The sequence below is a fragment of the Nocardioides agariphilus genome (assembly GCF_015352445.1).
Classification (GTDB): Bacteria; Actinomycetota; Actinomycetes; order Propionibacteriales; family Nocardioidaceae; genus Nocardioides; species Nocardioides agariphilus.
Genome location: NZ_JADKPO010000007.1, coordinates 1 through 57334, shown reverse-complemented (window position 1 = coordinate 57334; position 57334 = coordinate 1). Strand labels below are relative to the sequence as shown.

Sequence of the window (57334 nt, the reverse complement as noted above, 5' to 3'; positions counted from 1 at the left end):
GTGAACTTCCGGCTGCGCGACTGGCTGCTGTCGCGGCAGCGCTACTGGGGCGCGCCGATCCCGATCATCCACTGCCCGGTCGACGGCGAGGTACCCGTCGCCGACGACCAGCTGCCGGTCGTGCTGCCCGAGCTGCGCGGCGCGGACCTGACCCCGCGCGGTGTGTCGCCGCTGGCCGCGGCGGAGGACTGGGTCAACGTCGAGTGCCCGAAGTGTGGCGGACCGGCGAAGCGGGACAGCGACACGATGGACACGTTCGTGGACTCGTCCTGGTACTTCCTGCGCTACTGCTCGCCGCAGGACGACACCCAGGCCTTCGACACCGACCTGGTCAACGCTTGGGGTCCGTGCGACGTCTACATCGGCGGTGTGGAGCACGCTGTGCTGCACCTGTTGTACGCCCGCTTCTTCACCATGGTCCTCAACGACATGGGCCTGGTCGGCTTCCGCGAGCCGTTCTCGGCTCAGCTGAACCAGGGCACGGTCATCAACCAGGGCGCCAAGATGTCGAAGTCCAAGGGCAACGGCGTCCGATTGGGGGAGCAACTATCGGCCTTCGGAGTCGATGCGGTGCGCTTGACCCTCGTCTTCGCCGGCCCGCCCGAGGACGACATCGACTGGGCGGAGATGTCCCCGTCCGGGTCGCTGCGGTTCCTGCAGCGCGCGTGGCGGCTGAGCGGTGACGTGACGTCCTCTCCCGGCACCTCGCCCGAGGGTGGTGACGTCGCACTGCGCCGGATCACTGCGCGCACGGTCCGCGACGCCGAGGGCCTGGTCGACGGCTTCAAGTTCAACGTGCTGGTCGCGCGGGTGATGGAGCTGGTCAACGCGACCCGCAAGGTCATCGACACAGGAGGCGACTCCGGAGCCGGCGGGGCCGACCCGGCGGTGCGCGAGGCTGCGGAGGCCGTGACGATCCTGCTGTCCCTGGTCGCTCCCTATGTCGCCGAGGAGATGTGGGAGCGACTGGGACACCAGCCCACGGTTGCCCGCACGTCGTGGCCGACGGTGGACGAGAGCCTGCTGGTCGAGGACAGCGTGACGTGCGTCGTGCAGGTCCGCGGCAAGGTACGCGCGCGGTTGGAGGTAGTCCCCGACATCAGCGACGCCGACCTGGAGGCTTTGGCACTGGCCGAACCCGACGTCGTACGCGCCATCGACGGAGCCGAGGTGCGCAAGGTCATCGTGCGCGCGCCCAAGCTGGTCAACGTCGTCGTCTAATACTCTCGGCGGCATGCCGGTCGCCGTGGTCACCGACTCGACGGCCAGCCTGCCCTCCGCGGTGGTGGCCGAGCGCGGCATCGTCGTGGTGCCGTTGCAGGTGGTGATCGGCGCGCAGGTCTACGACGAGGTGCTCTCCGACGGCGCCACGGACGGTGCGACGCCGGCGATGGTCGCCGAGGCGCTGCGCGAGTTCCGACCGGTCTCGACCTCGCGGCCGACGCCGAGCGCGCTGCTCGAGGTCTACGAGCGGGCCGCGGCCGATGGGGCCACCGAGATCGTCTCGATCCACCTGTCCGGAGAGATGAGTGGCACCTTCGAGTCGGCCCAGCTGGCCGCCAGGGAGGCCTCGATCCCGGTGCACGCCGTCGACAGCCGGCAGGTCGGGGTGGCCACCGGGTACGCCACGTTGTCCGCCGCCGACGTGATCGCTGCGGGAGGTACGGCGGTCGAGGCTGTCGAGGCCGCCCGGCGGCGGGCCGCGTCGGCGACGTCGCTGTTCTACGTCGACACCTTGGAGTACTTGCGGCGGGGCGGCCGCATCGGTGCGGCTGCAGCGATCTTCGGGGGTGCCCTGTCGGTGAAGCCGCTCCTCAAGATCGCCGACGGCAAGGTCGCCAACCTCGAGAAGGTACGCACCGCCGGCAAGGCCCTCAACCGTCTGGAGTCGCTGGTCCTCGAGGCTGCGGGGGACCAGCAGGTCGACGTATGCGTGGCTCACCTGGCCAGCCGCGAGCGAGCCGAGCTGCTCGCCGAACGACTGGCCGAGGAGCTGGCCGACAACCTCGGCGGCCGTGAAGTGTGGTGCACGGAGCTCGGAGCCGTGCTCGGGGCTCATGTCGGCCCCGGGATGGTCGCGGTCTGCGTGGCCCCGTTGCTGTCCTGACGCCTGTCTGACGGGTTGTCCACAGGCGCGGCCGGAGCCGGTGGCGGCCCGGCTCGCGGTTGCCTACGGTCACGGGTCATGGCTGGCCGATCCGGGAGGCGAACCGTGCTCGACGAGACCGTCGCGCGGCGGCTCGCGCTGCTCGGCGCCGAGCTCGACCGCGCCAAGGGGCTGACCGCAGCGCCGCCCGCGGGTGGCGACGGCGAGGCCGCGCCGCGCGCCGCCGTACCCACGCCCGGACGTCATGCCGCGCCCGGGCGGCTCACGCTCAGCGCCGCCCAGGTCGCGGTGGTGGGCACCTTGGTCATCACCCTGATCGGGGCCGGGGCGTGGTGGCTGGGCTCCGGCGACGAGGCTCGGGTCGCCCAGCCCGTCGCTCCCGCGACCGGCAACCTGGTCAGCGTCTCGACCGCCCCTGCGGTCGCCGGGGACGCGTCCACGGCGGCCGCCTCGGTGACCGTGGACGTCGCCGGGAAGGTACGCCGTCCCGGCATCGCCGTGCTCGACGCCGGTTCTCGCGTGGTCGACGCGCTCGAGGCTGCAGGCGGCGCGCGTGCAGGCGTCGACCTGACGGCACTCAACCTGGCCCGGGTGCTCGTCGACGGCGAGCAGATCCTGGTCGGCGTCGACCCGCCGAGCGGTGTCGCGGCCACAGCGACAGGGAGCGGTGCGCCGGTGCCGACGCAGGTCAACCTCAACACCGCCGACCAGGTGGCCCTCGAGTCGCTGCCCGGCGTCGGTCCCGTGACCGCCCAGGCCATCCTCACCTGGCGCAGCGAGCACGGGGCCTTCACCTCCGTCGACCAGCTTCTCGACGTGGACGGGATCGGCGAGGCGACGCTGGCCAAGCTCACGCCCTACGTGACGCTGTGACGCCGACCCGGTCCGTCCCCGACCTCCGTCTGCCGCTGCTCGGGCTCGCGGCGTGGATGGGGGCCCTTGCGGTCAGGTGGGAGCCCGTTGCGTCCTTCGGGGCGCTGGCCGCCGTCGTCGCTGCCGTGCTCTCGATCTCTCTTGCCGGAGTGCGGTGGCCGCGGCGGCGACGAGCAGCACTGACGGCTGTGGCGGTGCTGGTCGTCGGTGCCGGCGTGGGGGTCGTCGCGGTGACGCGGCTGCAGGCAGTCCGGGACGGACCCGTTGCCAGGCTGGCCGAGCAGAGGGCTGTGGTCACGCTGACTGCGCGGGTGACTGACGATCCGGCCCGCATCGCCGGCCGCTTCGGGGACCAGGTGCTCGTCCGCGTCGAGGTCAGCCATCGCCAAGCAGTGCTGGTGTTCGGTGACACCACCTGGGAGCGGGTGGCCATCGGCGAGCGGGTGCGGCTCACGGGGCGGCTCGCGCCCAGTGACGACGACGAGGTGGCGGCCACGGTGAGCCCGCGGGGGCCACCCGTCCGCACCGCTGCCGCGTCGCTGGGGTGGCGGGCCTCAGAGGCCCTGCGCACCTCGATCAGGCAGTCCGTCGCCCACCGTCCCCAGGCCCAGGCCGCCCTCGTGCCAGCCTTGGTCGACGGCGATGACACCGACCTGCCCACCGAGCTCACCGAGGACTTCCGCACGACCGGGCTGACGCACCTCACCGCAGTCTCCGGCACCAACCTCACCTTGGTCGTCGGCTTCCTCCTCGTCGTGGCGCGATGGGCTGGGGTGCGGGGTCGATGGCTGGCCGGGGTCGGCGCTGCGGGCATCGTCGGCTTCGTGCTGCTGGCCCGCACCGAGCCGAGCGTGCTGCGGGCGGCTGCCATGGGCGCCGTGGCCTTGCTCGGCCTCGGGCGAGGCGGCTGGCATCGCGGTGTGCGGGGCCTCGGTGCCGCCGTGGTGGTGCTCTTGCTGCTCGATCCCCGGCTGGCGGTGCAACCCGGCTTTGCGCTCTCTGTGCTGGCCACCGGTGGCATCCTGCTGGCCGCGCCCGCGTGGCGCGACGCCATGGGTCGCTGGCTGCCGCGCTGGCTCGCGGAGGCGGTCGCCGTACCAGCCGCCGCCCAGCTGGCCTGCACCCCGCTGGTCGCCGCCATCTCCGGGCAGGTCAGCCTCGTCGCGGTGCTCGCCAACCTGCTGGTGGCGCCGCTCGTTGGTCCCGCGACGGTCCTCGGCCTGCTTGGCGGGCTGGTGGGGTTGGCATCCGATCGGGCCGCGCAACTGGTCGGCATCCTCGCCGGCTGGTGCGTGGCCTGGATCATCTGGGTGGCACAGCGCGGCGCGACTCTTCCCGGCGCCGTCTTCGAGTGGTCCACAGGCGCCGGCGCACTGGCCATCTTGGCGCTGGCCAGCCTGGCAGTGATGCTGGTCGGCCCCTACCTGCTGCGGCACCGCGCGATCGGGGTGGCGGGGTCGGTGCTCGTCGTCGCGGTGGTCTGGTTCGGACCGCCGACACCGAGATGGCCGGTCGACGGATGGGTCCTGGCTGCCTGTGATGTCGGGCAGGGCGATGCCCTCGCCGTCCGGGTCGGGCCATCCTCCGCGGTCGTGGTCGACGCGGGGCCTGATGGTCGCTCGGTCGACGGGTGCCTGCGCCGGCTCGACGTGAAGCGGGTGCCACTGCTCGTCCTGACGCACTTCCACGCCGATCACGTCGACGGGATCGCCGGTGTGCTCCGGGGGCGCAGCGTCGATGCCGTAGAGGTCACCAGGCTCGCTGACCCGCCCGGCGGGGTGGCCGAGGTCGAGCGAGCTGCCCGCGGTGCCGGGCTGACGCCAGCGGTGGCGCCCTACGGCGTGACCCGCAGCGTCGGTGACGTCACGCTGCAGGTGCTGTGGCCGCGGCCCGACTCTCCGGCGGTGGGGCCGGGCGACGGCAGCACCGCCAACGCGGCGAGCGTGGTGCTGCTGGTCGAGGTGGCCGGCGTCCGCCTGCTGCTCACCGGAGATCTCGAACCTCCGGGTCAGGCCGCCCTGGCCCGGGCGCTGCCCGGCCTGCGGGTCGACATCTTGAAGGTGCCTCATCACGGCAGCCCGCACCAGGACCTCGACTGGCTGGAGTCCCTGGGCGCCCGGTTCGCCGTCGTCTCAGTGGGAGCCGACAACGACTACGGACACCCCGCCCCACAGGTGCTCGAGGCGCTGAGCGGCGCCGGCACCGAGGTGTTGCGCACCGATCGGGATGGAGACGTGCTGTTCGCTGTGCGCGGCGGCCGGCTCGTCGCGCTGACGCGGGACTGACGCGGGACTGCGGACTGCGGGTGTCGGAGCGATATGACAGGCTCAGCGTCGATGAACGCACGAACTCGCGGTCCGCGGGCCGAGGACGTCTTGGGCAGGGTCACCCTGGTCACCGGCAAGGAGGAGTTCCTCAACGAGCGCACCGTCGTCGCGGTCAGGGAGGCCGTGCGCAGGCACGACGGTGAGGCCGAGCTGTCCGAGACCCAAGCGGCCGGTCTGACGCTGGCCGAGCTCGGCGAGCTGTCGGCCCCGTCGCTGTTCTCCAGCACGCGATGCGTGGTCGTCCGAGGCCTGGAGAACCTGCCCGACGAGTCGGTGGAGGAGCTGCTCGGCTACGCCGCGGCGCCTTCCGAGGACGTCGCCCTGGTGCTCGTGCACGGTGGTGGGGCCAAGGGCTCAGGCGTTCTGACCAAGCTGCGCAAGGTCGCTGCGGTGACCGAGGTCAAGTCCGAGGAGCTGCGGCCCTCTGACTACCCGGGGTTCCTGACAGAGGAGGTGCGCCACCACCACGCCAGCATCGACAAGGAGGCGGCGGTGTTCCTGGTCTCGGCCGTGGGTCAAGACCTCCGCTCGCTCGCCGCCGCGGCTGACCAGCTGACCAACGACTTCCCCGAGGAGGTGCTGACGGTCGAGAAGATCCGCAAGTACTTCGGGGGGCGTGCGGAGGCGAAGTCGTTCGCGGTCGCCGACGCCGCGTTCTGGGGGCGTCGACGCGAGGCCCTCGAGGAGCTGCGCTGGGCCATCGACGGCGGCACGGCACCCGTGCTGGTCACCTCCGCGTTCGCCGGCTCGGCTCGCGGGCTGGCTCGCTACAAGTCCGCCCAGCGCGGCATGCGGGAAGCCGACCTGGCCCGCGAGGTGGGGGTGCCGCCGTGGAAGCTGCGCACCATCCGTGACCAGTCACGTGGGTGGTCGGATCGGGCGATCGCCCACGCGATCCGCGTGGTCGCGCAGGCCGACGCAGACATCAAGGGTGCGGCCAGTGACGCTTCCTACACCCTGGAGCGGATGGTGCTCACGATCACCGGGCTGCGCGATGCGCCGGGCTCTGAGTGAGAAACACAACGACCCGCCCGAGCGGTTGCTCAGACGGGTCGGGGTCGGGCTGGCTCAGAGAGTGGCAGCCTTCTTGAAGATGGCCGACTTGCGGTTGGCGGCCTGGTTCTTGTGGATGACGCCCTTGGACGCAGCCTTGTCGAGCTTGCGGCCGGCGTCGCTGGCCAAGACGATCGCGGTGTCCTTGTCGCCGGCCTCGGCGGCCTCACGGAACTTGCGCACCGCGGTCTTGAGGCCGGACTTGACGGCCTTGTTGCGCTGGTGACGCTTCTCGTTCTGCTTGTTCCGCTTGATCTGGGACTTGATGTTCGCCACTTGGTGAGCCTCTTCGGTCGTGACTGGACGGGGATGAAGACGATGGGCGGGACGCTGCGACCCTGCGATCACGGCGCACACACGCGAGGAGCCACGATACCGGAGGCTCTCTGACCGACCAAAACGACATCGGCCCAGGTCAGATGCCCACGTCAGATGTCCAGGTCACATGTCCAGGTCAGATGTCCAGGTCAGACGTCCAGGTCAGATGTCCAGTCGTCGAGCGGCGCCCGCCAGCATCCGCCGGGACATGGCGATCCGGAAGTCCATCAGGGTGGGCAGGTTCACGTCCACTGCCGTGTGAGCCCGCCAGGCGAGCATGGTGGCGAACCCGACGAGCCACGCATCCACGGCGACGTCACCGGCGGCGACCAGTGCGGGGGAGGAGCTCAAGGAGGCGTCGAACCACGGATCCTCGACCCGCTCGAGCCTGGCCAGGAGCGGGTCGACCCAACGCGGCCCGAGCGAGGTCCCGCCCCAGTCGAGGAAGACCAGCTCACCGGTCGGACGCTCCAGGAGGTTGTCGCTGCGGATGTCGAAGTTCACCAAGCGCACCTCGTGGTCGGCCAGCTCGCGGACGAGCGGCTCCCAGGTGGCCGCGTCGAGGCGGACCCACTCCGGCAGCAGCTCCGGTGGGATGTCGCGCGCCCGCCCCACCGCATCGGCCCAGCTGTGGAACTGCCGACGCAGGTCACCGAGTCCGCCGTTGTCCGGATCGGGTGCCGGCGGGTCCGGCACGCGCTCGGTCAGCACCTGGCCGAGTCTCTCAGTCTCGCGGAGCAGCAGGCTCATCGTGGCGTCGTCGTCGAGGTTCGGATGCTCGCCTTCGACGTCCTCGAGCATGACGGCCACCCAGTCGCCATCGTCGTACGACGACAGCTTGCCGGCCCACAGCTCGTGGCGGCCGACCAGGTCGAGTGCGACGACCTCGCGCCGGAAGAGCAGCGGCGTCATCGGGTTCAGCTCGAGCCCGACCGCCTTGACGAACGCGCACTGGCCGTCGGCACCGACCAGCCGGGTGGCGCAGCCCGGCGACATGCCCCCGACCTGGTCGTGGGCCTCCACGACAGGTGAGCCGAGCTCGCCTTCGGCCCAGACGCGCACGTCCGCGGGCATCGCCGTCCAAGGTGCGCGGACGCCGACGGCCCTCACCAGCCGCGCCGTTCGCAGAGCCAGGCCCAGACGACCTCGCCCTGCCAGCGTTGGTGGTCGCGCAGGTGCGGCGAGGTGAGCGGCACCGGATCATCAGCGGACTTGAGGAAGTAGCCGGCGACCAGGGCCAGGACGCTGTCGATGTCGTCGGCCGGTACCCCGCGCGTCAGGGGCCGGCTCGCGAGCACCGTGTCCACGTCGACGCCGTCACCCCGCGGACCGATCAACATGAACAACGAGTCGAGCCAGGCGGCCCCCTTGGTCGGCCAGTTCCAGTCGCAGAACACCGCTGACCCGTCCGGGCGTACCAGCATGTTGTCGTCGCGCACGTCGGTGTGCACCACGGTGTCTCCGCCGGCGACCTCCGCGAACCGGGCCGCCAGCGCCGCAGCCTCGTCAGCGTGCGGGAGGGCCAGCCGGGTCAGGGAGTCGAGCTGCCAGTACGCCGGCCACGATGCCACCTCGTCGGCGAACGGCTCCAGGGACATCTCGTCCGGCACCGGGGTGAGCTCGCTGGCGACCACCTCCAGTGCGTCCATCGCCGCGTCGAGGTCGGCCTGCCGCCACGGCCGGTGCGGCGAGCGAGCCTCGACGTACTCGATCCCGAGCACGACCCAGTCGCCCTCCTCGACCCAGAGCAGGCGCGGGGCCGGGACCGTGGTCGGGAGAGCCCGGAGCTTGCGCGCCTCCTCGCGGTAGGACTCGGCGAACAACCGCTGCGCCTTGGTCGAGGCCGCCTTGACGAAGTGACGGCTGCCGTCGGCGCAGGTGAGCACCGACGCGAAGCCCGGGGTGAACCCACCGTCTTGCGATGCCGCGTCGACCACCGGGGACCCGCAGCGCTCCTCGACGAGCGCGCGGACTGCCGGAGGCAGGTGCGGCCAGGTCAGCCGCCGGGCGGTGCGACCCAGCGGAATCGTCGTGGGGATCACACGACGGATCCTCCCCTACAGGGGTCAGTCACCCATGCGCCGCAGGGCGGCGACGTCGCTGACGATGATCCGCCCACGGCTCAGCTCGAGGATGCCCTCGTCGACGAAGCGTCGCAGCACCTGGTTGACCGATGGACGGGTGCCGCCGACCAGCTCGGCCAGCTCGTCTTGGGTCAGCGGGATGGTCACGGGGGCGACGGGCGCCTGGTCCTGGCTCCCGAAGGTGACGGTGAGCGCGGCCAAGCGGCGTACGACGCGGCGCTCCAGCGGGTCGTACATGGCTTCGAGCAGCTGCGCCGAGAGCTCGTCGACGCGCTGGGCGAGCAGGCGGCTCACCAGCGCCTCGAGCCGCGGGTTGCGCTCGCGGAGGTCGTGGAAGACGGCGGCCGGGATGCTCAGGGTGCGGACCGGTTCGATCGCCACGACGCTCGCGGTGCGCCGGCTCTCCTCCTGGGTGAGGAGGGAGACCTCGCCGAAGTGGGAGTCGGGACCGAGGATGTTGACGATCGCGGTGTCGCCGGAGGGTCGCGTCACCCTGATCGCCACGCGCCCGTCGAGCACGATGTGGAAGGTCTCGGACTTCTCGCCCTCGCTGACCAGGGCCTCGCGCCGGGCGTAGTTGTTCACCTTCGATGCGCGGAGGAGCTTCTTGGCGTCCTCGTCGGGGAGGGATCTGAGCACTCTTGGTACGTCCACGGCGACCAGTGTGCACCGCGTTCCCGTGTGAACTGTTCGCCAGCGAACACGGCCCAGAAAGTGGTGGCAGGGCCGCGCGGGGGCTCTACGCTGCGTCCGGGGGTGGTCGCGTGAGTGCAGCGAGCGGCGCCGCGCAGCTGAGGGCGTCGGTGACGACCGTCTTCGCCAACCCCGGACTTCGCCGGATCCAGCTGGCGTTCCTCGGCTCGGGACTGGGCGACTGGGCCTATGCGACGGCCGTCACCGTGTGGGCCTACCACGACGGCGGAGCCACCGCGGTGGGTGCCTTCCAGGCAACCCGCTTCATCCTCGCGGCGATCGCCGGACCCGTCGGCGCGACGATCGCCGACCGGATGTCTCGGCGTACTTTCATGATGATCTCCGACGCCTCGCGAGCCGTGCTGGTGGCCGCCGCCGCCGTCTGCGTCAGTGCGGGCCTCGACGTGGCGGTCTACGCCCTGGCCCTGCTGGCCGTCATCGCGGGTGCGCCTTTTCGCGCTGCCCAGGCCGGCCTGGTCCCCCAGCTGGTCGACGACCCTCGCGTGCTCACCTCGAGCAACGCGGTCGCCTCCAACATCGAGAACGTCGTCATCTTCGTCGGTCCCTCCATCGGCGCTGTGCTGGTCGGCACCGTCGGCGTGGAGGCCGCCTTCTGGCTCAACGTGGCGACCTTCGTCTGGTCCTGCTGGCTGATGTACGGAGTCCACGTACTTCCCCGCCCATCCAGGCAGACCGCGGAGGACGGCGAGGAGCCCGGCGTGCTGCGCGAGACCCTCGGCGGCGTGCGCCTGATCGCGACCGATCCCGACCTGCGCACGACCGCGGTGCTGGCCGCGCTGCAGGGCGGCCTGTTCGGTGCCCTGACGGTGCTCAACGTGATCATCGCCATCGAGATGCTGGACTCCGGGCCCGCGGGGGTCGGACTGCTCCAGGCCGTGATGGGCCTCGGCTCGATCGCCGGCGGCGTCGTCGTGCTGTCCCGCGTCGCCCGGCAGGCCGTCGCCACCGACATGGCGGTCGGGGTGGTGGGTTGGGCGGTGCCGTTCCTCCTGCTGGCGATCTACCCGTCGGCGCCGACCGCTGTGCTCGCGTTGCTCGTCGTCGGGTTCATGGACCCCTGGGTCAACCTCGGTCTCGACACGTTGCCCCAGCGGCTGTCCGAGGAGCGGGTGATGTCGCGCGTGTTCGCGACCATCGATGCCTCCCTGATCGCCTCGATGTCGATCGGCTCGGTCATCGCACCGGTCCTGCTGCACCTCGTCGGGCTGCGGACCACGCTGGTGGTGCTCGGTGTCGCGGTCGTCGTCTACGCCGCCGCGAAGCTGCCGCGGATGAGACGCCTCGACCAGCGGCTCTCGGCGCCCGCCGACACCGAGCTGCTCGCAGCGGTGCCGATCTTCGCGCCGTTGCCGTCGTCCTCGGTCGAAGGGCTCGCCAAGGCGAGCACCCGCCGGCACGTCCCGGCCGGCCAGGCTGTGGTCACCGAGGGTGAGGCAGCCCATGAGTTCTTCCTGATCGTGTCGGGGGAGGTCGAGGTCACCCAGGGTGACCAGGTGCTGCGACGCGAGGGCCCCGGGGACGTGTTCGGCGAGATCGGCCTGCTGCGCGACGTACCTCGTACGGCGACGGTGACGGCAGTGACCGATGTCGACCTGGTCGTCGTGGATCGCAAGGCGTTCCTCGAGACCGTCACCGGGACCGTCGAGTCGCTCCGTGCGGCAGAGGACCTGGCGTGGCGGAGGCTGGCTGTGTGACCCTGCCCACGTGACAAGCGTGATCGCACCCGGGTACGACCCGGCACTCGGCAGGTCGGTCGAGGCGGTGCGCGCCTTGTTCGCCGCGGCCGCCTGCTCGGTGGCTCTGGTAGACGACGAAGGTGGAGAGCTGAGGTTCGTCGCCTCCGACGGCGCGGGCGCCGAGGAGATCGTGAGCGTGAGCATCCCGGTCTCACGTGGCATCGCCGGCTGGGCGGCGATGTCGGGGCAGCCCATCGCCGTCCGCGACGTCCAGGCCGACCCGCGGTTCGCCCGGGACGTGGCCGAGTCGACGCGCTACGTGCCGTCCTCGATCCTCGCCGCCCCGATGATGGACGGCGACGGCGATGTCGTGGGGGTGACCTCGGTGCTCGACCCGTCGGTCGACGAGGCGAGCGACTGGACGCTGCACGTCCTGGGCACTCTCGCCAGCCACATGGCCATGTTGCTTCGCCCAGAAGCCGTCCCGGAGGCCGGCCCGTCGGGCGGCTCGACCACGGACCCGGCACTCGACGGGCTCGGGCGTGACGTGCTCCGCCTCGTGGAGGCCTGGCAATCGGCTGGGCAATCGGCTGGGCAATCGGCTGGGCAATCGGCTGGGCAATCGGCTGGGCAATCGGCTGGGCAGTCCGGAGTGAGGTGAGCACGGGTCCGGCCTGGTCCGGGGCGTTCGACCGCGGAGCGCTCCAGGAGGTCGTGGGCCTGCCCGTCGCGGAGGTGCGTGAGTGGGCCTTCGGTGGCAGCACGGGCGGGGGCGTGCGGGTAGCGGTGATCGACAGCGGCATCGACGCGGACCACCCGCGAGTGGGCGGGGTATCGGGCGGTGTCGCCTTCCATCTCGACGCCGAGGCCGAGCTCGGCTACGTGGAGGACGAGGGTCCGCACGGCGACCTCGTCGGTCACGGCACGGCGTGCGCAGGCATCATCCGGGCGATCGCGCCGGACGCCGAGATCTACAGCGTCCGGGTGCTCGGCGCCAACCTGAAGGGGCGTGGTGCGCTCCTGCACGCCGGCGTCGAGTGGAGCGTCGAGCGCGGCATGCACGTGGCCAACCTGTCGTTGTCCAGCAAGGCCGAGGCCATGTTCGGCCCACTCCACGAGGTCGCGGACGAGGCCTACTTCTCGGGCACCGTCCTGGTCTGTGCGGCCAACAACCTGCCCGGTCCGACGTACCCCTCGCAGTACGCCTCGGTGATCTCCGTGGCCTCCAGGGCGGGCGCCGAGTCGATGGGGCTGGCCTACAACGCCCACCCGCCGGTCGAGTTCGGGGCTCGAGGCATCGACGTCGACGTCGCGTGGGCCGAACACGGGTCGATCACCGCGACCGGCAACAGCTTCGCGGCGCCCCATGTCACGGGCATGGTGACGCTGATGCGGAGCAAGCATCCGTGGCTGACGCCGTTCCAGGTCAAGGCGGTGCTGCACGCCGCCAGCGACAATAGCCTCAGCGGGTGAGGCGCCAATCTGCGCGCTGTGTCAGCGTGCTGACAGACGGATGGTCACGCGCGGGGCAAAGTGGCCACCATCCAGACCCGGACAGGGTCGGGACAAACAGGGAGGCAAGTCATGAGTGAGCAGGGCAACGAGTTCGAGCAGGACGTCCAAGGCCACAAGGCCGGACTGACCGACGACATCGACGACGTCGAGGGCCACCGCCTCAAGCAACTCGAGGGCGACGACGACGTGGAGGCGCACCGCCTCAAGCAGATCGATGGCGATGACGACGTCGAAGCTCACCGCAACCGTCCGGACCGCAACCGTCCCGACTTCATGGCCGACCGCAACCGACCCGACCTCCTCGAGGAGGACGACGTCGAGGGCCACCGCATCATCGGCAGCAACGTCCAGCCGCCCCGCGACACCGACCTCGGCGGCAGCGAGCGCTGACGGCCGACGACCAACGACCAACATCGCCGGAGGGGGTCCGGACCGAGCCCTGGCGAGCCGTGTGGGGCGGCTCACCAGGGCTTGACCCTGTCGCCTGAGGGGGGACCTCACGACCGGCATGGAAGACTTCGACCGTGCTCCAGTCCATGCCCGGCCAAACCGACCCGGCACTGATCCGCAACTTCTGCATCATCGCCCACATCGACCACGGCAAGTCGACGCTGGCCGACCGGATGCTCCAGCTGACCGGAGTGGTCGACGAGCGCAGCGCCCGTGCGCAGTACCTCGACCGCATGGACATCGAGCGCGAGCGCGGCATCACCATCAAGAGCCAAGCCGTCCGGATGCCGTGGACGGTGACCGACGAGGCGGCTGCGGAGCACGGCATCGAGTCGGGGCCGGGCAGCTACGTGCTCAACATGATCGACACGCCTGGTCACGTCGACTTCACCTACGAGGTCTCGCGCAGCCTCGAGGCGTGCGAGGCCGCCGTACTCCTCGTGGACGCGGCCCAAGGCATCGAGGCGCAGACGCTGGCCAACCTCTACCTCGCCCTCGGCGCCGACCTCCACATCATCCCGGTGCTCAACAAGATCGACCTGCCGTCGGCCCAGCCCGAGAAGTACGCCGCCGAGCTGGCCGGCATCATCGGCTGCGACGTCGCCGACGTGCTGCTCACCTCGGCCAAGACCGGTCTGGGTGTCACCGAGCTCCTCAACGAGATCGTCAAGCAGACGCCTGCGCCCGTGGGCGACGCCGATGCTCCACCGCGGGCGCTGATCTTCGACTCCGTCTACGACACCTACCGCGGTGTGGTCACCTACGTGCGCGTCGTCGACGGCAAGCTGAGCCATCGCGACCGGATCAAGATGATGTCCAACGGCGTCGTCCACGAGATGCTCGAGGTGGGCGTGATCAGCCCCGAGCCGGTGAAGACCAAGAACCTGGGCGTGGGCGAGGTCGGCTACCTGATCACCGGCGTGAAGGACGTGCGGCAGTCGCGGGTCGGCGACACTGTCACCAGCCAGCACCACGGCGCGACCCAGGCGCTCGCGGGCTACAAGCACCCCAACCCGATGGTCTACTCCGGCCTCTACCCGATCGACGGCGACGACTATCCCGACCTGCGTGACGCGCTCGAGCGGCTGCAGCTCAACGATGCGGCGCTCGCCTACGAGCCGGAGACCTCGGGCGCGCTCGGCTTCGGGTTCCGGTGCGGCTTCCTGGGCCTGCTCCACATGGAGATCGTGCGCGAGCGGCTCGAGCGCGAGTTCGACCTCGACCTCATCTCGACCGCTCCCAACGTCGTCTACGAGGTGCTGATGGAGGACGGCTCGGTCGTGGAGGTGACCAACCCCAGCGAGTACCCCAACGCAGGCAAGATCGCCGAGGTCCGCGAGCCGGTGGTCAAGGCCACGATCCTCAGTCCCTCCGACTACATCGGCACGATCATGGAGCTCTGCCAAGCCAAGCGCGGAAGCCTCGAGGGGATGGACTACCTCTCCGAGGATCGCGTCGAGATGCGTTACACCCTGCCGATGGGCGAGATCGTCTTCGACTTCTTCGACCAGCTGAAGTCGCGCACCAAGGGCTATGCCTCGCTCGACTACGAGCGCTCCGGTGACCAGGCGGCCGACCTGGTCAAGGTCGACATCCTGCTGCAGGGCGAGCCCGTCGACGCGTTCAGCGCGATCGTGCACAGGGACGCCGCCTACTCCTACGGCGTGATGCTGGCCGGGAAGCTCAAGGACCTGATCCCGCGCCAGCAGTTCGAGGTGCCCATCCAGGCCGCCATCGGCGCCCGGGTGATCGCCCGCGAGAACATCCGTGCGATGCGCAAGGACGTGCTGGCCAAGTGCTACGGCGGTGACATCACCCGCAAGCGCAAGCTGCTGGAGAAGCAGAAGGAAGGCAAGAAGAGGATGAAGATGGTGGGCCGCGTCGAGGTCCCCCAGGAGGCCTTCATCGCCGCCCTGTCCACGGGGCCTGCACCGGAGAAGTCCGGCAAGAGGTGAGGCAGCCGCTCTCCGACTCGCGCCCTCGCGCGGTCGCGGTGGTGGAGCGCGACGGGAAGGTGCTGGTGATCCGTCGTCACCTCGACGGGCGCGACTACGCCGTGCTGCCCGGCGGCGGCATCGAGGACGGCGAGACCCCTGCCGAGGCAGCGGTACGTGAGCTGCGCGAGGAGTGCACGCTCGACGGGGAGGTGGTCCAGCTGCTGATGGAGGCAGACCACGGCGATCGCCAGGCGTTCTACTACCGCGTGACCGGTGTCGAGGGTGAGCCGGTGCTGGGCGGTGAGGAGGCCGCCGTTCAGGACGAGACGAACCAGCACCACCCGATGTGGGCGAGCCCGAAGGACCTCGAGCTGATGGGGCTGCTTCCCGAAGGCCTCGTGGACCTGGTGGTCGGCTGGCTGTGGCCGCTGAACGTGCGCCGCGCCGAGACCGACGACGACTGGCTCGTCGAGCGGCTGTGGCAGCTCTACGCCCACGACCTCTCGGAGTTCCGCGGCACGACGCCCGCACCCGACGGCACCTTCGGGCGCGGCCACCTCGGCTGGTACGACCGCGAGGATCCCGATCGTGCCTGCTACCTGGCCAGCCTCGGAGACCGGCCCATCGGGTTCGCGCTGGTGCGGGGACTCACCCACGGCCCCAGGTCGATGGGGGAGTTCTTCGTGGCGCGATCCGCGCGTGGCGCCGGCCAGGCGCGGACCTTCGCCGAGCAGGTCGTCAGGATGCATCCCGGCGCCTGGCAGATCGCCTTCCAGGAGGAGAACGTGCGGGCCGCGAAGTTCTGGCGCCGGTTCGGGGCGGACGTGCTTACTGACGTCGCCGAGGAGCTGCGTGAGGTGCCTGGCAAGCCGCACATCCCACCCGACGTGTGGCTGAGCGGCACCTTCCGATGAGACTCGACCTGCCAGACGGCGTTGTGCAGATGCGCGAGCGTGGCGAGGACTGGGCGGCATGGGTGGACCGGCTCCCTCGCCTGGTCGCCGACCTGCTCGACGAGTGGTCCCTGACGGTCGACGGCGCGCTGATGCACGGCTTCTGCTCGCTGGTCGTGCCGGTCCGCACCGACGACGGCCGCGCCGCGGTGCTCAAGCTGCACGAGGACATCGACGACGAGTCCGAGTTCGAGGCGCTGGCGCTCCAGCGTTGGCACGGGAACGGGACGGTCCTGCTCTACCGTGCCGACCCCCGCCGCTGGGCGCTGCTGCTCGAGCGGCTGCAGACCCGCGACCTGACCTCGGTCCCGGTTCTCGAGGCCTGTGAGGTGGTGGCCGGGCTCTACCACAGGATCCACGTGCCGGCGCTTCCGCAGCTACGCACGATCACCTCGTACGTCGAGCGCTGGACCGACGACCTCGTGGCACTGCCCGCCGAGGTGCCGATCCCGCGGCGGATGCGCGAGCAGTGCGTCTCACTGGCGCGCGACCTGGTCGCCGATCCGGCATCGGTGGGCGTGGTGATGCACGGCGACCTCCACTACGAGAACGTGCTGGCCGGTGATCGCGAACCATGGCTGGTGATCGACCCCAAGCCGATGAGTGGCGACCCGCACTACGAGCTGGCGCCGATGTTGTGGAACCGGTGGGACGAGCTCGGGGATGACCGCCGGTTCGGCATCCGCAGACGCTTCCACACGCTCGTCGACGCGGCCGGACTCGACGAGCATCGGGCGCGTGACTGGGTGATCGTGCGGATGGTGCACAACGCGTCGTGGGCCGTCATCGACGGCGACCCCGATGACGACTACCTGACGATGTGCTTCACGATCGCCAAGGCGGTGCAGGACTGATGACGAAGCGGCCCCGACTCCACTTCGCCGCCCGCCGAGGCTGGATCAACGACCCCAACGGACTGGTCCACCATGAGGGCCGCTGGCACCTCTTCTTCCAGCACAACCCCCATGGCGACCACTGGGCCGACATGAGCTGGGGCCACGCCGTGTCGAAGGACCTGGTCACCTGGGACGAGCGCCCGGTGGCGATCCGCCAGGACCTCGACCTGGACGGCGACCCCGTCGAGTACGTGTTCTCCGGATCCGCAGTCGTCGACGGCGGCGACCTCGTCGCGATCTACACCTCCGTGTCCCTGCCCTCGACCCCCGAGCGGCCGGGCCTGCAGACCCAGCACCTCGCGCGCAGCGCCGACGGTGGCGAGACCTGGGTCAAAGATGACCACAACCCTGTCCTGGACCGGGGCTCCTCCGACTTCCGCGACCCCAAGGTGATCCGCGACGGTCAGCGTTGGCTGATGGCGGCCGTCGAGGCGGTCGACCGCAAGGTGGTCCTCTACGCCAGCGACGACCTGCGGCACTGGCACCTCCTCAGCGAGTTCGGCGACCCGTCGCTCGACGCAGGTCCCTGGGAGTGCCCTGACCTCTTCCCACTCCGAGTGGAGGGCAGTGACCGGGAGCGCTGGGTCCTGCTGGTGAGCGTGCTCCTGGGCGCGCCGGGCGGCGGAAGCGGGATGCGCTACTGGGTCGGCGACTTCGACGGCACCACCTTCACGCCCGAGCGAAGCGACTGGCTGGACCTCGGCCGCGACTGCTACGCGGCCGTCACGTGGAACGGCGCTCCTGACGGCCGGCGCGTGATGATCGGCTGGCTCGACAACTGGGACTACGCCCACGTCACGCCCTCGTCGGGCTGGCGAGGGGCGATGACGCTGCCGCGAGATCTCTCGCTGGTCGACACCGACTCCGGGCCGGTGCTGCGCCAGACGGTCTCGCCCGAGCTGGCGGACTGCGACCACCTCGACGTGGTGGTGCGGCCCGGTGAGCCGCTCAGCCTGCACGGCGGTGCGCTGACCATCTCCTACGAAGACGCAGCCGGCGAGCTGGTCGTGGAGCGGGCCGGCTCGGAGTTCAGCGAGAAGTTCGCCGCCACGTCACGGGTCGCGCTGCCGGCCCCGGACGGCGGGGCGAGAATGCAGGTCTGGGTCGACACGTGCTCGGTCGAGGTGTTCGCCGACGACGGCAGGCTGGTGCTCACCTTCCTGGTGTTCCCACACTGAACCGAAACGCCCTCGCTGACGTTTTCGTGGGTGGAGGAGGTGACATGGTCCAGTCGGAGTCGAGTCCCGTCGCGCTCATGCAGCAGCTGCACGACGAGCATGCCGGCGCGCTCTGGGGCTACTGCCTGCGCCTGACCGGCAACGACCGCGCACACGCCGAGGACCTGCTTCAAGAGACTCTGCTGAGGGCGTGGCGTAGCTCGCGCCTGCTCGACGACTCCCGCGGATCGGTCCGCTCCTGGCTGTTCACCGTCGCTCGCAACCTGGCCATCGACGAGTGGCGAACCCGCCGCACCCGCACCGAGGTCGCGGTGGCGGAGCTGCCCGAGCCTGTTGTCGGCGGGCAGGCCGGCCGCGACCACACCGACCAGCTGCTGCTCTCGTGGGTGGTCTCCGACGCGCTCTCGCGGCTCAGCGAGGACCACCGGGCCGTGCTCATCTGCTGCTACTACCGAGGCATGTCGGTCGCGGATGCCGCCCGCCAGCTCGACGTACCCGAGGGGACCGTGAAGTCCCGCACCCACTACGCCCTGCGCGCACTGCGTCTGGCCCTCGAGGAGATGGGGGTGACGGCATGAGCGAGTGCTCGCTGGCGCACTCGGACGCGGCCTACGTGCTGGGCTCCCTGTCGCCGGCCGAGCGGCTCGACTACGAGCGGCACCTGCGCGACTGCGAGCCCTGCCGTCGCGCGGTGGCCGCCCTGGCCGGGATGCCGGGACTGCTTGCGCGGGTGCCGCGCGAGCAGGTCGAGGCACCGCTCCCTTTCGAACCACTGCCCGAGACCGTGCTGCCGGCCCTGGTCGCGACCGTACGCCGGGAGCAGCGTCGCCGGGGGGTGCTGGTGACGCTGGGCGCGGCCGCCGCCATCGCCGTGGTGGCGCTGGGCGCGACCGCCCTCCAGGCCGCGCGTGACGACGGCCAGACGCCGGTGGCCGAGCCCCCCAGCGCGTCCGAGACCGTCGCGGCCTCGGTGCCGATGAAGGTGCTGCTCGACGACGGCGTGAGCGCCGACGTGTCCTTGACCCAGCGGGACTACGGCACCGAGGTCTCCTGGATCTGCCGCTACGCCGACCAAGGCAGCGACTACAGCGGGGGTCATGCCTACCGCTACAACCTGGTCGCCTACACCCGCGACGGCGGCAAGGAGGCGATCGGCAGCTGGTTGGCCACGCCGGGACATACCTACCCGGGGTCCAACACCGTCGCGGTAGACCTTGCCGACATCACCAAGGTCGAGCTCCAAAACGACCATGGCCAGGCGATCTTGCGGCTGAGGCTCTAGCCCCCGTCCGCCCCGACAACCGGAGAACGATCAGCCGGAGAAGGCGGCGAGGAACCTGTCGCGGAACCCATCCATCCGCCACTCAGGGGCGCCGTCGTGGGGCCGTAGCCCGTCTTGCCAGCCCCAGCTCTTGATCTGGTCGAGCACGGTCGGGTCGCTGGCGATGACGCTGACCGGCACCGCGTGGCCGGGAGTCGTGCCCGACACCGTGGTCACCGGCCAGTGGTCGCCCAACGTGATCACGACGAGGTCGTCGTCCTGCTGGGCCCGCTGCTCCAAGAACGTGGTCAAGGCGTCGAGTGAGTACTGCAGCGACCGGACGTACGCCGCCCTCACCAGGTCCGCCGACCGCCAGGTCTCGTCGCGCTGAGGACCCTCGTCCTCCATGCCGTCGAAGACCGAACCGTCGCCGAGCTCGGCCGGGTCGACCATCCGTGGCAGCGGCACCCACGGGTTGTGCGAGGACTCCAGGTCGATCTCGGCCATCACCGGACCCCGACCCGGACGGTCGAGCTCGAGCCGCTGGAACTGCTCCAGCGCGAACTGGTCGGGCATCCGGCCGTATCCGAACCTCGGGCCGCGGTAGTCCATGTTGGTGAGGTCGTGCAGCGCCTGCCACCGATAGAACCGCTGCCCCTCGGGCCAGGGCTCGGTGTCGGCCGGGATCATGCCCACCGATCGCCAGCCGGCCTTGCCGAACGCACTGCTCAAGGTCAGCCGGTCATGGCCGAGCAGCAGGTCGTAGGTGCCCTGGTTGTCGATCCAGAGCCCCGACTGCATCGTCGAGTGCGCCAGCCAGCTCATCGCCCCGAAGGTGGGGGAGGTGAGGAAGGCGCTGCGGGTGCTGTAGCCCGCGGCATCGAGCCGCTGACTGTAGGCGTCGACGCTGTCGCGCAGCTGACCCGACGTGGGCAGGCCGTCGAGCGCGACCCGCCCGTAGCTCTCCACGAACACGAGGAGGACGTCCTTGCCGCGCAGCGCGGACAGCAGCTGGTCGGCGGGCACGTCGGCGTAGTCGTCGTCGGCGATCGCCTGGGCCAGGGCAGCGCGCTCGCGGAGCCGCTCGCGGACCTCGGTCACGTGGGTCGAGGCCAGGTCGACGGCCGTCGCGGCAGCGAGTGGCTCACCGGGCACAACGCGCACGCCGGTCACCGCGCCCGCCCCCCAGGCCAGCGCGAGCACCAGCAGCACGGGTACGGCGACCGGGCGGTGTTCGCGAGCGAGTCCAGCGGCGCGGCGCACGGCGTACGGAACGAGCACGAGGATCGCGAGCATCGCGACGACCGCTACGACGGTGACGGTGTAGGCGTTGGCGGTGCCGAGTGCGTCGCGGAGGAAGGAGACGCCTGCTCCGACGTACACCGGGTCGCCCAGAGGGTCGAAGCGACGCGCGAAGGCGACCGAGATGCCGATGTCGAGCAGCTTGAGCAGCGCCACCACCCCCACCACCGCGCCGGCTCCGGTCGCCAGCCACGAGGCGGGCCGGGAGGGCAGCAGCAGGACGAGGCCCACGAGCACCAGGCCCTCGACGGGGATGCGGGCGAAGGCCGCGGGCGAGAGGTCGCCGATCTCGTCGGGGGCGACGAGCACCGCCCAGACCGCGAGCAACGCCAGCACACCGGTCAGGCGGGTGACCCACACCTGCGTGACATGAGGTCGGCGCACTCGCCACAGGTCCCAAGCCTCGTGGGCGAACGACTCGGTCAGCAGGGCGAGGGCCACCAGCAAGGCGGCGGTCGTGACCGGTTCGGGGAGCAGCCCCGAGGCGGCGACCACGAGGACGATGCCCTGGAGAGCGGCGACCACCTTGCACCACGGACGTGGGGGCGCCTGGCCCCGCAACCAGACCAAGGGCAGCTTCGCGGCGAGGAAGACGTAGCGAGCCAGTCCGATCGCCAGCACCCACAGGCCGAGGTCGCGGGCGACGTAGCTGCTGAGGACCAGCAGCAGTGCCGCGTCGGTCTCCATGTCGAAGCGTGCCCCGAACCGGCTCGCCGTCCCGGTCCGCCGAGCGACGCGACCGTCGAGGGCGTCGGTGAGCAGGGCGACCGCCGCAACCGGCACGACCGTCGTGGCTGTGGCGCCCTGCGCGACGAGCACGGCGAGGACGACGGTCAGGACCGCTCGGATGCCGGTGATCGCGTTCGCCGCCCCCCACCGGTGGTGAACCGCTCGCACGCCGCCTCCGTGTTCCTCTCCGGGTGTCATGTCCTGCCGAGATCGCTACCTTCTCCTCACACGGCGGCGCTTGCCGTTCGGTTCACTGGAGTCGTTTTGGAGGTGGCGGTGGCGCGGGCGTTCTGGGTGGCCGAGCCGGGCCGAGGCGAGATCCGCACCGCCACGGTGCCGACTCCCGGTCCCGGTGACGTGCTGGTCCGCACCCTGCGATCGGGCGTCAGCCGCGGCACCGAGACGCTGGTCTTCGAGGGGCGGGTGCCGGCCAGCCAGTACGCCGCGATGCGCGCGCCCTTCCAGGAGGGCGAACTCCCCGGGCCGGTGAAGTACGGCTACCTCAACGTCGGCCTCGTCGAGCAGGGACCGGACGCCCTGGTCGGGCGCACCGTGTTCTGTCTCTACCCGCACCAGACCGCATACGTCGTCCCGGCGGGCGCGGTGACCGTCGTCCCCGACGGTGTCCCGGCGGCTCGCGCGGTGCTCGCAGGCACGGTCGAGACCGCCGTCAACGCCTTGTGGGACGCGCGGCCCCTGCTCGGTGACCGGGTCGCGGTCGTCGGCGCCGGCATGGTGGGCTGCTGTGTGGCCCGACTGCTGGCCGGCATCCCGGGCGTCGAGGTCACCCTGGTCGACGTCGACAGCTCACGAGCAGCGACTGCTGCCGCGCTGAGACTGGGTTTCGCCGCCATTGAGGACGCCCCGCACGATGTCGACCTCGTCGTGCACACGTCCGGCACCTCGGTGGGCCTGCAGACCTCCCTCGACCTTCTCGCCCCGGACGGAGAGGTGCTGGAGCTGAGCTGGTACGGCGACCGGCCGGTCAGCGTCGAGCTCGGTGGCGCCTTCCACTCGCGCCGGCTGGCGGTCCGGGCCAGCCAGGTGGGCGAGGTGGCCGCGGCGCGACGGGGTCGGCGTACGCATGCGCAACGCCTGGCCCTGGCCCTCGACCTGCTGCGCGACCCTGCGTTCGACGTGCTGCTGACCGGGGAGTCGCGGTTCGACGAACTGCCCGACGTGATGTCCGGGCTGGCAGATGGCTCCCTCTCCGCGCTTTGTCAGAGCATCATCTATCCCGACGGCGACGAGCAGGAGTGACGTGTTCACGGTGACGGTGCGCGACCACATGATGATCGCCCACAGCTTCCAGGGGGAGGCCTTCGGTCCGGCGCAGCGGCTGCACGGCGCGACGTACGTCGTGGACGCGGCGTTCACCGGTCCTCGGCTCGACTCCGACGGGGTGCTGCTCGACATCGGTCGTGCTGCCGAGCTGCTCAAGGACGTGCTGTCGCGGCTCAACTACCGCAACCTCGACGACGAGGCCGACTTCGCCGGCGTCAACACCTCCACCGAGGTCCTCGCCCGGGTGGTCGCCGACCGCATCGCCGAGCGACTGCGTGCGGGGGAGCTGGGCGAGCACCTGGCCGCCACCGAGGGTGGGTTGGCGAAGATCGCGATCACGCTGCACGAGTCGCACGTGGCGTCGGCGAGTTTCGAGAGGCCCCTGTGACCAGGCCGGGGACGACTTGAGAGTCCACCTCGTCGGGCCGGTCGGCCTGTCGGACCCCGCTCGGCCGAGCGGGGGAAACGTCTACGACCTGCGAGTCGCGGCGGCGCTGCGTGCCCGTGGGCACGAGGTGGCAGTGCACGAGACGACCGTCGAGGACCTGAGTTCGCTGCTCGGGTCGCTGCCTGAGGGTGCCCCCGTCGTGATCGACGGGCTGGTCGGCTCGACGTCTCCCCACGCCCTGGCCCGCGCGGGTGACCGGCTGAGACTCGTGATGCTGGTACACCTCCCGCTGGGGCTCGGCGTGGCGGGCTCGATGCCTCAACGCGATCCCGAGGCGCGTGCTCTCGCGGCTGTGTCCGCGGTCGTCTGCACCAGCGGGTGGACCCGCGACTGGCTGGCCGGTGAGTACGGCCTTCCCTCCGCCCGCTTGCACGTCGTGGTGCCGGGCGCCGACAAGTCGCCCCTCGCCGAGGGTTCGGCGACCGGAGAGCGGCTGCTGTCGGTGGGTGCGGTCACTCCGGTCAAGGGTCACGACGTCCTCGTCGCCGCACTCGCGTCCCTCATTGACCTGCGCTGGACGTGGTCCCTCGTCGGCGCCTCCGTCGACGCCGACCACGCCACCCGGCTGTGGTCCTCCCTGTGGCGATCCGGCCTGGACGACCGCGTCACCCTCGCCGGCGCCCTCACCGGAGCGGACCTGGCCTCCGCCTACGCCGGCGCCGACCTGCTCGTGCTGCCGTCGCGTCACGAGACCTACGGCATCGTCGCCTCCGAGGCCCTGTCGCGCGGCATCCCCGTCCTGGCCACCGACGTGGGTGGGGTACGGGAGGCGCTCGGCTCTGCCTCGGGCACCGAGGTTCCAGGCTTCCTGGTCCCCTCGAACGATCCCGTTGCTCTCGGTGCTGCGTTGCGCTCGTGGTTGACCTCGCCGCCGCTGCGGACCCGACTCCGGTCCGTCGCCGTCGAACGGCGGGACGGGTTGGCGGGCTGGGATGTCGCTGCGGCTTCGTTGGAGCGGGTGCTGGCGGGGTTGTCGAGTCACTAGATTCGTTGGCTGCCGCGTGGGGTGCGGAGGTAGTGGGTGTTGTGGGGTCCGTGCCAGAGGTAGCCCTCGGGCATGGCGTGGTAGCGCCAGTGGCCGGCGGTTTTGGCGCGGTGGTGGCGTCGGCACAGGGGGACGAGGTTCTCGGGGTGGGTTTGGCCGGGTGGTCCGCCTTCTTCGAGTGGCTTGTAGGGGGTGGGGTGGTCGAGGTCGCAGGTGCGGGCGTCGATGTTGCATTTGGGGAAGATGCAGGTCTGGTCGCGCAGGATGACGAGTTCGCGCATCCAGGTGGGTGGGTCGTGGGAGTCGACGGCGTCGCGGCGGGCCATGTTGAGGACGGGCAGGATCTGGACGGCGGTGTGGCCGACCCAGGCGCGGAGGCGGGCGATGGTGGTGGCGCCGAGGCGTTCGATCCTGCCGGTGGCCAGGGCGGTCTCGGTTCCGCCGTCCGCGGTGGTGGCGATCTCGAGGTCGTCGGAGTCGACGTGGACGATGAGCTTGATCTTGCTGCCGTGTCTGGTGATGGCCTTCGAGAGTCGTTCGAGGTCCTCGGGGGTGTGCTGTCCGGTCAGGGTTGATGCGGCGAGGTGGGTGATGATGCGGATGGCGGTGATCTTGCGGACTCCGAGGGGGCTGGTGTCGCCGCTCTGGCCGAGCTGGTGGGCCAGGGTGACGACCAGGGTATGGAAGTCGTTGAGGGTGGGGGTGTCTCCGGAGATGGTGAGGTGGCTGGTGCCGGTGTAGTCGGTCGGGGCGGGGTGGGAGACCTCCAGTCCCCAGGAGGCCTGGGCTTGCTCTTCCTCAGATTGGGTGGTTTGGGGGTCGAAGGTGGCGGCGGCGTGGGCGACGAGCCGGTCGGTGATGAGGGGTCCGATGGCGCCGTCGGTGCGGGTGGCGAGCTGGGTGTCGACCCAGCGGGCACCATCGAGGGGCAGGTGGCGGGTTTGGACCGCGACGCGGCGGGCCTGCCAGGTCGGCACCTGGAGTGCTTCGACCCGTTTGAGGAGGATGGGGAGGCGGTGGTGCAGGTCCAGGGCGTCGCCGATCAGCCCGGCCCCGGCGGCCGGGGTCATGTCCAGGGCGGCGGCGAGGGTTTCGTGGGTGAAGGCTGCGACGGCGGGGGTGCCGTCCCCGCCCAGGGAGTCGGGTTTCTCCAGCAGGGTGAGGATGGCGCCGTCGGGGCCTTGGGTGCCGGTCTGGGTGGTGGCGGGGTGCAGGATCGCCCAGTGGTAGGCCAGGCGGAGGCGGAGTAGTTCGCGTTGGCGGATCTCGGTCTCGTTGGTGCGGGCGAGTGCGAGCACCTCGTTGGGGGTGAGGTCGTCGACCTCGAACCCTTCTGTTGGTGCCGTGCTCATGGGGTCAAGCACATCATCGGGCACCGACACTCGACCCCCGGAAACGGGCTGGATCCCCAGGTGTTGAGCCAGATTCCCGACGAATTGGTGTCGGCTGGTTTCGAGACGGTCGCTAGCGCGACCTCCTCAACCAGCAGACGGCGGCCGGGGGCGCGACCTCCTCAACCAGCAGACAGCGGCCGGGGGTGCGACCTCCTCGACCAGCAGAACCTCCTCGGCTGGTTTCGAGACGGTCGCTAGCGCGACCTCCTCAACCAGCAGACGACGGTTGTTGGCGCGACCTCCTCAACCAGCAGACGCCGGCCGGGGGCGCGACCTCCTCAACCAGCAGAACCTCCTCGGCTGGTTTCGAGACGGTCGCTAGCGCGACCTCCTCAACCAGCAGAACCTCCTCGGCTGGTTTCGAGACGGTCGCTAGCGCGACCTCCTCAACCAGCAGAACCTTCTCGACCAGCAGACGACGGTTGCTGGCGCGACCTCCTCAACCAGCGAGCTGCGGCCGCTCGGACCTCAACCTGGAGACACGAGTGTTGAACCGCCACGCCGACGCCGCCGTAAGGCAGGACGTGAGGGGACGTTGGTGGGCACTGGCCAGGGTCACGGGGGGCCTGGTCGTGCTCGGCGTGCTCGTGACGCAGGTGGGCGCTGAGCCGTTCGTCGCGGGGCTGGAGGCCGTGGAGCCGGCGACGGTCGCGATCGCCTTGCTCGTGGTCGGCGCCGCCACGGTCTGCAGCGCCCAGCGATGGCGCCTCGTCGCACGCGGCTACGGCGTCGACGTACCCCTCACCACCGCCACTGCGGCCTACTACCGGTCGCAGTTCCTCAACTCCGTGCTGCCCGGAGGTGTGCTCGGGGACGTGCACCGTGGGCTCGCCCACCGCGCCCTGCGGTCCGTGGTCTGGGAGCGGGTCCTGGCGCAGGCCGTCGCCATTGCTTTGGCGTTGCTGGTGGTGCTCGTCGCCTGGCCCGCTGGCTCGGGGCCCTCGACGCTCGTCCTCGCTGCTCTGGCCGTGGCGGCGATGGCATCAGTGGCCGTGCTCGTCGTCGTGCTGACCAACAAGTTCGTGATGGAGCCCGACGTGGTACCCGCCGTACTCGGGCTCTCGGTCCTCTCAGCCGCCGGTCATGCGGTCGTCTTCCTGGTCGCGGCGCGGGCGGTCGGCGTCGATGCTTCGACGAGCACGTTGCTGCCGATCGCGCTCGTGGTGCTCATCGCGGCGGCCGTCCCCCTGCACCTCGCCGGCTGGGGACCGCGCGAGGGCGCGGCCGCGTGGGCGTTCGCGGCCGCCGGGCTGGGGGCGGCGACGGGGGCGTCGGTAGCAGTCGCGTACGGCGTGCTGGCACTGTTGGCGACCTTGCCGGGGGCTGCTCTGCTCGTCCTTCGCCGCCCCCTGCAGCCGACGACCGAGCAACCACGAGAGGAGGTGGCCTCTTATGGCTGACCGGCCCTACATCCTCCTCAGCTGCGGGATGTCGATCGACGGCTACCTCGACAACGCCTCGAGCAAGCGCCTGCTGCTCTCCAACGACGCCGACCTCGACCGGGTCGACGCCGTGCGGGCCAGCGCGGACGCGATCCTCGTCGGCGCCCAGACCGTCCGGCAGGACAATCCCCGCCTGCTGGTACGCAGCGCCGCCGGCCGCGACGCCCGGATCGCCAAGGGTCTGCCACCCACGCCGACCAAGGTCACCGTCACTGCCGGCGCACAGATCGATCCGAGGGCGAGGTTCTTCGCCACGGGCAAGACCGACAAGCTCGTGTACTGCGCGAGGGCGGCCGTCAGGGAGGCGCGCGAGCGCTTCCGCGACGTGGCCACCGTCGTCGACGGTGGAGATCAGGTGCGGATGCAGCGTCTCGTCGAGGACCTCCACGAGCGCGGCACCAACCGCCTGATGGTGGAGGGCGGCGGCAGCATCCACACGCAGTTCCTCACGGCGGGCCTGGCCGACGAGCTGCACCTCGTGGTCGCGCCCTTCTTCGTCGGCGACTCGCGGGCACCGCGGTTCGTCGAGGATGGCCGGTTCCCCTGGAACCAGGACCGCCGCGCGACACTCGCCGACGTACGCCGACTCGGCGATGTCGTGCTCCTCCGTTACGCACTCTCGGACCGTTACGAGGACCAATGAGACCGCCAACCGCCACCATCCGCACCCAGGTCGAGATCCCGCTGCGCTTCGCAGACGGCTACGCGACCACCGCGCGGGCGTTCACCTTCGACGGTCTCGTCGACGGGGGTGAGCACGTCGCACTCCGGCTGGGCGCCCACCTGGGCAACCCCCTGGGGAGCCAGCTCCGCACGCGCACCGACGGCGCGACCCTGGTCCGCGTGCACAGCGAGTGCCTGACCGGGGACGTCTTCGGCAGCGACCGTTGTGACTGCGGCCCACAGCTACGCGAGTCCGTCGAGCGGGTCGCCGCGTCCGGCGGTGTCCTCCTCTACCTCCGGCAAGAAGGTCGCGGCATCGGCCTCTACGCCAAGCTCGACGCCTACGCGCTGCAAGACGACGGCCTCGACACCTACGACGCCAACCTGGCGCTGGGATTCGGGGCCGACGACCGCGACTACACCGTCGCGGCGCAGATGCTCCTGGCCCTGGGCATCGACCGCGTCGCCCTGCTGACCAACAACCCTGACAAGGCCGAGCAGCTGGCAGCCCTCGGGATCGACGTCAGGGCCCGCGTGCCCACAGGCGTCCACCTGACCGAGACCAACGCGACGTACCTTGCCGCCAAGGTGCGGCGTCAGCAGCACACCCTCGAGCTGCCCGCGATCTGAGGCGCGCACGGCCGTTGTACTTACCCGCGCGTAACAACGTGGGTTAGGTTTCCCTGCAACGGTCCGCCGGGGTGGCCCCCTGTCGCCCCACCGAACTGATGCAGGGAGCCCCAGCGCATGCCCACGACCATCAACGACAACTTCGTCGACTCCCTGCCGCCCAACGTCGCGGTCCAGTTCCTCGAGCGGGTGGCCAAGTCCCCGCAACGAGAGGCGTTCCGCTATCCCGAGGGTGCCGGCTGGGCGTCGGTGACCTGGAAGCAGGCCGGTGACGAGGTCAGCCGGATGGCCGCCGGCCTCCTGGCCCTCGGCGTCCAGCCCGAGCAGCGCGTGGGCATCGCCTCTGGCACGCGCTACGAGTGGATCCTGGCCGACCTCGGCATCATGTGCGCAGGTGCGGCGACGACCACGGTCTACCCGAGCACCAACGAGGACGACACGGCCTACATCCTCAGCGACTCGGAGTGCCAGGTGGTCTTCGCCGAGGACGACGTCCAGCTCGCCAAGCTGACCGCTCGCAAGTCCGAGCTGCCGACCGTGCACAAGGTCGTCACCTTCGACGGACGTGCCGATGGCGACTGGATCATCGGGCTCGAGGACCTCGAGAAGCTGGGCGAGGCCTATCTCGCCGAGCACCCCGGCGTCATCGAGGAGACCGCCAAGTCCATCAAGTCCGAGCAGCTGGCCACGCTGATCTACACCTCGGGTACGACGGGCCGGCCGAAGGGCGTCCGGCTGCGGCACAGCTCGTGGGTCTACGAGGGCGAGGCCATCGCCGCCCAGAACATCCTCAGCGAGGACGACCTCGAGTTCCGCTGGCTGCCGATGGCCCACTCCTTCGGCAAGGTGTTGATGTCGACCCAGATGGCCATCGGCTTCGCCGCCGCCATCGACGGCCGGGTCGACAAGATCGTCGACAACCTCGGCATCGTGAAGCCGACCTTCATGGGCGCGGCCCCGCGCATCTTCGAGAAGGCCTACGCCCGCATCGTCACGATGCAGGAGGCCGAGGGCGGCCTGAAGGAGAAGATCTTCAACCAGGCCTTCAAGGTCGGGCTCCAGGTCGACAAGCTCAAGCGCGAGGGCAAGTCGGTCCCGTTGCCGCTCTCCCTGCAGCACGGCCTGTTCGACAAGCTCGTCTTCAGCAAGATCCGCGAGAGGTTCGGCGGCCGGGTGCGCTTCTTCATCTCCGGTGCGGCCGCGCTCAACCGCGACATCGCGGAGTGGTTCCACGCCGCCGGCATCATCATCCTCGAGGGCTACGGTCTGACCGAGACGTCGGCCGGCTCGTTCGTCAACCTGCCTGACGACTACCGGTTCGGCACCGTCGGTCGTGTCTTCCCGGCCAGCCAGGTGAAGATCGACGACACCGGCGAGATCCTCATCAAGGGTCCTGGTGTGATGGACGGCTACCACAACCTGCCCGACGAGACCGCGAAGTCCCTGACCGACGACGGCTGGCTCAAGACCGGTGACAAGGGTGAGCTGGACCCCGATGGCAAGCTGCGCATCACCGGCCGCATCAAGGAGCTCTTCAAGACCTCCGGCGGCAAGTACATCGCCCCGCCGGCGATCGAGTCGAAGTTCAAGGCGATCTGCCCCTACGCCAGCCAGTTCATGGTGTTCGGCAACGAGCGCAACTACGTGGTCGCACTGGTCACCCTCGACCCCGACGCGATCGCCGAGTGGGCCAAGGAGAACAACGTCGCCGGTGACTACGCCGCGATCGTCTCCTCCGAGGCCTGCCGCGCGATGGTCGCCGGCTACGTCGACGAGCTGAACAAGAACCTCAACCGCTGGGAGACCATCAAGAAGTGGGAGCTGCTCGACCACGACCTCACCGTCGAGTCCGGCGAGCTCACCCCCTCGATGAAGGTCAAGCGCAACGTGGTCGAGGACAACTACAAGGCCACGATCGCCAACTTCTACGCCTGAGCCGCTGGCCACAGGCTGCACGTGGGGCGGGTGCGCGACGGTCGCACGCTCGCCAAGGTGGGGGTGTGGAGCCATCTCGGGAGGTACGGCGTCTCCTGCGTGACCAGAGCGGTGCTCGGATCTACGACCTCAACGGCGAGGACCTAGGCGAAGCCGGAATTGGTGGGCCTGATTGGATGAAGGCATGCCGTCCGCACTCCCGCCGGGCGACCCCGCACCTGCCGACGGCGCCCTTCCCGAGAGCGCCCTGGCGGGGCTGGGCCGTCACCCGTTCGGGTTCTACGTGCACGTGCCCTTCTGCACGGTGCGTTGCGGCTACTGCGACTTCAACACCTACACCGCAGACGACCTCGGTCGTTCGGCCAGCGTGCGAGGTGCCTCGAGGAGCACCTACGCGGAGGCCGCGATCGACGAGGTGCGGTTCGCACGGCAGGTGCTCGGCGACGTCGACGTGCCGGTGTCCACGGTCTTCTTCGGCGGCGGGACCCCGACCCTGCTTCCGCCCGGCGAGCTCGGCTCGATCCTGGCGGCCATCGGTGCCGAGTTCGGCCTCGCGCCCGGCGCCGAGGTGACCACCGAGGCCAACCCCGACAGCGTTGCCTTGTGGGACCTCGAGGAGCTGCGCCAGGTCGGCTTCAACCGGATCTCCTTCGGCATGCAGTCGGCGGTGCCACACGTGCTCGGCACGCTGGACCGCACGCACGACCCACTGCGGGTGCCGGCGGTCGTCGGCTGGGCGCGTCAAGCCGGCTTCGACCAGGTCAGCCTCGACCTGATCTACGGCACGCCGGGGGAGTCGCCCGAGGACTGGGAGACCTCGCTGGAGGCGGCCCTGGCCTGCGAGCCCGATCACGTCTCGGCGTACTCGCTGATCGTCGAGGAAGGTACGGCGCTGTCCAGGCGGATCGCGCGCGGCGAGCTGCCGATGCCCGACGAGGACGACCTTGCCGACAAGTACCTGATGGCCGACGAGCACCTGACCAAGGCCGGCTACGGCTGGTACGAGGTGTCCAACTGGGCACGCGACCACCGAGCCTGGTGCATGCACAACCTGGGGTACTGGACCGGTGCCGACTGGTGGGGCGTCGGCCCCGGTGCGCACTCGCACGTGGGCGGCGTGCGGTGGTGGAACGTCAAGCACCCCGCGGCCTACGCCGACCGGATCACCTTGAAGGTGAGCCCGGCGCAGGCTCGCGAGGTGCTCGATGACGAGACCCGCCGAGTGGAGCGGGTGCTGCTGGAGATCCGCCTCAACGACGGGCTTCCCGTGGAGGTACTGGAGGCGACCGGTCGGGCCGCCCTCTTCGACCTGGAGCGGCGTGGGCTGATCGACCGGCTGGGTCAGCGGCTCGTGCTGACGACCGAGGGTCGTCTGCTCGCGGACGCGGTCGTCCGCGAGCTGCTGCCTTGACGTAGGACCGGCTACGCCGACCTCAGCTGACGAAGCGCAGCGTCAACGGGTAGCGGTAGTCCTCGCCGTTGGCTGCCCTGATCGAGGCCTGGATCAGGAAGACCACGATCGCGACGAAGGCGGCCAGCGCGACCGGGATCACGATGATCAGACCCAGGCCGATGGTGAGGATCGAGAAGAGCACGGCGGCGGCGCCGTAGATCAACAGGGAGATCTGGAAGTTCAGCGACTCCACGGCGTGCTTGCGGACGTAGGGCGACTGGTTGCCCACCGTGAGCATGATGACCAGCGGCGCCAGGAAGCCCATCGCCAGCCACGCCGCGACGAAGACACCCCAGTGGGCGGCGGAGGCCCAGTTGCGGTCTGTCTGCGTGATGGTTCCGGCGACAGGCGGGCCGTAGGCGTAGGCGGGCTGCTGGTGCGTCGGCTGCTGGTACTCCGGCTGCTGGTACTCCGGCTGCTGGTAGGCCGGGGGCTGCTGGTCGGGCCCCTCGTCACCCTGGTGAGGGTTCGGGTTCGGGGTCTCGGTCATGGCGGTTCTTCCTGTCGTCGGTGGTGTACCCACGACGTTAGACGCGATCGCGCCCAGCCGGGATCCGTGAGCGCCCTGACCGTGCCCTGAGGTGCCGGTCAGGGAGGTTTCGAGACGGTTGCTGCGCAACCTCCTCAACCCACGGAACTGACGAAGTCGATGAGCTCCTCGACCCGTCCGAGCAACGCCGGCTCCAGATCGGCGAAGGAGGACACCCTGCCCAGGATGTGCTTCCAGGCCCGGGCGGTGTCCTCCTGGGTGGCATGCGGCCAGCCGAGCCGCTTGCAGACACCCTTCTTCCACTCCTCCGACCGGGGGATGTCGGGCCAGCGCTCCAGGCCCAGGCGGTCGGGCTTGACGGCGGCCCAGATGTCGACGAACGGGTGCCCGACGACCAGCACGTGCTGGCCGACAGATGAGCGACGGACCTCGTCGGCGATCCGGCTCTCCTTCGAGCCGACGACGAGGTGGTCGACCAGCACGCCGACCCGCCGCTGGGGACCGGGTGCGAAGTCGCGCAGGTGTGCGGCGAGATCGTCGACGCCAGCGAGGTACTCGACGACGACGCCTTCGATGCGCAGGTCGTCACCCCAGACCTTCTCGACCAGCTCGGCGTCGTGGCGGCCCTCGACGAAGATGCGGCTCGCCCTCGCGACACGTGCCCGCGTCCCGTGCACGGCCACCGACCCGGACGCCGTACGAGTCGGCTTGGCCGGCCCCGTGCGCACGGGCGCGGACAGGATCACCGGCCGACCCTCCAGCAGGAACCCTGGGCCGAGCGGGAAGGTACGTCGCTTCCCGCGGCGGTCCTCCAGCGTCAACGTGTCCAGGTCGCGGTCGACCGCGACGATCTCGCCGACGAAGTCGGTCATCACCTCCTCGACGACGGCGCCGAGCTCGGCGGCAGCCGGGGTGGCGCGACCGTTCTTCGGGGCACGCCAGTCGGTGGCGAGGACATCGGAGCCGTAGCGGCCCATGCGATCTGCCATTCGATCTAGGGGGGGCACCCGCTCCACGCTAGGTAGCCGAGACTGCGGGCCCGTTGAGGCGCGCCGGGCTCAGTCCCCGGTGTCGTGCCCGGTGTCGTGCCCGGTGTCGTGCCCGGTGTCGTGCCCGGTGTCGTGCCCGGTGTCGTGCCCGGTGTCGTGCCCGGTGTCGTGCCCGGTGTCGTGCCCGGTGTCGTGCGCCTCGTCGGCCAGCTGCAAGCCCTCCTCGGAGTCACGCTCGAGGACCGGTGTCTCGGGGTCACCGAGATCCTGACGTTCCGCCTCGTCGTCAAGGGGTTCGGCCAGCGGGTTGTCGTCGCCAGGCTGCAGGTCCTCGGGCAGGTCCTCGTCGGTGACGGTGACGGTGGCGTAGTCGCTCTCGGGCTGCTGCTCGCTCATCCCCTTGGTCTAGCGCCGTGGTCGAGCAACAGCCACACCCCGACGGGTGCTCACACGAGGGGCAGGCGCTTCTGGCTGCGGGGCAGGTGCTCGTAGCCCCTGCGGACGGCGTGGACCAGGGCACGCTCGGGGTAGGGCCACTCGGCGGCGGCCAGCGCATCGTCGATGGCCACGCCGCGCGTGGCCAGGTCCCGGATCGTCTCGGCGACGATGCCGATCTCGTTGCGCTGCACCTCGACGAACTCGCGGTCGACGACGGCGCCGTGCCCGGGCACCACGACCGACGCGGTCGTGGTGAGCCCCAGCACCACATCGAGGGTCAGCGGCCAGTCCATCGGGTAGGAGTCGGATCCGTACGCCGGTGGGTTGCCGTCCTCGACGAGGTCCCCAGCCAGCAGCACGTCGGCGTCGGGCACGCGCACGACCAGGTCGCCGCCGGTATGACCGCGGCCGGGGTGGACGAGCTCGACCTGGCGGTTGCCGAGGTCGAGGGCGATCGCGGAGGAGAACGTGCGCTCGGGCACGACGACCTCGGTCGCGGCAACGTCTGCCCACTGCGGCTCGGTCTCCTGGACAGCGTTGGCCCGCACCTCCGCTGCGTGCGCGGGCAGGGACTCGGCGGCGTTCTCGTGGCAGATCAGCTCGGCCCCCTCGGACCGGAGCACGCCGTTGCCGAAGGTGTGGTCCCAGTGCTCGTGGCTGTCGACCGCCCACATGATCGGGAGAGCGGTCACGTGGCGCAGGTCGACGAGCATCTCGCGGGCCAGCGCCGCCGATGCCTGGGTGTCGAGGACGAGCAGTCCGGCGTCCCCGGCGACTGCCGTGACGTTGACGTCGAGCCACGGGTAGCGCGCGACCCACACCCGGTCGGCCACCTCGATGAAACCTGCCACGATCGACGAGCCTAGTAGGCTTGGCACTCAACGGCGATGAGTGCCAGTCATGACCAGTGTCGAGGGCCAAGAGAGGAGCGAGCCGTGCAGGACGACCGCAAGCTCGCCGTGCTCCGGGCGATCGTCGAGGACTACGTCTCCACCCAGGAGCCCGTGGGCTCCAAGGCTCTCGTCGAGCGCCACTCGCTGGGCGTCTCGCCCGCGACCGTGCGCAACGACATGGCGGCGCTCGAGGAGGAGGGGTTCATCACCCAGCCCCACACCAGCGCCGGGCGCATCCCGACCGACAAGGGCTACCGGCTCTTCGTCGACAGGCTGACCACGCTCAAGCCGATGAGCACCGCCGAGAAGCGTGCCATCGCAACCTTCCTCGACGGCGCGGTCGATCTCGACGACGTCGTGCACCGATCCGTCCGGCTGCTCTCGCAGCTGACCCACCAGGTGGCCGTGGTGCAGTACCCCACGTTGTCGCGGTCGACGGTGCGTCACGTCGAGCTGGTCGCCCTGGCACCCAACCGGCTGCTGGTCGTCCTGATCCTCTCGACCGGTCGCGTGGAGCAGCGGCTCGTGGAGCTCGACCAGCCCGTCGGTGACGACAGCGTCGCCGACATCCGCTCCTCGATCCACCGGGCGGCCATCGGCGAGACCATCGCCAACGCCGTCAGCGCCCTGCGAGCCCTAGAGGCCACCGGCGCTACTTCGTCCGTCGTCGCGACCCTCGTCGAGGCCATGTCCGACCACCGCTCCGACGAGCGGGTCGTGGTCGGGGGGGCCGCCAACCTGGCGAGGTACGGCGACTCGTTCGACGTCGACGTACGCCCCCTCCTCGAGGCCCTCGAGGAGCACGTCGTGCTGCTCAAGCTCCTCGGCGAGGCCCAGTCGGGCGGGGTCCTGGTGCGGATCGGCCACGAAGGCCCCTACGAGGAGCTGGCCTCCACCAGCGTCGTCTCGACGGGCTACGGCCCCGGCGACGAGGCCATGGCCAGCCTCGGCATCGTGGGCCCCACCCGCATGGACTACCCCGGCACGATGGTTGCCGTGCGCGCCGTCGCCCGCTACGTCTCGCGCATCCTCGACGAGGCGTAGGGCTCACGAGCTCGCGCCTCAACCACTGAAGACCAAAGGACTGTTGGTGAGTCAAGACCCCTACGAGCTGCTGGGAGTGCCGCGCGACGCGGACCCCGACACGATCAAGAAGGCCTACCGGCGCCTGGCCCGTCAGCTGCACCCCGACGTCAACCCAGACCCGGAGACGCAGGAGCGGTTCAAGGAGATCAGCCGGGCCTACGAGATCCTCAGCGATCCGCAGAAGCGTGCGTCCTACGACCGCGGCGGCGACGTGTTCGCAGGCATGGGCTTCGGTCAGGGCGCCGGCTTCTCGTTCACCGACATCATGGACGCGTTCTTCGGCGGCACCGCTGGGGGACCGGGGGGCGCGACGCGCGGACCGCGCCCGCGCCAGCGGCGCGGCCAGGACGCGCTGATCCGGTTGGAGATCGACCTGGCCGAGGCTGCCTTCGGGGTGGCCCGCGAGCTGAAGGTCGACACGGCGGTCGTCTGCACGACCTGCCACGGCGAAGGTACGGCGGCGGGGTCGCAACCGGTGCCGTGCGAGACCTGCCACGGTGCGGGGGAGGTGGCCCACGTGCAGCGGTCCTTCCTCGGCGAGATCCGCACGCTGCGACCCTGCGCGGCCTGCCGGGGCTACGGCTCGATCATCCCCGACCCCTGCCGCGAGTGCTCCGGCGACGGCCGCGTCCGCTCGCGCCGTACCTTGACCGTGAAGATCCCGGCGGGCGTCGACACCGGCACCCGGGTGCAGCTCGCCGAGCAGGGCGAGGTCGGTCCGGGCGGAGGTCCCGCAGGTGACCTCTACGTCGAGATCCACGTCTCGCCGCACCCGGTGTTCTCCCGCCAGGGCAACGATCTCCACACCACGGTCGGCCTGCCCATGACCGCTGCTGCCCTGGGCACCACCCTCACGCTCCCGACGCTCGAGGCGGACCTCGTCGACCGCGACGGTGCCGTCAACGGCGTGCCCGAGTCCGGTGTCGAGACATCGTTCGAGATCGAGATCAAGCCCGGCACGCAGTCGGGGTCGGCGCAGGTGCTGCGCGGGCGTGGCGTGCCCGGCCTCCGGTCGGGGCGCGGCGATCTCATCATCACCGTTCTGGTGGAGACGCCGACCAAGCTCGATGCCCGACAGGAGGAGCTGCTGCGCGAGTTGGCCGCCATCCGCGACGAGGAGAAGCCGACCGGGCAGGTGCGCGAGGAGTCCAAGGGGATGTTCGGCCGGCTGCGCGACGCCTTCAACCAGTTCTGATGAGCCTGCCGGTCCACTGGGTGCCGTCGCTCGACGGAGCGCGGGTGGGCTCGACCGTCGAGGTCACCGGCAGCGAGGCGCACCACGCGGTAGCCGTGCGGCGACTGCGAACCGGCGAGCACCTGATGCTCACCGACGGTCTGGGCCGCAGCGCCGTGGGCTCGGTGTCGGCCACCGGCAAGCGCGAGCTGTCGGTGGTGCTGGAGTCGGTCCACGAGGCCGACCTGCCCGAGCCGGTCGTGACCGTCGTGCAGGCGATCCCCAAGGGAGACCGCGGCGAGCTCGCGGTCGAGGTGCTGACCGAGATCGGCGTCGCGCGCATCGTGCCGTGGGCGGCATCGCGGTCGGTCGCGGTCTGGAAGGGCGAGCGCGTGGCTCGGTCGGTCGAGCGCTGGCGGGCGACCGCACGCGAGGCGTCCAAGCAGGCACGGCGCCCGTGGTTCGCGGGTGTCGAGGACCTGGCCGCGACCTCCGCGGTCGAGGCGCTGGTCGCGGCCGCCGACCTCGCTGTCGTCCTGCACGAGCAGGCCTCGACTCCTCTGGCGATGCTCGACGTGCCCGCCGCGGGCTCGGTCGTGGTCGTCGTCGGTCCCGAGGGCGGCCTCACCGACGACGAGGTCACGGCTTTCGTGCAGGCCGGCGCCCACGCCGTACGCCTCGGCCCCGAGGTGCTGCGCACCTCGACGGCCGGCGTCGCCGCAGTCGCCGCCCTGCTGTCGCGGACCTCTCGTTGGCGCTAGGGACCCTTAGCGCGCCAGCAGCTCGGTCACCCGGTCGAGCTCGTCGCCCAGACCGGTCCTCTCGCTCTTGGTGAGGGGTCGCAACAGGTCGACGACGACCGGGCGACCGTCCTCCACACGCCACAGACCCTCGAGCCAGCCGTCGACGAAGATCGTGCAGGACAAGCCGCCGTTGACGCCCATCCAGCGCTTGCGCTTGGCGGGTTCGGTCACGCGGTCGCGACCGGCGTGGGAGAGCCAGACGTTGTCGTAGAGCCCCAGCAGCCGGACCGGCGCGGGCGTCTCGGGGTCGGTCAGCGTGTGGTCCTCGAGGTCCACCAGCCTCCTGCCGGCCTCATCGGTGTGGTGGACCAGGTCATCCATGGTCTTGAGCACGGCCGCGATGCCGGGCACTCCCGACCACGCCGTGATGTCGGCGGCGGAGGCGGGACCGTAGGCCGCCAGGTAGCGGCGCACGATCGTCGTCGGGTCCGGCTCGGCCAGGGGGCGGTCGAGCCAGGTGTCGACGAACTGGTAGACGACCCCGCCCGACTGCTTCCAACAACCGCGCGGGGGCAGCTGGGCGATCGGTGCCGCGACGCGCGCGAGGTGGGCCAGCGCGTTGGCCGGGACTCCGGGGAAGGAGGCGGTGAGTGCCTCACCGAGCCTCTTCACCGGCACCGGGCCAGCCGCCAGCACCGCCCGCAGCGCCACGGCGAACTCGTCGAGGTCGACGCCGAGCGCCGGCGTGATGTTCTGGCTGACCCTGCGCTCGCGCTCGTGGACCGGCGTCGTGAACTGCCGCAGCGTCAGCGCGTCGTCGTCTACGAGCAGGTGCACGGTGCTGCGCATCGAGAGCAACCGCACCAGTGAGCGGTCCTCGAGGCCCTGCGTGACGTCGTAGGGGTCGAAGGCGCTCAGCCGCGCGGCCAGACCGAAGTACGGCGGCTGGTTGTCCTGCGCCTGTAGCCCGACCAGGTGCGCGACCATGGCCCGCACCGAGGAGTCGGTGCGGGCCAGGAGGTGTTGGCGGTCGAGCAGGGTGCGGTTGAGCACCTGGGCCGAGAGCTGCACGCCCCGGACCCTAGCTCCCGGGTCGGACGCTGCTACTCGATGACGAACGTCTTGGAGTCGCTGGCGGGCGGGTTGCCCTCCCCACCGGACGGGTCGTCGTTGGTGGCCACGAACGTGTAGGTGCCCGGGTCGAGGCTGGACACGTCGATGCTCACCGTCCACGGGAACAGCTTGTCGACCTCGCAGCAGCCATCCGCCATCCCGAAGTCGTTGAGCACCACCTGGTCGCCCTGGCGGATCTCCCACTGGAAGGTCGCCTCGAAGGTGTTGGCCACCCCCGTTGCCTTGAGCGTGCCGCCGGAGACCGTCATGCCCTCCTCTGGCTGGGTGATGTTCATCTGCGACAACGTCGCCGAGATCGAGGCGTTGGCGAGCGGCTCGGAGGCGGGCTCGCCGAGCACCTGGTCGGTGCGCTGGCCGTCGAGCAGGAACTGCACGCCGGCGCGCTTCTGGGCCGCGCCCTGCACGCTGAAGACGACCTGCTGGATCGCCAGGCCGGCGTCCTGCTTCGTCATGCCCGCAGGCCGGTCGTGCAGGGCCGATACGTCCGGGCCGGTGAGGTCGACGGTGATCACGTCGCCGTCGTAGCTCGCCGTGGCCTCGGTGCCGGCCGGCCACAAGGTGCGGTAGTCGGGGTCGTGGGCAGGTCCGGCCACCGCGGCGTAGGCGGCCTGGGAGACGGGGTCGCCGCCGATGCCGGGCTGGAACTCGCGGAAGAGCACGGTGCCACTGCCGCCGTCGCCCGCGTAGTAGACGGGTACGGCGGACTCGATGGGCTGCCCGGTCGGCTCGGACGACGGCGTCTTGTCGGTCGGCTCGTCAGTGGGGCTGCTGGTGCCCTGGGTCGGGTCGGAGGTCTGGCTGCTGCCTGATCCGGCGACGGGGGTCGAGGAGTCGTCGTTGAGCTGGGAGACGACGACGACCATGGCGGCGACGGCGGCGACTCCGGCGGCCGCTCCTGCTACGGCGTACAGCCAGCTGCGTTGGGTGCTCATCGATGTCTCCTGGTGGTTGCGGGTGCGGGAACTGATGGCGGAGAGCCCCTCGGAGGGCTCGATCCCCGACACGGCGTCGGAGATCAGTGCCGAGAGACGCGCGTCGTGGTGGGGGTCCAGATGGGGATCAGTCATGGGGAGCCTCCAGGTGGCTGGCGAGGAGCTCGCGCAACGTGGCCGAGCCCCGCGAGGCGTGGCTCTTGACGGCGCCGCGGCTGATGCCGAGGGCATCGGCGATCTCGGCCTCGGACAGGTCGACGTAGTAGCGCAGGGCGATCACCTCTCGTTGCCTTCGGGGCAGCGCCTCGAGTGCGTCGAGCACTGCTGCCCGACGCTCGGTCTGGAGCAGCGCCTCGTCGGCACCGCGTACGGCGTCCGGTGCGGTCTGCCTCTCGGCGTGGGTCCGCACGACCTTGAGGTGACGCAGCCGCGAGCGGGAGCCGTTGACGACGGTGCGGCGCAGGTAGCCCAGCGCACGCTCGGGGTCGCGCAAGGTGCCCCACTTGCGGTGCATGGCGACGAAGGCGTCCTGCACGACCTCCTCGGCCGTGCCGACGTCGCGGACCAGCAGCACGCTGAGGCGGACCAGCTCGCGCCAGTGCGCGGCGTACAGCTGCTCGACGGCGCCGTCGGCGTCCGTGTCGTGCCAGGCGGCAGGAGACGGGCTCATCAGGGCTGCGCTCGCCCTGACCGCCGACCTGCGCATCGCATGGACTGTCACGCTAGACCCACGCGCGGGCGCGGCCCGGGGTTTACATCGGCGTGTGAGGATGTGTCAGTGAGCGCGGCCACTCCCGACAGCTGCCTGTTCTGCAAGATCGTCGCCGGGGACATCCCGGCCGACGTCGTGGCGCAGAACGATGACGCCGTGGCGTTTCGCGACGTCGACCCGCAGGCGCCGACGCACGTGCTCGTCGTCCCGCGATCGCACTACGCCGACGCATCTGCACTGGCCGACGGAGAGCCCGGCACCGTCGCCGTGCTGGTGAGCCTGGCCCGTGACGTCGCGCAGGGCGATGGTCTGGACGACTACCGCCTCGTGTTCAACACCGGGCCGGGTGCCGGACAGACTGTGTTCCACACCCACCTGCACCTGCTCGGCGGAAGGGCGATGACATGGCCACCCGGCTGAGGCGCGCGACCGCAGCGGCTGGCGCCGTCCTGCTGGCCGCCGCGCTCGCTGCGTGCGGCTCGTCCGGCGCCACCGACGACGCCGGCCGCGTGCCGGTCGGAACCATCACCACGATGACGAGCGAGCCGACCGTCGAGCCGAGCGTGAGCGACACCGCCACCGACGATCCGTCAGACGATGGGCACAGCCACTCGGGAGGGGCCACCAAGCCCAAGCCGCTGCGTGCTGGTGAGAAGCGGATGACGCTCCAGATGCCGGCGGCCTACACCCCGTCGCCACCCACCGGCACCGGCACCGACGACTACCGCTGCTTCCTGCTGGACCCCCATCTCACCGACGACGTCTACCTGACCGGCACGTTCGTCAAGCCCGGCAACCCCGATGTCGTCCACCACGTCATCCTGTTCACGGTGCCGCCCGACCAGGTCGCCGAGGCCGAGCAGATGGACGCCAACCAGGACGGCGAGGGCTGGACCTGCTTCGGGGGCTCGGGCCTGCGCGACAACGACGGGCTCAACAGCGCTCCCTGGCTGGGTGCCTGGGCGCCCGGGGGCAAGGAGTCGGTGAGCGCGGCGGGCTTCGGCAAGCTGCTCACGGCCGGCAGCCGGATCATCATGCAGGTCCACTACAACCTGCTCGCCGGGCCAGGGCCCGACGAGTCGGCCGCAGTCCTGCGCTACGCACCCGGCTCAGCCGAGCTCACGCCGCTGGAGACCGTGCTGCTGCCCGCGCCGGTCGAGATGCCGTGCCGGCCGCAGTACTCCGACGGCCCCCTGTGCGACCGCCAGGCCTCCATCGACGACCTGATCGATCGCGTTGGCGGGGCCGGCAACACCAACAACGCGCTCTACTTCCTATGCGGCGGCAAGCCGAAGCCGAGCAACGTGACCTCGTGCGACCGCACCATCAGCGAGCCGACCACGATCCGCGCCGTGGCGGGCCACATGCACCTGCTGGGCCGCTCGATCAAGATCGAGGTCAACCCGGGCAAGCCCGACGCGCAGACCATCTTGAACATCCCCATCTGGGACTTCGACAACCAGGGAGCCCAGCCGATCAAGCCGGTGAGCCTCGACTACGGCGACGTGGTCCGGGTGACCTGCAAGCACGTGCAGTGGCTGCGCGACAAGCTGCCAGCGTTCGAGGGCATCCCCGACAAGTACGTCGTCTGGGGCGAGGGCACCACCGACGAGATGTGTCTCGGGATCCTGACCGTCACGCGTCCGTGAGGGCGCCAACGGTGCGGCACCGATGCGGGTGCGCACCGTTGGCGACATGACGTTGGTCGCAATCTCAGCCGTGGGCCTCGATCACCAGGTTGTAGGCCGTGGCGACCGCGATGCTTGCGTGGCCGAAGCCGGCCTCGCCGAAGGTGGCCAGCAGCCTGGCCGGACCGGCCTGGGCGCCGAGGGCCTGACCTCCCTCGCTGATGCTGTGCGGCACGCACAACGCCGAGCTGCCGACGTAGAAGACGCCCGCGACGGGGTTCTCGAGGTTGGCCTCGAGGGTGTCCTCGGCGTACGGCTCGACGGCCACCACCTGACCACCTGGCCGGAGCGCGGCTCTTGCGTGGGCCAGAGCGCCGGCGGGGTCACCCATGTCGTGCACGGCGTCGAAGAACAGCACCAGGTCGTAGCTCCCCTCGTAGGACGTCGAGTCGGACTCGTGGAACTGGACCCGGTCGGTGACCCCGGCCTCGACCGCGGCGGCCTTGGCCTGCCGAATCGACTCGTCGTGGTAGTCGACCCCGACGAAGGTGCTGTTGGGGAAGGCCTCCGCGAGCAGGATCGTCGGAACGCCGAGACCACAGCCGACGTCGAGCACTCGGATGCCGGCCTCCAGCCGAGCGATGAGCCCTGGCACTGCCGGGAACCACTCGGTGAGCAGCGAGGCGCGATACATCGTGGCGTAGAAGCGGGCCACGCTCGTGAAGACCCGAGAGTCGTGCTCGTGCCAGGCCAGGCCGTCACCAGTGGTGTAGGCGTTGGCCAGCTTGTCGACCGACGCCCAGACCCCGGCGATCAGCTCGAACCCCGCAGTCAGGTTGGCCGGGCTCGCCTCCTCGGACAGCACCGCGGCGGCCTCCGGGGACAGGGTGAAAGCCTCGCTCGCGGCGTCGTACGACACGTAACCGTTGGCCGCCTGGGCCGAGAGCCACTCCTGCACGTAGCGCCGGGCGACGCCGGAGCGCTCGGCGAGGGCGTCGATGGTGGCGGTGCCCTGGTTGCCGCCGGTGGACGACGAGGCGAGCGCGCGCCAGAGGCCGAGGCGGTCGCCGAGGTGGACCAGGATCGCGTTGTAGGCCGCGGCCTGGTCGCCCTGGACCTTGGCCACGAACTCCTCCAGGCGGCCGAAGTCGAGGGCGGGGGCGTTGAGCTGGGCAGTCATGATGCTTCCTTCCGGATCAGGGGTGCGGCGTCCGGGTGACACCGTCGAGGACGACGTTGCGGTGCATCACTCGCACGCGGCTGCCACCTCGATGGCGACGATCCTCGGACGGTGACAGCGGCGTGACAGTGCTTGGCGGCACCCTGGTGCCATGACAGACGTGCTCGCGCAGCTGGGGACCGTGCTGATGGTCTGGGCTCACCCGGACGACGAGACCTACCTTGCCGGCGGCTTGTCGGCTGCACTGACCGCCTCCGGTCAGCGAGTGGTGTGCGTGACCGCGACCAGGGGTGAGGCTGGCGGCGAGGCCGCCGACCTGGCCGCGATACGTACGACGGAGCTCGAGGCGGCACTGGCCTTGCTCGGCGTGGAGGAGCATCACTGGCTGGACTACCCCGACGGCGGCTGCGCCGCAGTCGACGAGGCGACGGCAGCGGCGCGGGTCCGCGGCTACATCGATGTCGTCGACCCGGACACCGTGGTCACCTTCGGGCCCGACGGGTTCACCGGCCACCCCGACCACCAGGCAGTCAGCCGCTGGGTCGACCTCGCGGTCACGGCCCGGAAGACGCGCGTCCTGCACGCGGTTGCGCGCGAGCAGCGTCCCGACGCGAGCCTCGACGAGGACTACGGCGTCTTCGAGCTGGGGCTGCCGCGCGTGGTCCCCGACGACGAGATCGACGTGCTGTTCGCGATCGACGAGACGCTGCTCGAGCGCAAGGTGGCCGCTTTGCTGCTGCAGGAGTCCCAGACCGCAGGACTGGTCGCGGCCGTGGGTCTCGAGCGGTTCCGGGCATGGGTTGCCGTGGAGGCCTTGGCGGCGCCGGCGCCAACGAGGTGACGGCGACCCTGGCGCCGTCGTCGAGGCTCGGGCACAGTGCCCGCGTGGATCGCGGTCAGCTGCCCCTGTGCGTCGACGTGCTCGGGCCACTCGTGCTGCGCGTGCACGGGCACGAGGTCCAGGTCCCGGGAAAGCGACGGCGAGCACTCCTGGCGCTGCTGGCGCTTGAGGGCGAGCGCGGCATCAGTGTAGATCGGCTCGTCGACGCGCTGTGGCCCGACGGGCCGCCCGACAACGCGACCCAGGCGCTCTACAGCCATGTCTCCCGGCTGCGCACCCACCTCGGGGAGCTGTCGGACCGCCTCGAACGCCGACCCAACGGCTACCGCCTGCGGCTGGCGCCCCACGAGCTCGACGCCGACGCCGTGCAGCGACTGGCGACGAGTGACGTACCAGCCGCCCTCGACCTGTGGCGCGGCCCGGCGCTGGCAGAGTTCGCCGCGGTGCAGGAGCTGGATGCCGCCGCTGTCGGCCTCGAGGAGTTGCGCCTGCAGCTGGTCGACGACCTGCTCGACACCCGGCTCGCAGCGGGAGAGGCCGGCGTTGTCGTGGCCACCGCGGAGGCTGCGGCGGCGGCACCGCTGCGCGAGCGGACCGCACTCCTGCATGTGCGGGCCCTGGCCGCCGCCGGGCGCAGCGCCGAGGCGATGGAGGCGGCCCGGGCCTTCCGCCGCCGGCTCGCGGACGAGACCGGTCTCGACCCGAGCCCGGCCCTCACCGAGCTCGAGCAGCTGGTTGCCTCGGGCCGGGTCGCCTCGGGTTGGGTCGGCCGACCGGTGTATGCCCGGGTCAGCAGGCCGGATGCCCCGATGGTCGGCCGTCAGCACGACCGCGAGGAGGTGCTGCGGCTGCTGGGCATCAACGGGGTCGTCACTGTGACCGGTCCGGGCGGCGTCGGCAAGACTCGCTTGGCCCTGGACATCGCGGCCGACTGGGCGGACTCCCCAGCGGTGGTCGTCCCCCTCGGCGCCGTGGCTCGCGCCGATCGCGTCGAAGCGGCCGTCGCCTCCCACCTGGGCCTGCGGCTCGACGGACCGCCTGGACCCGACGACGTCGCGGCCGCCCTCGCCGACCGTGACCTCCTGCTCGTGCTCGACAACTGCGAGCACCTGGTCGAGGCCTGCCGGAGCCTGGCCGTCGCGATTCGCCGTCGCGCAGCGGGCGTGCGGGTCCTTGCTACCTCGCGGGTCACGCTGCAGGTGCCGGGGGAGTATGTGGTGCGGTTGCAGCCCCTGCCCCTGCCGCGAGACTCGGGCGACATCGAGTCGCTGCGACGCCAGCCGGGCGTCCGGGCGTTCGTCGAGCACGCGCGACGGCGATCGGCGACCTTCGAGCTCGACCCGGGCGATGCCGCCGACCTTGTCGAGGTCCTGCACCGGCTCGACGGACTGCCGCTGGGCATCGAGTTGGCCGCGCGGCAGGTCGCGGTGATGCCCCTGTCCGCCGTCCGGCAGCGCCTCGACCGGGCCCTCGACCTGGCGACCGGCCGGCAGGGGCCCGAGGACGCGAGGCAACGGACCCTCAGAGCCAGCATCGCGTCGTCGTACGAGCTGCTGGGCGAGCCCGCCCGGAGGTTGCTGCGCCTGTTGGGGGCCTTTCCCGGTGGGGTCGACGTGGCGACCGTCGAGGCGCTCGCGGACGGCTTGGGGGAGCCGATCGACCTGCTGCACGACCTGGTGGACTCCTCGCTCCTCGTCGCCGATGCAGCACAAGGGCGCTACCGCGTGCTGTTCATCGTTCGGGCCTTCCTGTCCGATCTGGTCACCGAGCTGGGGGAGGCGGAACAGGTGCGGGGACGGTTCGTGCGTCGCTGCGTCGTCGTCGCCGAGGAGCTGTGCGCGGCCAGCTACACCGCCGACGAGCCGGAGGCCGACCGCCGGATGCGAGCCGAGCTCGACAACCTGCGCGCTGCACGCGACCTCGCGCGCGACCACGGCGACGTCGGCAGCCTGGTGGCCGTGACATTGCTCGCCGGCCAGATGGGGACCTGGCGAGACCTCCGCGAGATCTGGTCGTGGTTGACTCAGCTGGCCGATGATCCGGCCGTGAGCGACCGGCCCGAGCGCGTGCTCGTGACCTCGCTCGCCGCAGATGCGGCTCGGCTGGCAGGCGACTTCGACACCGCGGAGCGGCTCGCGGACAGGGCGGTCGCGCTTGCCGACGAGACGACCGAGCCCGCCGATCTCGCGATGGCCTGGAGTGCCCGGGCGGCTGTGGCGCACTTCGCCGGCGACTTCGCGGAGGCCATCGCGCTCTGGTTGCGCGCAGCCGAGCCGCCGGGTCGGGAGTCGGGCTCCTTCACCTGCTCGGCGGCACTCGCGGCGACCTACGGCGGCGACGTGGAGACTGCCCGCACCTTGCTCGATCGGGCGACGGCCCTCATGACCGGGGTCGGGTCGCCGTCGCAGCACGCGTTCCTCGCCTATGTCGAAGGTGAGTGGCGCTCACCTCTGGGTGTCGAGGACCCGACGCCCTACTACCGTCGCGCCATCGACCTCGCTTCACGGACGGGTGCGCACTTCGTCGAGGGAGTGGCCCGGGTTTCCCTGGCCGCCAGCCAGCGTCGGGCAGGCGACCTGACCTCCGCTGCGGCCGGCTATGCCGAGATGCTGCGCGGCTGGCGGCGTACGGGTCACCGCACCCAACTGTGGACGACGGCCCGCAACGCTGCCGAGCTGCTCGCGGCGGCAGGGGTGGTCGAGGTGGGTGCTCTGCTGCTCGCCGCTGCCGAGGCCGCGCCGGGCGTCGCCGTCGTCGGCCCGGAGATCGCCCGCTACAGCCACCGGGTCAACGTGCGTCTCTCAGACCTGGTCGAGCCGGCTCGCGTGGACGCGGTCCGCGCCGAGGCAGCGGCGCTGGGTGCTGCTGCCGTCCTCGACCTCGCCGAGTCCGGGCTGCGCGATGTCGCCGGAGACGATCGCGGGGCTGAGGACCGGCACTGACGGCGCGGCAAACGGGTGGGGACCGTCGGTGCCCTCCCGTAGCATGGAACTTCGTTGAACAGCCCCATCGCCGACCAGAGAGGCCGCCCGTCCGGGCATCCATGAGTGACAGCCACCAGCGTGTGGACGACAAGCAGGCCGATAAGCAATCGGACAGGCAAGCCGAGAGGGCCAGCACCAAGCACGTCGTCGTCGTCCCCAACAGCATCAACATGGTCAGCCTCCTCGGCCCCGGCGACGAGCACCTCGCCCTGCTGGAGCGGGCGTTCAGCGCCGACGTCCACGTGCGCGGCAACCAGATCACGCTCACCGGCGAGCCCGGTGAGATCGCCCTCGCCGAGCGGCTGCTCGACGAGCTCGTGACGATCATCCGCACCGGCCAGGGTGTCACCGTCGAGACCGTCGAGCGGGTGCTCCACATGCTGCGCGCCGAGACGACCGAGCGTCCGGCCGATGTGCTGTCGCTCAACATCCTCAGCAACCGCGGCCGGTCGATCCGCCCCAAGACGCTCAACCAGAAGCGCTACGTCGACTCGATCGACAAGCACACCATCACCTTCGGCATCGGCCCGGCCGGCACCGGCAAGACCTACCTCGCGATGGCCAAGGCCGTGCAGGCGTTGCAGGGCAAGGCGGTCAACCGGATCATCCTGACCCGCCCCGCGGTCGAGGCCGGCGAGCGGCTCGGGTTCCTGCCCGGCACCCTCAGCGAGAAGATCGACCCCTACCTGCGCCCGCTCTACGACGCCTTGCACGACATGATCGACCCCGAGTCGATCCCCAAGCTCCTGGCCGCCGGCACGATCGAGGTCGCGCCCCTGGCCTACATGCGAGGCAGGACGCTCAACGACTCCTTCATCGTCCTCGACGAGGCCCAGAACACCTCGCCGGAGCAGATGAAGATGTTCCTGACCCGCCTCGGGTTCGGCTCCAAGATCGTCGTCACCGGGGATGTCACCCAGGTCGACCTGCCAGGGGGTGTGAAGTCCGGGCTCAAGGTGGTCGAGGGCATCCTCGACAGCATCGAGGACGTCTCCTTCCAGCGGCTCAACGCCCACGACGTGGTCCGCCACCGCCTCGTCGGCAAGATCGTCGCGGCCTACGACGAGTTCGACGCTCGCAACGAGGTCGCCGCGCAGCGAGACCAGCGTGACCATCGCGACCAGCGCCGATGACGCCGCGCACATGAGCATCGAGGTCATCAACGAGTCGGGTCACGATCTCGACGTGCGCGGGCTGGCTCGGCTGAGCCGGTTCGTGCTCGACGTGATGCGCGTGCACCCGCAGGCCGAGCTGTGCATCAAGGCCGTCGACGAGGCGACCATCGCCGAGCTCAACACCCAGTGGATGGAGAAGGAAGGTCCCACCGACGTCCTGGCCTTCCCGATGGACGAGCTGCGGCCCGGCCAGGTCAACCAGGAGCCGGAGGAGGGCGTGCTCGGCGACCTGGTGCTCTGCCCGGCCATCGCCGAGCAGCAGGGCGAGACCGCAGGTCACGGCAAGCAAGCCGAGATCGAGCTGCTGACCGTGCACGGCATCCTCCACCTGCTCGGCTATGACCACGCCGAGCCCGACGACCACCGGGTGATGTTCGGCCTGCAGGACGACCTGCTCGCCCAGTGGCGTTCCCGACCGCAGAGCTGACCGGCGCTGACATGAGCTCCGCAGACTTCTGGCTGCTGGTCACGGCGGCGGCGTGCGTCGTGCTCGCGGGCGTCTTCTCGGCCGCCGACGCCGCGCTCGCGTCGTTCTCGCGTGCCCGGGCCCAGGAGCTCGTCGCCGAGGGGAGGGCCGGGTCTCGCCGCCTGGTCGTCTTGCTCGACGACGCCCCGCGCTACCTCAACACCGCCTTGCTGATGCGGATGCTGTGCGAGATCGCCGCCATCGTCATCGTCACCCAGCTCGTGCGCGATGCCTACGACGGAGCCTTCTGGCCGTCGCTGGCCACCTCCATCGGCGTGATGGCGTTGGTGTCCTTCGTGGTCATCGGCGTCGCGCCCCGCACCATCGGCCGCCAGCACTCCCAGCGCGTCGCGCTCGCCACGGCGGGCCCGATCTCCCGGATCACCAGCGTGCTGGGGCCGATCCCGCGAGTGCTGATCCTGTTCGGCAACGCGATCACCCCGGGTCGTGGGTTCCGTGAGGGGCCGTTCTCGACCGAGACCGAGCTGCGCGAGCTGGTCGACCTCGCCGAGGCCTCGGCAGTCATCGAGTCCGGCGAGCGCAAGATGATCCACTCCGTCTTCGAGTTCGGCGACACCACCGTCCGCGAGGTGATGGTGCCCCGCGGTGACGTCGTCTACATCGAGCGGTTCAAGAACCTCCGCCAGACGATGTCGCTGTTCTTGCGCAGCGGCTTCTCCCGGGTGCCGGTCGTCGACGACAACCTCGACGACGTGGTCGGCATCGCCTACCTCAAGGACATCGTGCGTCGCGACTTCGAGGCGCCCGACGTCGAGTTCACCCAGCGCATCGACGAGGTGATGCGCCCAGCCCTGTTCGTCCCCGACTCCAAACGCACCGACGCGCTGCTCTCGGAGATGCAGGCCAACCGGCAGCACATCGCGATCGTCGTCGACGAGTACGGCGGCACCGCCGGCTTGGTGACGATCGAGGACCTGCTGGAGGAGATCGTCGGCGAGATCACCGACGAGTACGACGCGGAGCACGTCGACGTCGAGAAGGTGGACGACGACACGGTGCGCGTCTCGTCGCGCTACCCGATCGACGACCTCGACGAGCTCTTCGGGATCGACGTCGAGGACGACGATGTCGACTCGGTGCTCGGGCTGATGGCCAAGCACCTCGGCAAGGTGCCCATCCCGGGCTCGTCGGTCGAGGCCCACGGCCTCCGGTTCGAGGCTGAGAGGACCACCGGTCGCCGCAACCGCATCGAGACGGTGCTGATCAGTGCGCTCGAGGAGGCAGAGCCCGTTGAGTGATGCGTTGAGTGAGCTGTCGGCGGAGGACACCAAGCTGGTGACGCTGGCCAGGGCGACGCGCGCGCGCACGGGCGCCGCACAAGGCGCCGCAGTCCGCGACCTCGACGGCCGCACCTACGCCGGCGCCACCGTCGCGCTGCCGTCGCTGACGGTCTCGGCCCTCGGCGTCTGCCTCGCGATGGCGGCGTCCTCGGGGGCGCGTGGCCTGGAGGCCGCCGTGGTGATGGGCGCCGACGGTGCCCTCAGCGATGCCGACGCCGCCGCCATGCGGGAGTTCGCGGGCGACGGCGTCGTCGTGCACCTGTTCTGAAAGCGGCGGAAAGCTGCCGTGGCCAGCCGCTCCATAAGACGACGAAGGTCACGGCGGAGGCGACCCCGGGCCGAGGGCGTAGCGAGCGAGGCGGTCCGGCGAGCCGGAGCGGGCCCGGGTGCCCAGCCAGGTGGCCAGCGCCGCCTCCGTGGCTGCGCAACCACGTCTCGCAGAATCCTGGCCAAGCTGCAGGTCCCTGATCGCACTGCTGCGGCACTGCGCGCGCGAGAGGTCGGCTTGGGCGACTGACGTCGTACCTTCGTGTCATGACCGTGACCGATCCGTGGGGGATGCCGATCTCCTGCACAGCGGAGGTCACGCCGACGTATGCCGCCGCGATGCGCGCCTACCACGACCGGCGTTCCGGTGATGCGGAGCTGTTGCGGCGCGTGACGACCGAGGACCCCCGGTTCGCCGTCGGACGAGCGACGGCCGCACTGTGGGCGCACCTCGAGGGGCACCAAGGACGCGCGCAGACCGAGGTCGAGGCCGCCCGGACCGGCCGCCAGACCCACGAGTGGGAGCGGAGCTTCGTACGCGCGGTCGACGAGACGGTCGAGCGCGGCCGGTGGGCGGCGATGCCGTCCTGGCTGGCCCACCACGACGCCTACCCGGGTGACCTGATGGGTGCGATGTTCGCCGCGTTCCTGCTTGAGATGAGTGCGGAGCCGGACGGCGCGGCCGAGGGGGAGCGCCGCATCGCCCACACCCTGCAGGTCGTGGGGGACGACCCGATGCTGCTGGGCTACCTGGCGATGACGGCCCAGGACCGCGGCGAGCTCGAGGAGGCCCACCGCCTGGCCACGCGGAGCCTGGAGCTCGACCCGACCGGGTTCGCGGGCGGGCACCCGACCGCCCACGTGTACTTCGAGTCCGGCGACCACGCCGACGGCCTGGCCTGGCTCGACGACTGGCTGCCGACCACCGATCAGCAGGCCATGTTCGGTGGCCACCTGGTCTGGCACGCCGCCTTGCACCACCTGGCTCTCGGTGACGGCGACGGCGCCCTGGCGAGGTACCGGGGCTGTGGCGGGTCGGCCGCTGGCGGGCGGCTGATCGACGGTCCCTCGCTGCTGTGGCGCTGCCAGCTCCTCGGGCACGTCGCTCACGGCACGGATCCGGAGAGTCCGCGCGTCAGCGACCTGGCACGCCCCTTCATGGGTGGCGTGTCCTTCCTGTTCCTGGGCGTGCACGTGGCGCTCGCCCTGGCGACGGCAGGGGACGCCGACGGTCTGCGCGAGCTCGCCCACAACGCCCGCGGGTTCGCAGCACCCGGCACTGCCGAGTTCCTCCCCGACCTGGCGGGGGGCCTGGCCGCCTACGTGGAGGGCGACCACGACAAGGCGGCGCAGGCGCTACTGCGCTTCGAGCCGCATCAGTGGCACGTCGGCGGCTCGCACGCGCAGCGAGAGGTCTTCGAGGACACCCTGATCCAGGCGTTGATCAAGGCGGGTCGGCTGGCCGAGGCGTCCGCCCGGCTCCGTGCGCGGCTGGACCGCCGGCCATCCGCGCTAGACACCGAGACGCTGGCGAAGACCGTCTCCCTCCCCACGCGCTAGGTTAGGGCGGTGATTTCTGGGGGAGGGTCGTGGGAGCAACGCGCCCGCGACCGTCACGACGAGGCTGTCGCCCGGCTGCGGGCCTCCTACTCGGCCATCCCCGCAGGGCAGCCCGTGCGGCTGGCCAAGAAGACCTCCAACCTGTTCCGGCCGCGCCAGGCCACAGGAGCACCCGGGCTCGACGTGAGCGGCCTCGACGGGGTCATCTCGGTCGACCGTCAGGCGCGCACCGCCGACGTGGCCGGCATGACGACCTACGAGCACCTCGTCGACGCGACCCTGCCCTACGGCCTGATGCCGCTGGTCGTCCCGCAGCTGCGCACGATCACCTTGGGCGGAGCGGTGTCGGGTCTGGGCATCGAGTCGACGAGCTTCCGCAGCGGCCTGCCCCACGAGTCGGTCATCGAGATGGACGTCTTCACCGGCGCGGGCGAGGTGGTCACGACCCGACCGGGCGATGAGCTGTTCGACGCCTTCCCCAACTCCTACGGCTCGCTCGGCTACGCCACGCGGCTGCGCATCGAGCTGGAGCCCGTCCGCTCCCACGTGGCGCTGCGCCACGTCCGGTTCGACGACGCCTCGCTGCTGGCCAAGACCATCGCGATGATCGTCGACTCCGGCGAGTACGCCGGCGAGCGGGTCGACGGCCTCGACGGCGTCGCCTTCGAGCCGGGCGAGCACTACCTGACGCTGGCGCGCTGGAGCGACTACCCCGGGGGCGGTGCGCAGGCCAGCGACTACGTCGGCCAGCAGATCTACTACCGGTCGATCCAGCAGCGCGAGACCGACCTCCTGACCACCTACGACTACCTGTGGCGCTGGGACACCGACTGGTTCTGGTGCTCGGGCGCGTTCGGTGCCCAGCACCCCCGCCTGCGCAAGGTGTGGCCACGGAAGTACCGCCGCTCCGACGTCTACTACCGGATGGTGGGCTGGGACCACCGCTTCCACATCGCCGACAGGCTCGACAAGCGGGCCGGCAGACCCGAGCGTGAGCGGGTGATCCAAGACGTCGAGATCCCCGTCGAGAAGCTGCCGGAGTTCTTGGAGTGGTTCGACGCCGAGGTCGGCATGCGTCCGGTCTGGCTGTGTCCGCTACGGCTGCGCGAACGCGAGTGGCCGACCTACCCGCTGACGCTCGACACGACGTACGTCAACGTCGGCTTCTGGGGCACCGTCCATGTCGGTCCTGACCGCGTCGATGCCCCCAAGAACCGTGCCATCGAGGCGAAGGTGCACGAGCTCGGCGGGCACAAGTCGCTCTACTCCGAGGCGTTCTACGACCGCGAGACCTTCGACCGTCTCTACGACGGCGAGCACCTCGGGGCCGTGAAGGCCACCTACGACCCCGACAACCGGCTGACGAGCCTCTACGACAAGGCGGTGCGACGGCGATGAGCTCAGTCTCGACACGAGTCAAGATCGGTGACGCGCTCGGGATGCTTCTGACCAAGGAGCTGCCCGGGAGGTTCACCTTCTACGACGGCAGCTCGATCGGTACCGGCGAGATCCCGATCACGCTGCACCTCAAGACCCAGCGCGGTCTGGCCTACCTGCTCACCGCGCCGGGCGATCTCGGCCTGGCTCGCGCCTACGTGATGGGCGACCTGGACATCGAGGGCGTCCACCCCGGCGACCCCTACGAGGCGCTGGTCCTGCTCTACCGCAACCTGAAGTTCCGTTCGCCCACCCCGGCCGAGGCGCTCCAGATCGTGCGGGGACTGGGCTGGTCCAACCTCAAGCCGCCGCCGACGCCCCCGCAGGAGACGTTGCCGCGCTGGCGCCGCACCGTCGAAGGCCTACGTCACTCCATGGGCCGCGACGCCGAGGCGATCCACCACCACTACGACGTCTCCAACCGCTTCTACGAGATGGTGCTCGGTCCCTCGATGACCTACACCTGCGCCGTCTATCCCCACGACGGCGCCTCGCTGGAGGAGGCCCAGAACTACAAGTACGACCTGATCGCCCGCAAGCTCGACCTCAAGCCCGGCATGCGGCTGCTCGACGTGGGCTGCGGCTGGGGCGGGATGGTCCGCTTCGCGGCCCGCGAGTACGGCGTCAAGGCGCTCGGCGCGACGCTCTCGGCCGAGCAGGCGTCGTGGGCCAAGGAGGCCATCGACCGGGAGGGGCTGGCCAACCTCGCCGAGGTGCGCCACTCCGACTACCGCGACGTGCTCGAGACCGGCTTCGACGCGGTCAGCTCGATCGGCCTCACCGAGCACATCGGCGTGCGCCAGTACCCCGCGTACTTCGGATTCCTCAAGGACAAGCTGCGCCCCCAGGGCCGGTTGCTCAACCACTGCATCACGCGGCCCCACAACCACCGCCAGGAGACCGGGGCGTTCATCGACCGCTACGTCTTCCCCGACGGCGAGCTGACCGGCGTCGGCCGGATCGTCACCGAGGTGCAAGACATCGGCCTCGAGGTGATGCACGCCGAGAACTTCCGGCTCCACTACATGCGCACGTGCGCTGCGTGGTGCCAGAACCTCGTCGACAACTGGGACGAGTGCGTCGCCGAGGTCGGCGAGGGCACCGCTCGCGTGTGGGGTCTCTACATGGCCGGCTCGCGGATGGGCTTCGAGCTCAACGAGATCCAGCTCGACCACGTGCTCGCGGTGAAGACCGAGGGCGGCGTCGACGGGTTCCCGCTGCGGTCCAATACCTGGGTGTAGTTCACGCGGCTGGTTGAGGAGGGCGGTTGCGCCCGTCTCGAAACCAGTTCGTTCGCAGGGGCGTGCTGGTTTCGAGACAGGACTTCGTCCTTCCTCAGCCAGCGGAAGACAAGCAGACTCACTGACTGCTCGCTGGTTGAGGAGGGCGGTTACGCCCGTCTCGAAACCAGTTCGCTCGAAGGAGCATGCTGGTTTCGAGACAGGACTTCGTCCTTCCTCAACCAGCGGAAGACAAGCAGAATCACCAGCGCGTAGGCCGCGCCGGCGACCTCGTCCAGCACGTAGTGCTCACCGGCGTAAGCCAGGCTGAAGCACATCGCCAGCGGGTAGATCGCGAGCAGACCTCGCCAGGGCCGGCGTACCCGTGACCACCAGAAGCCGGCAGCGAGGGTCGCGAAGGCGACGTGCAGCGAGGGCATCGCGGCGACGGGGTTGACCAGGTGCTGGCCCAGGGACAGCGCCGAGCCGACCATGCCGAGCCCGACCTGGTCGAACCCCTCGCTGGTCAGGCGCAGGACGGGGGGGCCGCTGAGATCACCCTGCGACGAGGCCAGCCAGGGCGGCGCGGTCGGCAGCAGCACGTAGGTCGCCAGGCCGGCGACCGCGAGGGTCACCACCATCGACATCCAGTGGCGGAACTCGGCCCTGTCACGCAGCCAGGTCACGACGGCGGTCACGGGCATGACCAGGTAGTGCGAGCAGTACGTCAGGCTCACCAGCAGCGCGAACCAGGGGATGGCGGTGCCGTCGACCGGCCCGGCGTGCAGGTGGGCTTGTAGCCACTGGGTCGGCGTGGTGTCGCCGAGGCTGAGGGCCCGAGCCAGCCACTGGTCGAAGTCGATCGGCAGGTCGACCTGAAGCGGCAGGCCGAGGTCGTTGTGCACGCCTCGCGTCGGGTAGTCGCGGGCGGCCATCTGCCCCGCGGAGTACGGCGAGGCGAACCCTCGGCTGTAGTCGTAGGTGAGCAGCACGAGCTGGAAGGGCACCCAGTCCAGGACCATCCGCCGCCATGCCGCCCAGCCGCGGCCCAGCAGGCCGATGCTCAAGAAGCCGGTGGCGAGCGCGGCCAGGCCCAGTCGGTCGGTCGGGATGCCGAACCAGACCACGAAGACCACGAGGCCCACGGCGAACGCGGCGTAGACCCAGCTCCGACGTCGCCGCCACAGCGCCTCCGCCTGGTCGGGTTCCACGGGGCGGACACTAGCCTGGGCGGGTGACTGCCCGAGCCCGTGACTACGCCGCGACCGTGCTGCGCCGCGAGCAGGTCTCGCCCCACCTGGTGCGGCTGGTGCTCGGCGACGTCGACGGACCGGACGCGTTCGCCTCGTCCGGTGTTCCCGACGAGTGGGTCGGACTGGTCGTGCCCGGGCAGTTCCAGTCGCGCTACTACACGGTGCGGTCGTGGGACGGCGCCGAGCTGGTGCTCGACGTGGTGGTGCACGACGAGGGGCTGGTGACCGAGTGGGCCTGGTCTTCGGGGCGCGACTGCGTCGGCGACCGGGTGACGCTCTCGGAGCCCAAGGGCTCCTTCGCGATGCCGTCGTCCGCGACCTGGTTGATGCTCGTCGGCGACCTGACCGCGATGCCGGCGATGGCCCGGATCTGTTCGTCGGTCGAGGAGGTCGCGCAGCGACCGTCTCGAGGCTCGGTGAGGGTGAAGGTCTTCGCCGAGGTTCCTGACGACCTCACCGGCTACCTGCCCAGCGGCACGGACGTCACGTGGCTCACGCCGCCAGGCGCGGGGCTGTCGGCCCTCGCCTCGGTGGTGGAGCGCATCGAGTGGCCCGACGGCGAGGGGTACTTCTGGATGGCGGGGGAGTCCTCGCAGATGCGCGCGATCCGCAAGCACCTGATGCGCGAGGTCGGCCTGCCGAGCACGGCCTACGACGTGATGGGCTACTGGCGCGCCCCGTCGGCGAGGGCGTCGCGGCAGCCACGAGCGGTCGACCCCGGTCCGATCTGGCGGGCCGGCAAGGCGGCCGGCCGGTCCGACGACGAGATCTGGGCGGCCTACGACGCTGCTGGTGAGGAGGTCTCTCGATGAGCGAGGGCTACCGGAGCGGCTTCGTCTCCTTCGTCGGCCGCCCCAACGCCGGCAAGTCGACGTTGACCAACGCGTTGGTGGGCCAGAAGGTCGTGATCACCAGCGACAAGCCGCAGACCACGCGCACCGTCGTACGCGGCATCGTCAACCGCCCCGACGCCCAGCTCATCCTGGTCGACACCCCCGGCTTGCACCGACCGCGCACACTGCTCGGCGAGCGTCTCAACGACCTGGTGAAGACGACCCTGGCCGAGGTCGACGTGGTCGCCGTGTGCTTCCCGGCCAACGAGAAGATCGGGCCGGGCGACCGGTTCATCGTGCAGGAGATGGCGAAGGTACGCCGCACTCTCAAGGTCGCGGTCGCCACCAAGACCGACCTGGCCCCGCCGGAGCAGATCGCCCGGCACCTGCTGGACATCGCGGCGCTGGGTGAGTCGACCGGGACGACGTGGCAGGAGGTGGTGCCCGTCTCCGCGGTCTCCGGCAGCCAGGTCGGCCTGCTCGCCGACCTGCTTGTCGGTCTGCTGCCCGAGGGACCGCAGCTCTACCCCGACGGCGACCTCACCGACGCCCCCGAGCAGATCCTCGTCGCCGAGCTGATCCGCGAGGCCGCGCTCGACGGCGTGCGCGACGAGCTGCCCCACTCGATCGCTGTCGTGGTCGAGGAGATGGGCCTGCGCGAGGACCGCCCCGACGACAGGCCGCTGCTCGACATCCACGCCAACCTCTACGTCGAGCGCTCCTCGCAGAAGGGCATCATGATCGGCCACCAGGGCGCCCGGCTACGCGATGTCGGCTCCCGCGCCCGCAAGCAGATCGAGGCCCTGCTCGGCACGCCCGTCTACCTCGACCTCCACGTCAAGATCGCCAAGGACTGGCAGCGCGACCCCAAGCAGCTGCGGAAGCTGGGCTTCTAGTGCTCCGCGTGGGAAATGGTCATTGGGTTGCTGGGGTGAAATCATGGCGGCATGGTGAACCCTGCTGCTCCCGCATTGGTGTTGCGTGATGGTGA

At 70.6% G+C, this 57334-nt stretch carries 54 protein-coding genes (1 of these 54 cut by a window edge); 39 read left to right on the top strand and 15 right to left on the bottom strand.

Annotation, left to right across the window (positions count from 1 at the left end):
* The 5 genes from leuS to holA all read left to right on the top strand — a co-directional run.
* On the top strand, window positions 1-1221 hold the final stretch of the coding sequence (leuS, locus tag ISU10_RS06860) for a leucine--tRNA ligase (RefSeq protein WP_194695638.1). 1299 nt of this gene lie to the left of the window's left edge; 1221 of the gene's 2520 nt are visible here — the last part of the coding sequence; its start codon lies beyond the left edge, outside the window; its stop codon occupies window positions 1219-1221.
* A gap of 13 nt (window positions 1222-1234) precedes the next feature.
* Window positions 1235-2107 carry a DegV family protein gene (locus ISU10_RS06855; protein ID WP_194695637.1) on the top strand — a complete coding sequence of 291 codons (873 nt, stop codon included), beginning with the start codon at window positions 1235-1237 and terminating at the stop codon, window positions 2105-2107.
* 78 nt (window positions 2108-2185) lie between these two features.
* Complete coding sequence (locus tag ISU10_RS06850; protein WP_194695636.1) at window positions 2186-2980, top strand: ComEA family DNA-binding protein; 795 nt, start codon at window positions 2186-2188, stop codon at window positions 2978-2980.
* Window positions 2977-5265: a ComEC/Rec2 family competence protein gene (locus tag ISU10_RS06845; protein WP_370864879.1), complete on the top strand. Its 2289-nt coding sequence runs from the start codon at window positions 2977-2979 to the stop codon at window positions 5263-5265. The genes ISU10_RS06850 and ISU10_RS06845 overlap by 4 nt, the downstream gene beginning before the upstream one ends.
* Before the next feature lie 51 nt (window positions 5266-5316).
* Window positions 5317-6321 (top strand): DNA polymerase III subunit delta, encoded by a 1005-nt coding sequence (gene holA, locus ISU10_RS06840; protein WP_194695635.1) that lies wholly within the window; start codon window positions 5317-5319, stop codon window positions 6319-6321.
* A gap of 54 nt (window positions 6322-6375) precedes the next feature.
* Here the strand turns inward: holA and rpsT are convergent, their stop codons facing one another.
* From rpsT to ISU10_RS06820, 4 genes are all read right to left on the bottom strand, one after another.
* Window positions 6376-6636: a 30S ribosomal protein S20 gene (rpsT, locus tag ISU10_RS06835; protein WP_194695634.1), complete on the bottom strand. Its 261-nt coding sequence runs from the start codon at window positions 6634-6636 to the stop codon at window positions 6376-6378.
* A 204-nt stretch (window positions 6637-6840) separates the two neighbouring features.
* Complete coding sequence (locus tag ISU10_RS06830; RefSeq protein ID WP_194695633.1) at window positions 6841-7752, bottom strand: protein kinase family protein; 912 nt, start codon at window positions 7750-7752, stop codon at window positions 6841-6843.
* Between the two features lie 32 nt (window positions 7753-7784).
* On the bottom strand, window positions 7785-8720 hold the full coding sequence (locus tag ISU10_RS06825) for a phosphotransferase (RefSeq protein ID WP_370864878.1): 936 nt from the start codon (window positions 8718-8720) through the stop codon (window positions 7785-7787).
* 24 nt (window positions 8721-8744) lie between these two features.
* Window positions 8745-9416 (bottom strand): Crp/Fnr family transcriptional regulator, encoded by a 672-nt coding sequence (locus tag ISU10_RS06820; protein WP_194695632.1) that lies wholly within the window; start codon window positions 9414-9416, stop codon window positions 8745-8747.
* Between the two features lie 110 nt (window positions 9417-9526).
* Here ISU10_RS06820 and ISU10_RS06815 point away from each other — a divergent pair, with 110 nt between their 5' ends.
* The 10 genes from ISU10_RS06815 to ISU10_RS06770 all read left to right on the top strand — a co-directional run bounded on the left by ISU10_RS06815 (window position 9527) and on the right by ISU10_RS06770 (window position 19363).
* Complete coding sequence (locus ISU10_RS06815; protein ID WP_194695631.1) at window positions 9527-11170, top strand: MFS transporter; 1644 nt, start codon at window positions 9527-9529, stop codon at window positions 11168-11170.
* A 10-nt stretch (window positions 11171-11180) separates the two neighbouring features.
* Window positions 11181-11813 carry a GAF domain-containing protein gene (locus tag ISU10_RS06810; protein ID WP_194695630.1) on the top strand — a complete coding sequence of 211 codons (633 nt, stop codon included), beginning with the start codon at window positions 11181-11183 and terminating at the stop codon, window positions 11811-11813.
* A complete protein-coding gene (locus ISU10_RS06805; RefSeq protein WP_194695629.1) occupies window positions 11810-12625 on the top strand; it encodes a S8 family serine peptidase in 816 nt (271 codons plus the stop codon). The genes ISU10_RS06810 and ISU10_RS06805 overlap by 4 nt, the downstream gene beginning before the upstream one ends.
* Window positions 12626-12736: 111 nt before the next feature.
* Complete coding sequence (locus tag ISU10_RS06800) at window positions 12737-13057, top strand: hypothetical protein (protein WP_194695628.1); 321 nt, start codon at window positions 12737-12739, stop codon at window positions 13055-13057.
* Between the two features lie 146 nt (window positions 13058-13203).
* The gene (lepA, locus tag ISU10_RS06795) at window positions 13204-15072 is read left to right on the top strand and encodes a translation elongation factor 4 (protein WP_194695730.1); all 1869 of its coding nucleotides are present in this window, start codon (window positions 13204-13206) and stop codon (window positions 15070-15072) included.
* A complete protein-coding gene (locus ISU10_RS24060; protein WP_194695627.1) occupies window positions 15069-15968 on the top strand; it encodes a GNAT family N-acetyltransferase in 900 nt (299 codons plus the stop codon). The genes lepA and ISU10_RS24060 overlap by 4 nt, the downstream gene beginning before the upstream one ends.
* Window positions 15965-16861, top strand: a complete 897-nt coding sequence (locus ISU10_RS06785; RefSeq protein WP_194695626.1) for an aminoglycoside phosphotransferase family protein — start codon at window positions 15965-15967, stop codon at window positions 16859-16861. Before ISU10_RS24060 ends, ISU10_RS06785 begins: the two co-directional genes overlap by 4 nt.
* A complete protein-coding gene (locus ISU10_RS06780) occupies window positions 16861-18081 on the top strand; it encodes a glycoside hydrolase family 32 protein (protein ID WP_194695625.1) in 1221 nt (406 codons plus the stop codon). The genes ISU10_RS06785 and ISU10_RS06780 overlap by 1 nt, the downstream gene beginning before the upstream one ends.
* Before the next feature lie 44 nt (window positions 18082-18125).
* Window positions 18126-18659: a sigma-70 family RNA polymerase sigma factor gene (locus ISU10_RS06775; RefSeq protein WP_194695624.1), complete on the top strand. Its 534-nt coding sequence runs from the start codon at window positions 18126-18128 to the stop codon at window positions 18657-18659.
* Window positions 18656-19363, top strand: a complete 708-nt coding sequence (locus ISU10_RS06770; protein WP_194695623.1) for an anti-sigma factor family protein — start codon at window positions 18656-18658, stop codon at window positions 19361-19363. The genes ISU10_RS06775 and ISU10_RS06770 overlap by 4 nt, the downstream gene beginning before the upstream one ends.
* A 30-nt stretch (window positions 19364-19393) precedes the next feature.
* Here ISU10_RS06770 and ISU10_RS06765 read toward each other — a convergent pair whose 3' ends face one another.
* Complete coding sequence (locus tag ISU10_RS06765; protein ID WP_370864876.1) at window positions 19394-21541, bottom strand: CDP-alcohol phosphatidyltransferase family protein; 2148 nt, start codon at window positions 21539-21541, stop codon at window positions 19394-19396.
* 108 nt (window positions 21542-21649) lie between these two features.
* Between ISU10_RS06765 and ISU10_RS06760 the strand changes: the two genes are divergently transcribed.
* The 3 genes from ISU10_RS06760 to ISU10_RS06750 are packed head-to-tail and all read left to right on the top strand — an operon-like array spanning window position 21650 to window position 24090.
* Window positions 21650-22633, top strand: coding sequence for a zinc-dependent alcohol dehydrogenase (locus tag ISU10_RS06760; protein ID WP_370864875.1), 984 nt, complete (start codon window positions 21650-21652; stop codon window positions 22631-22633).
* A gap of 1 nt (window position 22634) precedes the next feature.
* Complete coding sequence (locus ISU10_RS06755) at window positions 22635-23045, top strand: 6-pyruvoyl trahydropterin synthase family protein (protein ID WP_194695620.1); 411 nt, start codon at window positions 22635-22637, stop codon at window positions 23043-23045.
* A 16-nt stretch (window positions 23046-23061) separates the two neighbouring features.
* Window positions 23062-24090, top strand: a complete 1029-nt coding sequence (locus tag ISU10_RS06750; RefSeq protein WP_194695619.1) for a glycosyltransferase family 4 protein — start codon at window positions 23062-23064, stop codon at window positions 24088-24090.
* Here the strand turns inward: ISU10_RS06750 and ISU10_RS06745 are convergent.
* Window positions 24087-25442 (bottom strand): HNH endonuclease signature motif containing protein, encoded by a 1356-nt coding sequence (locus ISU10_RS06745; RefSeq protein ID WP_194695618.1) that lies wholly within the window; start codon window positions 25440-25442, stop codon window positions 24087-24089. The two genes, ISU10_RS06750 and ISU10_RS06745, sit on opposite strands and share 4 nt — an antisense overlap.
* 566 nt (window positions 25443-26008) lie before the next feature.
* Here ISU10_RS06745 and ISU10_RS06740 point away from each other — a divergent pair.
* From ISU10_RS06740 to hemW, 5 genes are all read left to right on the top strand, one after another.
* Window positions 26009-26884 carry a lysylphosphatidylglycerol synthase domain-containing protein gene (locus ISU10_RS06740; protein WP_194695617.1) on the top strand — a complete coding sequence of 292 codons (876 nt, stop codon included), beginning with the start codon at window positions 26009-26011 and terminating at the stop codon, window positions 26882-26884.
* Window positions 26877-27569: a RibD family protein gene (locus tag ISU10_RS06735; protein WP_194695616.1), complete on the top strand. Its 693-nt coding sequence runs from the start codon at window positions 26877-26879 to the stop codon at window positions 27567-27569. The genes ISU10_RS06740 and ISU10_RS06735 overlap by 8 nt, the downstream gene beginning before the upstream one ends.
* Complete coding sequence (locus ISU10_RS06730) at window positions 27566-28219, top strand: GTP cyclohydrolase II (protein ID WP_194695615.1); 654 nt, start codon at window positions 27566-27568, stop codon at window positions 28217-28219. The genes ISU10_RS06735 and ISU10_RS06730 overlap by 4 nt, the downstream gene beginning before the upstream one ends.
* A gap of 117 nt (window positions 28220-28336) precedes the next feature.
* The gene (locus tag ISU10_RS06725) at window positions 28337-30154 is read left to right on the top strand and encodes an AMP-dependent synthetase/ligase (RefSeq protein WP_194695614.1); all 1818 of its coding nucleotides are present in this window, start codon (window positions 28337-28339) and stop codon (window positions 30152-30154) included.
* Between the two features lie 184 nt (window positions 30155-30338).
* The gene (gene hemW, locus ISU10_RS06720) at window positions 30339-31565 is read left to right on the top strand and encodes a radical SAM family heme chaperone HemW (protein WP_194695613.1); all 1227 of its coding nucleotides are present in this window, start codon (window positions 30339-30341) and stop codon (window positions 31563-31565) included.
* Between the two features lie 22 nt (window positions 31566-31587).
* Here the strand turns inward: hemW and ISU10_RS06715 are convergent, their stop codons facing one another.
* From ISU10_RS06715 to ISU10_RS06700, 4 genes are all read right to left on the bottom strand, one after another.
* Window positions 31588-32097: a DUF4870 domain-containing protein gene (locus ISU10_RS06715; RefSeq protein WP_228499931.1), complete on the bottom strand. Its 510-nt coding sequence runs from the start codon at window positions 32095-32097 to the stop codon at window positions 31588-31590.
* Between the two features lie 134 nt (window positions 32098-32231).
* Complete coding sequence (locus ISU10_RS06710) at window positions 32232-33086, bottom strand: DUF3097 domain-containing protein (protein ID WP_194695612.1); 855 nt, start codon at window positions 33084-33086, stop codon at window positions 32232-32234.
* Between the two features lie 69 nt (window positions 33087-33155).
* Entirely contained in the window at window positions 33156-33482 is a 327-nt protein-coding gene (locus tag ISU10_RS06705) for a FliH/SctL family protein (protein ID WP_194695611.1), read from the bottom strand.
* A gap of 50 nt (window positions 33483-33532) precedes the next feature.
* A complete protein-coding gene (locus ISU10_RS06700; RefSeq protein ID WP_194695610.1) occupies window positions 33533-34375 on the bottom strand; it encodes an MBL fold metallo-hydrolase in 843 nt (280 codons plus the stop codon).
* An 84-nt stretch (window positions 34376-34459) separates the two neighbouring features.
* On the opposite strand from ISU10_RS06700, the gene hrcA reads away from it, so the two are divergent.
* From hrcA to ISU10_RS06685, 3 genes are read left to right on the top strand one after another with little or no spacing between them, the layout of a single operon-like run.
* On the top strand, window positions 34460-35461 hold the full coding sequence (gene hrcA / locus ISU10_RS06695) for a heat-inducible transcriptional repressor HrcA (RefSeq protein WP_194695609.1): 1002 nt from the start codon (window positions 34460-34462) through the stop codon (window positions 35459-35461).
* A gap of 46 nt (window positions 35462-35507) precedes the next feature.
* Complete coding sequence (dnaJ, locus tag ISU10_RS06690) at window positions 35508-36698, top strand: molecular chaperone DnaJ (protein WP_194695608.1); 1191 nt, start codon at window positions 35508-35510, stop codon at window positions 36696-36698.
* Window positions 36698-37438 carry a 16S rRNA (uracil(1498)-N(3))-methyltransferase gene (locus ISU10_RS06685; protein ID WP_194695607.1) on the top strand — a complete coding sequence of 247 codons (741 nt, stop codon included), beginning with the start codon at window positions 36698-36700 and terminating at the stop codon, window positions 37436-37438. Before dnaJ ends, ISU10_RS06685 begins: the two co-directional genes overlap by 1 nt.
* 6 nt (window positions 37439-37444) lie before the next feature.
* On the opposite strand, the gene ISU10_RS06680 is transcribed toward ISU10_RS06685, so the two are convergent.
* The 3 genes from ISU10_RS06680 to ISU10_RS06670 are packed head-to-tail and all read right to left on the bottom strand — an operon-like array spanning window position 37445 to window position 40156.
* A complete protein-coding gene (locus tag ISU10_RS06680; protein ID WP_194695606.1) occupies window positions 37445-38491 on the bottom strand; it encodes a winged helix DNA-binding domain-containing protein in 1047 nt (348 codons plus the stop codon).
* Between the two features lie 32 nt (window positions 38492-38523).
* Window positions 38524-39621, bottom strand: coding sequence for a Gmad2 immunoglobulin-like domain-containing protein (locus ISU10_RS06675; protein ID WP_194695605.1), 1098 nt, complete (start codon window positions 39619-39621; stop codon window positions 38524-38526).
* Window positions 39614-40156: a SigE family RNA polymerase sigma factor gene (locus ISU10_RS06670; RefSeq protein WP_194695604.1), complete on the bottom strand. Its 543-nt coding sequence runs from the start codon at window positions 40154-40156 to the stop codon at window positions 39614-39616. The genes ISU10_RS06675 and ISU10_RS06670 overlap by 8 nt, the downstream gene beginning before the upstream one ends.
* A 108-nt stretch (window positions 40157-40264) precedes the next feature.
* Here ISU10_RS06670 and ISU10_RS06665 point away from each other — a divergent pair, with 108 nt between their 5' ends.
* Together ISU10_RS06665 and ISU10_RS06660 are read left to right on the top strand one after the other, a co-directional pair.
* A complete protein-coding gene (locus ISU10_RS06665) occupies window positions 40265-40618 on the top strand; it encodes a histidine triad nucleotide-binding protein (protein WP_370864869.1) in 354 nt (117 codons plus the stop codon).
* Window positions 40603-41847 carry a hypothetical protein gene (locus tag ISU10_RS06660; RefSeq protein ID WP_228499925.1) on the top strand — a complete coding sequence of 415 codons (1245 nt, stop codon included), beginning with the start codon at window positions 40603-40605 and terminating at the stop codon, window positions 41845-41847. The genes ISU10_RS06665 and ISU10_RS06660 overlap by 16 nt, the downstream gene beginning before the upstream one ends.
* A gap of 64 nt (window positions 41848-41911) precedes the next feature.
* Here the strand turns inward: ISU10_RS06660 and ISU10_RS06655 are convergent, their stop codons facing one another.
* Window positions 41912-43006 (bottom strand): methyltransferase domain-containing protein, encoded by a 1095-nt coding sequence (locus ISU10_RS06655; protein ID WP_194695602.1) that lies wholly within the window; start codon window positions 43004-43006, stop codon window positions 41912-41914.
* A 151-nt stretch (window positions 43007-43157) separates the two neighbouring features.
* On the opposite strand from ISU10_RS06655, the gene ISU10_RS06650 reads away from it, so the two are divergent.
* From ISU10_RS06650 to ISU10_RS06610, 9 genes are all read left to right on the top strand, one after another.
* Entirely contained in the window at window positions 43158-43847 is a 690-nt protein-coding gene (locus ISU10_RS06650) for a PIG-L deacetylase family protein (RefSeq protein ID WP_194695601.1), read from the top strand.
* A gap of 44 nt (window positions 43848-43891) precedes the next feature.
* A complete protein-coding gene (locus tag ISU10_RS06645) occupies window positions 43892-46789 on the top strand; it encodes an AfsR/SARP family transcriptional regulator (RefSeq protein ID WP_194695600.1) in 2898 nt (965 codons plus the stop codon).
* A 212-nt stretch (window positions 46790-47001) separates the two neighbouring features.
* Entirely contained in the window at window positions 47002-47964 is a 963-nt protein-coding gene (locus ISU10_RS06640; RefSeq protein WP_228499964.1) for a PhoH family protein, read from the top strand.
* Between the two features lie 10 nt (window positions 47965-47974).
* Complete coding sequence (gene ybeY / locus ISU10_RS06635) at window positions 47975-48433, top strand: rRNA maturation RNase YbeY (RefSeq protein WP_194695727.1); 459 nt, start codon at window positions 47975-47977, stop codon at window positions 48431-48433.
* 11 nt (window positions 48434-48444) lie between these two features.
* Window positions 48445-49731 (top strand): hemolysin family protein, encoded by a 1287-nt coding sequence (locus ISU10_RS06630; RefSeq protein WP_194695598.1) that lies wholly within the window; start codon window positions 48445-48447, stop codon window positions 49729-49731.
* Between the two features lie 4 nt (window positions 49732-49735).
* Window positions 49736-50041, top strand: a complete 306-nt coding sequence (locus tag ISU10_RS06625) for a cytidine deaminase-like protein (protein ID WP_194695597.1) — start codon at window positions 49736-49738, stop codon at window positions 50039-50041.
* Between the two features lie 266 nt (window positions 50042-50307).
* Entirely contained in the window at window positions 50308-51600 is a 1293-nt protein-coding gene (locus ISU10_RS06620) for a tetratricopeptide repeat protein (protein ID WP_194695596.1), read from the top strand.
* Between the two features lie 9 nt (window positions 51601-51609).
* A complete protein-coding gene (locus tag ISU10_RS06615) occupies window positions 51610-52998 on the top strand; it encodes an FAD-binding oxidoreductase (protein ID WP_370864865.1) in 1389 nt (462 codons plus the stop codon).
* Window positions 52995-54278 carry an SAM-dependent methyltransferase gene (locus ISU10_RS06610; RefSeq protein ID WP_194695595.1) on the top strand — a complete coding sequence of 428 codons (1284 nt, stop codon included), beginning with the start codon at window positions 52995-52997 and terminating at the stop codon, window positions 54276-54278. Before ISU10_RS06615 ends, ISU10_RS06610 begins: the two co-directional genes overlap by 4 nt.
* Window positions 54279-54427: 149 nt before the next feature.
* On the opposite strand, the gene ISU10_RS06605 is transcribed toward ISU10_RS06610, so the two are convergent.
* A complete protein-coding gene (locus ISU10_RS06605) occupies window positions 54428-55468 on the bottom strand; it encodes a phosphatase PAP2 family protein (RefSeq protein ID WP_194695594.1) in 1041 nt (346 codons plus the stop codon).
* Between the two features lie 23 nt (window positions 55469-55491).
* Here ISU10_RS06605 and ISU10_RS06600 point away from each other — a divergent pair, with 23 nt between their 5' ends.
* Both ISU10_RS06600 and era read left to right on the top strand, forming a co-directional pair.
* The gene (locus tag ISU10_RS06600; protein WP_194695593.1) at window positions 55492-56322 is read left to right on the top strand and encodes a siderophore-interacting protein; all 831 of its coding nucleotides are present in this window, start codon (window positions 55492-55494) and stop codon (window positions 56320-56322) included.
* Window positions 56319-57239 carry a GTPase Era gene (gene era, locus ISU10_RS06595; RefSeq protein ID WP_194695592.1) on the top strand — a complete coding sequence of 307 codons (921 nt, stop codon included), beginning with the start codon at window positions 56319-56321 and terminating at the stop codon, window positions 57237-57239. Before ISU10_RS06600 ends, era begins: the two co-directional genes overlap by 4 nt.
* The last annotated feature ends 95 nt before the right edge of the window (window positions 57240-57334 follow it).

Bases quoted from the DNA above. Each gene is read 5' to 3' on its own strand.
- ISU10_RS06685 (WP_194695607.1), top strand. From the start codon at position 36,698: ATGAGCCTGCCGGTCCACTGGGTGCCGTCGCTCGACGGAGCGCGGGTG.
- ISU10_RS06640 (WP_228499964.1), top strand. From the start codon at position 47,002: ATGGTCAGCCTCCTCGGCCCCGGCGACGAGCACCTCGCCCTGCTGGAG.
- ISU10_RS06830 (WP_194695633.1), bottom strand. From the start codon at position 7,752: ATGCCCGCGGACGTGCGCGTCTGGGCCGAAGGCGAGCTCGGCTCACCT.
- ISU10_RS06710 (WP_194695612.1), bottom strand. From the start codon at position 33,086: ATGGCAGATCGCATGGGCCGCTACGGCTCCGATGTCCTCGCCACCGAC.
- ISU10_RS06630 (WP_194695598.1), top strand. From the start codon at position 48,445: ATGAGCTCCGCAGACTTCTGGCTGCTGGTCACGGCGGCGGCGTGCGTC.
- ISU10_RS06660 (WP_228499925.1), top strand. From the start codon at position 40,603: ATGGCCACCCGGCTGAGGCGCGCGACCGCAGCGGCTGGCGCCGTCCTG.
- era (WP_194695592.1), top strand. From the start codon at position 56,319: ATGAGCGAGGGCTACCGGAGCGGCTTCGTCTCCTTCGTCGGCCGCCCC.
- ISU10_RS06855 (WP_194695637.1), top strand. From the start codon at position 1,235: ATGCCGGTCGCCGTGGTCACCGACTCGACGGCCAGCCTGCCCTCCGCG.
- ISU10_RS06745 (WP_194695618.1), bottom strand. From the start codon at position 25,442: ATGAGCACGGCACCAACAGAAGGGTTCGAGGTCGACGACCTCACCCCC.
- ISU10_RS06715 (WP_228499931.1), bottom strand. From the start codon at position 32,097: ATGACCGAGACCCCGAACCCGAACCCTCACCAGGGTGACGAGGGGCCC.
- ISU10_RS06800 (WP_194695628.1), top strand. From the start codon at position 12,737: ATGAGTGAGCAGGGCAACGAGTTCGAGCAGGACGTCCAAGGCCACAAG.
- ISU10_RS06620 (WP_194695596.1), top strand. From the start codon at position 50,308: ATGACCGTGACCGATCCGTGGGGGATGCCGATCTCCTGCACAGCGGAG.
- ISU10_RS06735 (WP_194695616.1), top strand. From the start codon at position 26,877: ATGGCTGACCGGCCCTACATCCTCCTCAGCTGCGGGATGTCGATCGAC.
- ISU10_RS06670 (WP_194695604.1), bottom strand. From the start codon at position 40,156: ATGAGCCCGTCTCCTGCCGCCTGGCACGACACGGACGCCGACGGCGCC.
- ISU10_RS06705 (WP_194695611.1), bottom strand. From the start codon at position 33,482: ATGAGCGAGCAGCAGCCCGAGAGCGACTACGCCACCGTCACCGTCACC.
- ISU10_RS06775 (WP_194695624.1), top strand. From the start codon at position 18,126: ATGGTCCAGTCGGAGTCGAGTCCCGTCGCGCTCATGCAGCAGCTGCAC.
- ISU10_RS06730 (WP_194695615.1), top strand. From the start codon at position 27,566: ATGAGACCGCCAACCGCCACCATCCGCACCCAGGTCGAGATCCCGCTG.
- hemW (WP_194695613.1), top strand. From the start codon at position 30,339: ATGCCGTCCGCACTCCCGCCGGGCGACCCCGCACCTGCCGACGGCGCC.
- holA (WP_194695635.1), top strand. From the start codon at position 5,317: ATGAACGCACGAACTCGCGGTCCGCGGGCCGAGGACGTCTTGGGCAGG.
- ISU10_RS06725 (WP_194695614.1), top strand. From the start codon at position 28,337: ATGCCCACGACCATCAACGACAACTTCGTCGACTCCCTGCCGCCCAAC.
- ISU10_RS06675 (WP_194695605.1), bottom strand. From the start codon at position 39,621: ATGACTGATCCCCATCTGGACCCCCACCACGACGCGCGTCTCTCGGCA.
- ybeY (WP_194695727.1), top strand. From the start codon at position 47,975: ATGAGCATCGAGGTCATCAACGAGTCGGGTCACGATCTCGACGTGCGC.
- ISU10_RS06780 (WP_194695625.1), top strand. From the start codon at position 16,861: ATGACGAAGCGGCCCCGACTCCACTTCGCCGCCCGCCGAGGCTGGATC.
- lepA (WP_194695730.1), top strand. From the start codon at position 13,204: ATGCCCGGCCAAACCGACCCGGCACTGATCCGCAACTTCTGCATCATC.
- ISU10_RS06650 (WP_194695601.1), top strand. From the start codon at position 43,158: ATGACAGACGTGCTCGCGCAGCTGGGGACCGTGCTGATGGTCTGGGCT.
- ISU10_RS06610 (WP_194695595.1), top strand. From the start codon at position 52,995: ATGAGCTCAGTCTCGACACGAGTCAAGATCGGTGACGCGCTCGGGATG.
- ISU10_RS06785 (WP_194695626.1), top strand. From the start codon at position 15,965: ATGAGACTCGACCTGCCAGACGGCGTTGTGCAGATGCGCGAGCGTGGC.
- ISU10_RS06770 (WP_194695623.1), top strand. From the start codon at position 18,656: ATGAGCGAGTGCTCGCTGGCGCACTCGGACGCGGCCTACGTGCTGGGC.
- ISU10_RS06655 (WP_194695602.1), bottom strand. From the start codon at position 43,006: ATGACTGCCCAGCTCAACGCCCCCGCCCTCGACTTCGGCCGCCTGGAG.
- ISU10_RS06850 (WP_194695636.1), top strand. From the start codon at position 2,186: ATGGCTGGCCGATCCGGGAGGCGAACCGTGCTCGACGAGACCGTCGCG.